This is a genomic window from Sphingomonas sp. UBA978, from assembly GCF_002292295.1.
GTDB lineage: Bacteria > Pseudomonadota > Alphaproteobacteria > Sphingomonadales > Sphingomonadaceae > Sphingomonas.
The window spans coordinates 1-54,478 of the sequence record NZ_DBBS01000013.1; the positions used below are offsets into that span (position 1 = coordinate 1).

The 54,478-nt window shown below is 68.4% G+C and carries 60 protein-coding genes (1 of these 60 cut by a window edge); 25 read left to right on the top strand and 35 right to left on the bottom strand.

The features are described from left to right. Positions 1-245 precede the first annotated feature (245 nt). Positions 246-1,733, top strand: a complete 1,488-nt coding sequence (locus tag B2515_RS05835) for a lipopolysaccharide biosynthesis protein (RefSeq protein ID WP_293874748.1) — start codon at positions 246-248, stop codon at positions 1,731-1,733. On the opposite strand, the gene B2515_RS05840 is transcribed toward B2515_RS05835, so the two are convergent. Next, on the bottom strand, positions 1,730-2,170 hold the full coding sequence (locus B2515_RS05840) for a CBS domain-containing protein (RefSeq protein ID WP_293874750.1): 441 nt from the start codon (positions 2,168-2,170) through the stop codon (positions 1,730-1,732). The genes B2515_RS05835 and B2515_RS05840 overlap by 4 nt on opposite strands. An 87-nt stretch (positions 2,171-2,257) precedes the next feature. Between B2515_RS05840 and B2515_RS05845 the strand changes: the two genes are divergently transcribed. Continuing rightward, positions 2,258-2,539, top strand: a complete 282-nt coding sequence (locus B2515_RS05845; protein ID WP_293874752.1) for a hypothetical protein — start codon at positions 2,258-2,260, stop codon at positions 2,537-2,539. A gap of 87 nt (positions 2,540-2,626) precedes the next feature. On the opposite strand, the gene B2515_RS05850 is transcribed toward B2515_RS05845, so the two are convergent. The 4 genes from B2515_RS05850 to hisS all read right to left on the bottom strand — a co-directional run bounded on the left by B2515_RS05850 (position 2,627) and on the right by hisS (position 7,550). Further along, positions 2,627-3,688: a DUF4167 domain-containing protein gene (locus B2515_RS05850; protein WP_293874754.1), complete on the bottom strand. Its 1,062-nt coding sequence runs from the start codon at positions 3,686-3,688 to the stop codon at positions 2,627-2,629. A gap of 278 nt (positions 3,689-3,966) precedes the next feature. Beyond that, complete coding sequence (gene prmC / locus B2515_RS05855) at positions 3,967-4,791, bottom strand: peptide chain release factor N(5)-glutamine methyltransferase (RefSeq protein ID WP_293874756.1); 825 nt, start codon at positions 4,789-4,791, stop codon at positions 3,967-3,969. A gap of 351 nt (positions 4,792-5,142) precedes the next feature. After that, on the bottom strand, positions 5,143-6,222 hold the full coding sequence (gene prfA, locus B2515_RS05860) for a peptide chain release factor 1 (protein ID WP_293874758.1): 1,080 nt from the start codon (positions 6,220-6,222) through the stop codon (positions 5,143-5,145). Further along, positions 6,219-7,550: a histidine--tRNA ligase gene (gene hisS / locus B2515_RS05865; protein WP_293874760.1), complete on the bottom strand. Its 1,332-nt coding sequence runs from the start codon at positions 7,548-7,550 to the stop codon at positions 6,219-6,221. Before hisS ends, prfA begins: the two co-directional genes overlap by 4 nt. A gap of 49 nt (positions 7,551-7,599) precedes the next feature. On the opposite strand from hisS, the gene B2515_RS05870 reads away from it, so the two are divergent. The 3 genes from B2515_RS05870 (at position 7,600) to ppa (ending at position 10,874) form a co-directional block, all read left to right on the top strand. After that, complete coding sequence (locus tag B2515_RS05870; protein ID WP_293874762.1) at positions 7,600-8,250, top strand: DUF1345 domain-containing protein; 651 nt, start codon at positions 7,600-7,602, stop codon at positions 8,248-8,250. Positions 8,251-8,316: 66 nt separating this feature from the next. Beyond that, positions 8,317-10,245, top strand: a complete 1,929-nt coding sequence (locus B2515_RS05875) for a M61 family metallopeptidase (RefSeq protein ID WP_293874764.1) — start codon at positions 8,317-8,319, stop codon at positions 10,243-10,245. Positions 10,246-10,292: 47 nt separating this feature from the next. Next, the gene (gene ppa / locus B2515_RS05880) at positions 10,293-10,874 is read left to right on the top strand and encodes an inorganic diphosphatase (protein WP_293874765.1); all 582 of its coding nucleotides are present in this window, start codon (positions 10,293-10,295) and stop codon (positions 10,872-10,874) included. 39 nt (positions 10,875-10,913) lie between these two features. Here ppa and B2515_RS05885 read toward each other — a convergent pair whose 3' ends face one another. The 5 genes from B2515_RS05885 to ispG are packed head-to-tail and all read right to left on the bottom strand — an operon-like array spanning position 10,914 to position 14,103. Further along, the gene (locus B2515_RS05885; RefSeq protein ID WP_293874766.1) at positions 10,914-11,408 is read right to left on the bottom strand and encodes a GNAT family N-acetyltransferase; all 495 of its coding nucleotides are present in this window, start codon (positions 11,406-11,408) and stop codon (positions 10,914-10,916) included. Further along, positions 11,405-12,298, bottom strand: a complete 894-nt coding sequence (locus B2515_RS05890; protein WP_293874768.1) for a DMT family transporter — start codon at positions 12,296-12,298, stop codon at positions 11,405-11,407. The genes B2515_RS05885 and B2515_RS05890 overlap by 4 nt, the downstream gene beginning before the upstream one ends. After that, positions 12,295-12,684 (bottom strand): type II toxin-antitoxin system VapC family toxin, encoded by a 390-nt coding sequence (locus B2515_RS05895; RefSeq protein WP_293874770.1) that lies wholly within the window; start codon positions 12,682-12,684, stop codon positions 12,295-12,297. Before B2515_RS05895 ends, B2515_RS05890 begins: the two co-directional genes overlap by 4 nt. Further along, positions 12,684-12,926, bottom strand: a complete 243-nt coding sequence (locus B2515_RS05900) for an AbrB/MazE/SpoVT family DNA-binding domain-containing protein (protein WP_293874771.1) — start codon at positions 12,924-12,926, stop codon at positions 12,684-12,686. The genes B2515_RS05895 and B2515_RS05900 overlap by 1 nt, the downstream gene beginning before the upstream one ends. Before the next feature lie 34 nt (positions 12,927-12,960). Then, the gene (gene ispG / locus B2515_RS05905; protein ID WP_293874772.1) at positions 12,961-14,103 is read right to left on the bottom strand and encodes a flavodoxin-dependent (E)-4-hydroxy-3-methylbut-2-enyl-diphosphate synthase; all 1,143 of its coding nucleotides are present in this window, start codon (positions 14,101-14,103) and stop codon (positions 12,961-12,963) included. 64 nt (positions 14,104-14,167) lie between these two features. On the opposite strand from ispG, the gene B2515_RS05910 reads away from it, so the two are divergent. Genes B2515_RS05910 through B2515_RS05920 form a run of 3 tightly spaced genes read left to right on the top strand, consistent with a single transcriptional unit; the run spans position 14,168 to position 17,171 of the window. Beyond that, complete coding sequence (locus tag B2515_RS05910; protein ID WP_293874773.1) at positions 14,168-15,325, top strand: acyltransferase family protein; 1,158 nt, start codon at positions 14,168-14,170, stop codon at positions 15,323-15,325. Further along, on the top strand, positions 15,322-16,263 hold the full coding sequence (locus B2515_RS05915) for an isoaspartyl peptidase/L-asparaginase family protein (protein ID WP_293874774.1): 942 nt from the start codon (positions 15,322-15,324) through the stop codon (positions 16,261-16,263). Before B2515_RS05910 ends, B2515_RS05915 begins: the two co-directional genes overlap by 4 nt. Positions 16,264-16,310: 47 nt before the next feature. Beyond that, positions 16,311-17,171 (top strand): S1/P1 nuclease, encoded by an 861-nt coding sequence (locus B2515_RS05920; protein ID WP_293874776.1) that lies wholly within the window; start codon positions 16,311-16,313, stop codon positions 17,169-17,171. A 264-nt stretch (positions 17,172-17,435) separates the two neighbouring features. Here the strand turns inward: B2515_RS05920 and B2515_RS05925 are convergent, their stop codons facing one another. The 12 genes from B2515_RS05925 to B2515_RS05985 form a co-directional block, all read right to left on the bottom strand. Next, the gene (locus B2515_RS05925) at positions 17,436-17,642 is read right to left on the bottom strand and encodes a toxin-antitoxin system HicB family antitoxin (protein WP_293874778.1); all 207 of its coding nucleotides are present in this window, start codon (positions 17,640-17,642) and stop codon (positions 17,436-17,438) included. A gap of 10 nt (positions 17,643-17,652) precedes the next feature. After that, on the bottom strand, positions 17,653-18,483 hold the full coding sequence (locus tag B2515_RS05930; RefSeq protein ID WP_293874999.1) for an SPFH domain-containing protein: 831 nt from the start codon (positions 18,481-18,483) through the stop codon (positions 17,653-17,655). Between the two features lie 184 nt (positions 18,484-18,667). Then, positions 18,668-19,189 carry a peptidoglycan-associated lipoprotein Pal gene (gene pal / locus B2515_RS05935; protein ID WP_293874779.1) on the bottom strand — a complete coding sequence of 174 codons (522 nt, stop codon included), beginning with the start codon at positions 19,187-19,189 and terminating at the stop codon, positions 18,668-18,670. A gap of 56 nt (positions 19,190-19,245) precedes the next feature. Continuing rightward, the gene (tolB, locus tag B2515_RS05940; RefSeq protein WP_414711365.1) at positions 19,246-20,619 is read right to left on the bottom strand and encodes a Tol-Pal system beta propeller repeat protein TolB; all 1,374 of its coding nucleotides are present in this window, start codon (positions 20,617-20,619) and stop codon (positions 19,246-19,248) included. Between the two features lie 105 nt (positions 20,620-20,724). After that, positions 20,725-21,705, bottom strand: coding sequence for a cell envelope biogenesis protein TolA (locus B2515_RS05945; protein WP_293874781.1), 981 nt, complete (start codon positions 21,703-21,705; stop codon positions 20,725-20,727). After that, complete coding sequence (gene tolR, locus B2515_RS05950) at positions 21,705-22,148, bottom strand: protein TolR (protein WP_293874782.1); 444 nt, start codon at positions 22,146-22,148, stop codon at positions 21,705-21,707. Before tolR ends, B2515_RS05945 begins: the two co-directional genes overlap by 1 nt. A gap of 45 nt (positions 22,149-22,193) precedes the next feature. After that, complete coding sequence (gene tolQ, locus B2515_RS05955; protein WP_293874784.1) at positions 22,194-22,886, bottom strand: protein TolQ; 693 nt, start codon at positions 22,884-22,886, stop codon at positions 22,194-22,196. After that, entirely contained in the window at positions 22,883-23,347 is a 465-nt protein-coding gene (locus tag B2515_RS05960) for a YbgC/FadM family acyl-CoA thioesterase (protein ID WP_349676233.1), read from the bottom strand. The genes tolQ and B2515_RS05960 overlap by 4 nt, the downstream gene beginning before the upstream one ends. A gap of 43 nt (positions 23,348-23,390) precedes the next feature. Beyond that, positions 23,391-24,155 carry a hypothetical protein gene (locus B2515_RS05970; RefSeq protein ID WP_293874786.1) on the bottom strand — a complete coding sequence of 255 codons (765 nt, stop codon included), beginning with the start codon at positions 24,153-24,155 and terminating at the stop codon, positions 23,391-23,393. A gap of 116 nt (positions 24,156-24,271) precedes the next feature. Then, the gene (locus tag B2515_RS05975; RefSeq protein WP_293874788.1) at positions 24,272-25,258 is read right to left on the bottom strand and encodes an NAD(P)H-dependent flavin oxidoreductase; all 987 of its coding nucleotides are present in this window, start codon (positions 25,256-25,258) and stop codon (positions 24,272-24,274) included. 160 nt (positions 25,259-25,418) lie between these two features. Further along, positions 25,419-26,873, bottom strand: a complete 1,455-nt coding sequence (locus B2515_RS05980) for an ATP-binding protein (protein WP_293874790.1) — start codon at positions 26,871-26,873, stop codon at positions 25,419-25,421. Between the two features lie 11 nt (positions 26,874-26,884). Beyond that, the gene (locus B2515_RS05985; RefSeq protein ID WP_293874792.1) at positions 26,885-28,159 is read right to left on the bottom strand and encodes an aspartate kinase; all 1,275 of its coding nucleotides are present in this window, start codon (positions 28,157-28,159) and stop codon (positions 26,885-26,887) included. Positions 28,160-28,211: 52 nt separating this feature from the next. Between B2515_RS05985 and ubiG the strand changes: the two genes are divergently transcribed. The 3 genes from ubiG to B2515_RS06000 are packed head-to-tail and all read left to right on the top strand — an operon-like array spanning position 28,212 to position 31,155. Beyond that, positions 28,212-28,985, top strand: coding sequence for a bifunctional 2-polyprenyl-6-hydroxyphenol methylase/3-demethylubiquinol 3-O-methyltransferase UbiG (ubiG, locus tag B2515_RS05990; protein ID WP_293874794.1), 774 nt, complete (start codon positions 28,212-28,214; stop codon positions 28,983-28,985). A gap of 14 nt (positions 28,986-28,999) precedes the next feature. Beyond that, the gene (locus tag B2515_RS05995; RefSeq protein WP_293874796.1) at positions 29,000-30,436 is read left to right on the top strand and encodes an ArnT family glycosyltransferase; all 1,437 of its coding nucleotides are present in this window, start codon (positions 29,000-29,002) and stop codon (positions 30,434-30,436) included. Then, positions 30,433-31,155, top strand: coding sequence for a polysaccharide deacetylase family protein (locus tag B2515_RS06000; protein WP_293874797.1), 723 nt, complete (start codon positions 30,433-30,435; stop codon positions 31,153-31,155). The genes B2515_RS05995 and B2515_RS06000 overlap by 4 nt, the downstream gene beginning before the upstream one ends. Here the strand turns inward: B2515_RS06000 and B2515_RS06005 are convergent. From B2515_RS06005 to pyrE, 8 genes are all read right to left on the bottom strand, one after another. Next, positions 31,131-32,318 carry a glycosyltransferase gene (locus B2515_RS06005; protein WP_293874798.1) on the bottom strand — a complete coding sequence of 396 codons (1,188 nt, stop codon included), beginning with the start codon at positions 32,316-32,318 and terminating at the stop codon, positions 31,131-31,133. The genes B2515_RS06000 and B2515_RS06005 overlap by 25 nt on opposite strands. Positions 32,319-32,331: 13 nt before the next feature. Continuing rightward, positions 32,332-32,850, bottom strand: coding sequence for a DUF2141 domain-containing protein (locus B2515_RS06010; protein ID WP_293874800.1), 519 nt, complete (start codon positions 32,848-32,850; stop codon positions 32,332-32,334). Beyond that, a complete protein-coding gene (locus B2515_RS06015; RefSeq protein WP_293874802.1) occupies positions 32,847-33,710 on the bottom strand; it encodes a hypothetical protein in 864 nt (287 codons plus the stop codon). The genes B2515_RS06010 and B2515_RS06015 overlap by 4 nt, the downstream gene beginning before the upstream one ends. A 255-nt stretch (positions 33,711-33,965) precedes the next feature. After that, positions 33,966-35,030, bottom strand: coding sequence for an AI-2E family transporter (locus B2515_RS06020; RefSeq protein ID WP_293874804.1), 1,065 nt, complete (start codon positions 35,028-35,030; stop codon positions 33,966-33,968). 1 nt (position 35,031) lies between these two features. Beyond that, entirely contained in the window at positions 35,032-35,973 is a 942-nt protein-coding gene (lepB, locus tag B2515_RS06025) for a signal peptidase I (protein WP_293874805.1), read from the bottom strand. Further along, a complete protein-coding gene (gene acpS, locus B2515_RS06030; protein ID WP_293874806.1) occupies positions 35,970-36,380 on the bottom strand; it encodes a holo-ACP synthase in 411 nt (136 codons plus the stop codon). Before acpS ends, lepB begins: the two co-directional genes overlap by 4 nt. Before the next feature lie 252 nt (positions 36,381-36,632). Continuing rightward, a complete protein-coding gene (locus B2515_RS06035) occupies positions 36,633-37,364 on the bottom strand; it encodes a pyridoxine 5'-phosphate synthase (RefSeq protein WP_293874807.1) in 732 nt (243 codons plus the stop codon). Beyond that, positions 37,361-37,942, bottom strand: coding sequence for an orotate phosphoribosyltransferase (pyrE, locus tag B2515_RS06040; RefSeq protein ID WP_293874809.1), 582 nt, complete (start codon positions 37,940-37,942; stop codon positions 37,361-37,363). Before pyrE ends, B2515_RS06035 begins: the two co-directional genes overlap by 4 nt. 215 nt (positions 37,943-38,157) lie before the next feature. Here pyrE and coxB point away from each other — a divergent pair, with 215 nt between their 5' ends. From coxB to B2515_RS06060, 4 genes are all read left to right on the top strand, one after another. Continuing rightward, positions 38,158-39,297 (top strand): cytochrome c oxidase subunit II, encoded by a 1,140-nt coding sequence (gene coxB / locus B2515_RS06045; RefSeq protein WP_414711366.1) that lies wholly within the window; start codon positions 38,158-38,160, stop codon positions 39,295-39,297. A 1-nt stretch (position 39,298) separates the two neighbouring features. Beyond that, positions 39,299-40,960, top strand: a complete 1,662-nt coding sequence (ctaD, locus tag B2515_RS06050; RefSeq protein ID WP_293874813.1) for a cytochrome c oxidase subunit I — start codon at positions 39,299-39,301, stop codon at positions 40,958-40,960. A gap of 346 nt (positions 40,961-41,306) precedes the next feature. Further along, on the top strand, positions 41,307-43,034 hold the full coding sequence (locus B2515_RS06055) for a DUF1800 domain-containing protein (RefSeq protein ID WP_293874816.1): 1,728 nt from the start codon (positions 41,307-41,309) through the stop codon (positions 43,032-43,034). Positions 43,035-43,045: 11 nt separating this feature from the next. After that, on the top strand, positions 43,046-44,425 hold the full coding sequence (locus B2515_RS06060) for a DUF1501 domain-containing protein (protein WP_349676234.1): 1,380 nt from the start codon (positions 43,046-43,048) through the stop codon (positions 44,423-44,425). Between the two features lie 18 nt (positions 44,426-44,443). On the opposite strand, the gene B2515_RS06065 is transcribed toward B2515_RS06060, so the two are convergent. After that, the gene (locus B2515_RS06065; protein WP_293874820.1) at positions 44,444-45,337 is read right to left on the bottom strand and encodes an iron-containing redox enzyme family protein; all 894 of its coding nucleotides are present in this window, start codon (positions 45,335-45,337) and stop codon (positions 44,444-44,446) included. 148 nt (positions 45,338-45,485) lie between these two features. On the opposite strand from B2515_RS06065, the gene B2515_RS06070 reads away from it, so the two are divergent. From B2515_RS06070 to B2515_RS06110, 9 genes are all read left to right on the top strand, one after another. Further along, entirely contained in the window at positions 45,486-46,388 is a 903-nt protein-coding gene (locus B2515_RS06070) for a heme o synthase (protein WP_293874823.1), read from the top strand. After that, positions 46,385-46,519, top strand: coding sequence for a hypothetical protein (locus B2515_RS06075; RefSeq protein WP_293874826.1), 135 nt, complete (start codon positions 46,385-46,387; stop codon positions 46,517-46,519). Before B2515_RS06070 ends, B2515_RS06075 begins: the two co-directional genes overlap by 4 nt. Continuing rightward, a complete protein-coding gene (locus B2515_RS06080; protein WP_293874829.1) occupies positions 46,516-47,070 on the top strand; it encodes a cytochrome c oxidase assembly protein in 555 nt (184 codons plus the stop codon). Before B2515_RS06075 ends, B2515_RS06080 begins: the two co-directional genes overlap by 4 nt. A 34-nt stretch (positions 47,071-47,104) precedes the next feature. After that, positions 47,105-48,037, top strand: coding sequence for a cytochrome c oxidase subunit 3 (locus B2515_RS06085; protein ID WP_293874831.1), 933 nt, complete (start codon positions 47,105-47,107; stop codon positions 48,035-48,037). Between the two features lie 26 nt (positions 48,038-48,063). Continuing rightward, entirely contained in the window at positions 48,064-48,495 is a 432-nt protein-coding gene (locus tag B2515_RS06090; protein WP_414711367.1) for a DUF983 domain-containing protein, read from the top strand. Further along, entirely contained in the window at positions 48,492-49,088 is a 597-nt protein-coding gene (locus B2515_RS06095) for an SURF1 family protein (protein ID WP_293874834.1), read from the top strand. The genes B2515_RS06090 and B2515_RS06095 overlap by 4 nt, the downstream gene beginning before the upstream one ends. A 79-nt stretch (positions 49,089-49,167) precedes the next feature. After that, positions 49,168-50,559: a threonine synthase gene (gene thrC, locus B2515_RS06100; protein ID WP_293874837.1), complete on the top strand. Its 1,392-nt coding sequence runs from the start codon at positions 49,168-49,170 to the stop codon at positions 50,557-50,559. 5 nt (positions 50,560-50,564) lie between these two features. Beyond that, on the top strand, positions 50,565-51,434 hold the full coding sequence (locus B2515_RS06105) for a class I SAM-dependent methyltransferase (protein ID WP_293874839.1): 870 nt from the start codon (positions 50,565-50,567) through the stop codon (positions 51,432-51,434). A gap of 123 nt (positions 51,435-51,557) precedes the next feature. Next, on the top strand, positions 51,558-51,758 hold the full coding sequence (locus tag B2515_RS06110; RefSeq protein ID WP_293874841.1) for a hypothetical protein: 201 nt from the start codon (positions 51,558-51,560) through the stop codon (positions 51,756-51,758). Positions 51,759-51,765: 7 nt separating this feature from the next. Here B2515_RS06110 and B2515_RS06115 read toward each other — a convergent pair whose 3' ends face one another. From B2515_RS06115 to B2515_RS06125, 3 genes are read right to left on the bottom strand one after another with little or no spacing between them, the layout of a single operon-like run. Beyond that, the gene (locus B2515_RS06115) at positions 51,766-52,407 is read right to left on the bottom strand and encodes a heme exporter protein CcmB (RefSeq protein WP_293874844.1); all 642 of its coding nucleotides are present in this window, start codon (positions 52,405-52,407) and stop codon (positions 51,766-51,768) included. Continuing rightward, positions 52,407-52,961, bottom strand: coding sequence for a heme ABC exporter ATP-binding protein CcmA (ccmA, locus tag B2515_RS06120; RefSeq protein WP_293874847.1), 555 nt, complete (start codon positions 52,959-52,961; stop codon positions 52,407-52,409). Before ccmA ends, B2515_RS06115 begins: the two co-directional genes overlap by 1 nt. Further along, a complete protein-coding gene (locus B2515_RS06125) occupies positions 52,958-53,368 on the bottom strand; it encodes a metallopeptidase family protein (protein ID WP_414711368.1) in 411 nt (136 codons plus the stop codon). Before B2515_RS06125 ends, ccmA begins: the two co-directional genes overlap by 4 nt. A gap of 50 nt (positions 53,369-53,418) precedes the next feature. On the opposite strand from B2515_RS06125, the gene B2515_RS06130 reads away from it, so the two are divergent. Further along, positions 53,419-53,712: a 4a-hydroxytetrahydrobiopterin dehydratase gene (locus B2515_RS06130; protein ID WP_293874852.1), complete on the top strand. Its 294-nt coding sequence runs from the start codon at positions 53,419-53,421 to the stop codon at positions 53,710-53,712. 15 nt (positions 53,713-53,727) lie between these two features. Here B2515_RS06130 and B2515_RS06135 read toward each other — a convergent pair whose 3' ends face one another. After that, positions 53,728-54,478 carry the 3' portion of an SDR family oxidoreductase gene (locus B2515_RS06135; RefSeq protein ID WP_293874854.1) on the bottom strand. It continues 50 nt past the right edge of the window, so the window shows 751 of its 801 coding nt (coding positions 51-801); its start codon lies beyond the right edge, outside the window; it ends in the stop codon at positions 53,728-53,730.

The window sequence follows — 54,478 nt, forward strand, 5'->3', positions numbered from 1 at the left end:
CAATGTCAAAGAGCCGACAAAAACCGACGCCTGGTCGCACCCTCTTTTCGGAGGGCGACCTATGCGCCTGATTTTCGGTGACCGTAGAAGCGAACCGTGTGGCCCGTCGCTGCGGTGACGTCCCTCTAGGCGGGCGGTTCCGGCCGGTCAAACGCTTTTTGCATTTTTCTTGTCATATTCCTCGAAAAGCCCGGAAATCTGCGGGTTTACGGGATGTGAAGCATGGTGCCGCCATACTCGCGGCCATGACATCCTCCCCGAATCACGCCGGCAGCGCATCGGAATCGCTGGAAACCCAGGTTCGCCGCGCCGTCCTGTGGCGATCCGGCAGCCAGATCCTCGCGCAGATGGTGCAATGGGGGGCGACCTTCCTCGTCATCCGCATCCTCGATCCGCGTGATTACGGCCTCTATGCGATGACCGGGGTGGTGCTCGTCTTCCTCAACATGCTCAACGGATATGGGCTGGCGAGCGGGCTGATCCAGCGCGACGACGTGACGCCGCGCCAGACGCGGCAATTGTTCGGGATGCTGATCGCGCTCAACGGGTTGCTCGCCGTCCTCCAGATTGCGATCGCACCGCTCGCCGCCGCTTATTACCGGCAGCCCGAGATCGTGGAGCTGCTACGGGTGCAGGCGCTGATCTATCTCATCACGCCGTTCGCCGCGCTCCCCTATGCGCTGCTCAGCCGGGCGATGGAGTTCCGGCGCCAGGCGACCGCTAATATCGCGGCCTCCTTCGCGGGTGCGGCTGCCGCACTGGGCGGTGCGCTCGCCGGCTTGGGGGTATGGACGCTCGTCTGGGCCCCGATCGCGCTCTATGCGGTACGCGCCGCGATGCTGACCTGGGGCGCGCGATCGCTGATGTGGCCGAGCTTCGATTTTCGCGGGGCGGGGCATCTGGCGCGCTATGGCGGCGTGATGGCGGCGGGGCAGTTCTTCTGGTTCCTGCAGAGCCAGGCGGACATCTTCATCGGCGGTCGCTGGTTCGATCCGCACCAGCTCGGCATCTATACCACCGCGCTGTTCCTCGCGCAGATCTTCGTCTCGAAGTTCGTGCCGCCGCTCAACGAGGTGGCGTTCAGCGCCTATGCGCGCATCCAGCATGACGAGGGCGCGGTGGCGCGGGCGTTCGTGCGATCGGTACGCGTCATCATGCTGATCGCCCTGCCCTTCTATCTCGGGCTCGCCGCGACGGCCGAGCCGCTGGTGCTGACCGCGCTCGATTCGAAATGGGCGGAGGTGGCGCCGGTGGTACGGCTGATCGCGCTGGCGATGCCGTTCATGACCGTGCAAGTGCTCTATTCGCCGGCGTGCGACGCGCGCGGGCAGCCGGGGATCGGCGCGCGCAACGGCGCCTTCGGGGCGCTGGTGCTCGCCGCGGCCTTCCTCGTCGGCGTGCGCTGGGGGCCGGTCGGGCTCGCGTGGAGCTGGCTCGCGGCCTATCCGGTCTATCTGGCCGTCAGCACGTGGCGGTCGCTGCCGGTCATCGGCGCGCGCGTCCGCGATCTGGCCGATGCGATCGCACCGGCGGCCTGTGCCGCGATCGGCATGGCCGTGGTCGTCACGCTGACCGATCGCAGCCTGCCGCCGCTCGCCCCGCCGGCGCGGCTGGCGGTGCTCGTCGCCATCGGCGCGGCGACCTATGGCGCGTGGCTGGCGCTGTTCGCGCGCGGCACGGTCCGCGAGCTGATCGCGGTGGTGCGCAAGCGCCCCGTCCCCGCAGCCACCTAGGCGGTCTGGATATAGTCGCGCATCGCCGCGGCATCTGCTTCGATCCGGTCGATGCGGTATTTGACGAGGTCGCCGATCGAGACGAAGCCGACCATCCGCCCGTTCTCGACCACCGGCAGGTGGCGGATGCGGCGGCGGGTCATCAGCGACAGCGCGCCGATCGCCGGTTCGGCGGTGCCGACGCTCTGCACCGGCTGGGTCATCACCTCCGCCACCGGGCGGTCGAGCGCGTCGGGGCCGTGCGCCGCGAGGCAATAGACGACGTCGCGTTCGGAAAAGATGCCGACCACGGCCTCTCCCCCGCCGTCACCGTCGACCACCGGCACCGCGCCGATCCGCCGCTCGGCGAGCAACGCCACCGCCTGCCGCACCGTCGCGTCGCGTGGGAGGGATATGACCGCACTGCCCTTGCCATTGAGAATCGTCGCAATCGTCATGCTTCATCTCCTCATCCGCCCGGCCTCGTGCGCAGCGAAGACGGTGCGGGATTGAGCAGACCACGTTTGCGGGCCATTGGCAAAGCCATGCACGAGAAGCGGACAGGATTGGACGATCCGGCACAGGCGGCCCATGCGTGGCGCCGCTTTCGCGGGATCATGGCGTGGATGATCCTGGTCGGCGCGATCTGCAGCGCCGGGGCGATCGTCGCGCTGGCCTGGGCGCAGGGGCCGCTGCGGCTGGTGACGATGGCCGCAGTGATCGGCGGGGTCGGCGGATCGATCGTGATGGCCGGCGCGCTGATGGGACTGGTGTTCCTCAGTTCCGGCACCGGGCATGACGAGGATGTCGAGCGGTTCGACGGCTGAACGATCACCGCGCCGCACGACCCGAACGCACGAAGGGCCGGCTCCCATAAGGAACCGGCCCTTCGCCCGTCCGACGGAGGCCGCCGGTTACTCGGCGGGCGCTTCCACGGCCGGAGTGCGGACGGTGCGACGACGGCGGGGCTTGGGTGCCTCGTCGCCGGCATCGTTGGCGGCCGCGATGTTGAGCGAGGGCGGCAGGCGATCGGCGTCGACGCCGTTGCTCTCCGCCGCATCGTGGCCGGCATGATCGTCGCCCGCGTCGGACGTCGGCGCAGCCACAGGATCGACCTGCGCATCGCGGCGCGGGCGGCCACGGCGCGGCTTGGGCGCGAGCATCGGCGCATCCGCCTCGAGCACCGCCTCGGCACGTTCGTGCAGCGATTCCCCCGCATTCACCGGATCGGCGCGGCGCTGGCCGGCGACCTCGACCGGCTGGTCGGCGGATTCGAAGCGCGGACGGCGGACGCGGTCCTCACGCTGCGGGCGATCCTCGCGCGCGGCACGCTCTTCGCGTTGCGGGCGATCGTCGCGCTGGGGACGGTCGTCGCGCGCGGCACGCTCCTCGCGCTGCTGCGGGCGATCGTCGCGATTGCCGTCACGGTTGCCATTGGCATCGCGGTTGCCGTTGCCGTTGCCCCGGTCTTCCCAGTTGCGGCCCTGACGCTGCTCGCCATCCTGACGGTCACGGCGCTGCGGCCGGTCGTCGCGCTGCTGATAGTCGCGCTGGTTGCCCTCGCGCTGGCCACCGTCGCGCTGCTGCGCGTCGCGGCTGTCGCCGTCCTGCTCGCCGGCGCGGATCGGTTCGCCCTCGTCGCCGTAATCGTCATCGTCGTTCAGGTCGAACGGCTGCTGGCGCTTGGGCTGGCTGTTGTCCTCGAACCGGCCACGCTGATCGGCGAGCACACGGAAATAATGGTCCGCGAACTGGAGGTAATATTCGGTGTTGACCCGGTCGCCCTGACGCTGCGCCTCGCCCGCCAGATTCTTGTACTTCTCGAACAGCTGGTTCGCGTTGCCGCGTGCACGGCTGTCGATCCGATTGCCGTTGTCGGGCCGACCCTGGCCACCCTGGCGCGGACCGTTGCCGCCACCGTTATTGTTGCCGCCACGACCGCGACGACGGCCGTTCTGCTGCCGATTGTTGATCAAGCTACTGTCCCACGATCAGAGTATATCTGGTCCTCAAAACCAATTCGGCCACTACGGCCTTGCTCCCGGTCAACGGTGCAACCCTCCGGGTCGCGGCGTGCCATAAGCGACGCTCGAGCCTGTCACGGCCACCGGACACCAGCGGCTTCATGACGAAGGATGCGGGTCATCGCCCTGCGATCAACTCTATTTCTGTTGATAGTGCGTGCCCCGGCCCGACCAATAGCTGGCGTGGGACCGATCCTACAAGCGAAATATGAGGATCATGACCGGTTCTTTCAAGGTGATGGCGCTAAAGTGACCAGAAGGCACCGGTCGCGCGCGCCGAGGTCGCGATGCACGACGCTGTCCAGTCCCTGTCCGGCGAACAATGCGGACACCGCCGCCGCCTGAGCGTGGCCGATCTCCACCGCCGCGCAGCCGCCCGCCGCGATCAGCCGCGGCAGCTGGCGCGCGAGGAGGCGATAATCGTCGAGCCCGTCCGCCCCGGCGAACAGCGCGGCGGCGGGTTCGTGGCCGCGCACCTCGTCGGGCAAGGGCTCATCGATGCCGATATAGGGAGGATTGGCGAGGATCAGGTCGAAGCGCGCGGCGATCGCCGCCGCCCAGTCGCCCAGCGCGAACACGACGCGATCGCGCATGCCTAGCGCCGCGGCATTGCGCACCGCATAGCCCAGTGCCTCGGACGAACGATCGATGCCCAGCCCGCGCGCCGGCCATTCGTCGAGCGCGGCGAGCAGCAGCGTGCCGGGGCCGGTGCCGAGGTCGAGCACGGTGGCGGGCGCCCGCGCACCGAAATGCGCCGCGGCGGCGATCAGCAGCGTCTCGCTGTCGGGCCGCGGCACGAGCGCCCCCGGTCCCACCGCGAGGTCGATCGTCCAGAAGCCGCGGGTGCCGGTGATATAGGCGACCGGCTCGTGTCCCGCACGCCGCTCGACCAAAGCGGCGAACGTGGAGGGGACGGGCCGGTCCATGTCGAGCAACAGCTGGTTGCGGTCGATCCCGATCGCATGCGCCATCAGCAGCTCCGCATCGAGCCGCGCGGTGGGCGAAAAGCCGAAGCGCGCGGCCGCTTCGGCAAGCGCGGTGCGAAGGGAAGTCATGCCGCTCGAAAACGCCATAGGACCGCGCGAAGACGGGAAGACGCCAAGAAGGGTTGGTGCACGCGGAGACGCGGAGGACGCGGAGAGTGGCACCCGGCGCAGCCGCTGTCCCGCTCACCGCCGATCCGGGTCAGGAAATCCGGATATTCGGGCGGGCCATCGGCGCGGAACGAAACACCTCCGCGCCTCCGCACCTCCGCGTGAAACACCGTCTTCATCACACTTCGCGTCTTCGCGCCTTCGCGTGAACCACCCTTTTCTGCAGGACACACGCCGCCCTCGCGCGTTTTATCGAGCCGCAGAGTAGACCCCCGAACACGTCCGGGGTGACGGAGACGAAAGCGGCAGCCGTCAGCCATCCAGCGAGGCCAGCCGCTCCGCCTCGTCCTCGGCGATCAGCGCGCCGATCAGTTCGTCCATCTCGCCCTGCAGGATCTCGGGCAGGCGATGCAGCGTCAGGTTGATGCGGTGGTCGGTCACCCGACCCTGCGGGAAATTGTAGGTGCGGATGCGTTCGGAGCGGTCGCCCGACCCGACCATCGCCTTGCGCGTGCCCGACCGTTCGCTCGCCAGCCGCTCGCGCTCCGCCTCGTACAACCGGGTGCGCAGGACCTTCAGCGCCTTGGCCTTGTTCTTGTGCTGCGACTTTTCGTCCTGCTGGATCACCACCAGCCCGGTGGGCAGATGGGTGATCCGCACCGCGCTGTCGGTGGTGTTGACCGACTGGCCCCCGGGGCCGGACGAACGATAGACGTCGATCCGCAAGTCCCTCGCCTCGTCGATGCGGACGTCGACCTCCTCCGCCTCGGGCAGCACCGCGACGGTGGCGGCAGAGGTGTGGATGCGCCCGCCCGCTTCGGTCGCGGGGACGCGCTGGACGCGGTGGACGCCGGCCTCGAACTTGAGCTTGGCGAACACACCCGATCCGGTGACGCTGGCGACGACCTCCTTGAAGCCACCCGCGTCGGACGACGAGCCGCTGATGAGCTCGACGCGCCAGCCCTGCCCCTCGGCATAGCGCTGGTACATGCGGAACAGGTCGCCGGCGAACAGCGCCGCCTCGTCGCCGCCGGTGCCGGCGCGAATCTCGAGCATCGCCGCGCGTTCGTCGGCGGCATCGCGCGGCAGCAGCGCGAGCGCGAGCCGGCGATCGGCGGCGTCGAGCGAGCGCGCATTGTCGCGCAGCTCCTCGGCGGCCATCTGGCGCAACTCCTCGTCGCCCGTATCCTCGGCCATCCACGCGAGGCTGTCCGCCTCCTGCCGCAGCCGCCGTACCTCGCCCGCGGCCTGCGCGACGGGTTCGAGCTCGGCATATTCCTTCGACACCGCGACGAAGCGATCGGAGGGCAGATCGCCGGTCGCCATCAGCGCCTGCAACTCGTCCCGCCGCGCCTCGATCTGCGCGATCCGTTCGGGGGAGATGGTGGTCATTCGGTGGCGGGGCCGTTGCCGACGAACGAGATGCGGCCCTTGTCCCAGTCAGCAACATTCTCGGCATCGCGTCCGCCGAGCCGCTCCCAAAGCTCGTCGATCAGGCGATCGAGACGGACTTCGTCCTGCGCACCGGACGCCATATTCTTAATCTTGGCCACATCCCGATCCAGTTCGTCGTCACCGAGAATCACGGCAAATGCCGCACCCAGCTTGCTGGCGATTTCGAGCCGACGCTTCATATTGCCCCGATAGGCGATCTGGCAGCTGGTATTGCCACTCCGCAGATCGGCGGCGATCTTCACGCCTGCCCGTTCCGCGCGTGCTCCGACGGCGACGATCGACACATCCGGCCGCTCGGCGCGCGGCTCGTCCAGCAGCATCGCCAGCCGCTCGACACCGGCCGCCCAGCCGACACCTGCAGTCGGCGCGCCGCCGAGCGACTCGACCAGCCCGTCGTAGCGCCCGCCGGCCAGCACCGTCCCCTGCGCGCCGAGCCGGTCGGTGACGAACTCGAACGCGGTATGCCGATAGTAATCCAGCCCACGCACCAGCCGCGCGTTGCGCGTCCATGCCACGCCGGCGGCGTCCAGCCCCGCGGTCACCGCGTCGAAGAAGGCGCGCGCCGCGTCGGTCAGATAGGCGTCGATATCCGGCGCCGCATCGGCGATCGGCCGGTCGCGCGGGTCCTTCGAATCGAGGATGCGCATCGGGTTCTTCTCGAGCCGGGTCAGGCTGTCCTCCGACAGCTCGCCGCGATGCGCCTCGAAATGCGCGACCAGCCCCGCGCGCCAGGCGTCGCGCGTTTCCGCGTCACCCAAAGTGTTCAGCTGCAACGTCACGCCGTCGGCGATGCCCAGTTCGCGCAGCAGCTGGTCGGCCATCACCAGCAACTCGACGTCCGCCGCCGGCTCGGGCGCGCCGAGGATCTCGGCGTCGATCTGGTGGAACTGGCGATAGCGCCCCTTCTGCGGGCGTTCGTAGCGGAACACCGCGCCGCTGGTCGACAGCTTGAGCGGCGCATATTGCTGCCAGCCCTCGGTCAGGAACGCGCGGGCGATGCCGGCGGTGAATTCGGGGCGCAGGGTCAGCGAATCGCCGCCGCGGTCGGGGAAGGTGTACATCTCCTTCGACACGACGTCGGTCGTCTCGCCGATCGAGCGGGCGAACACCTCGGTCGCCTCGAACACCGGCAGGTCGACGCGCTGGAAGCAATAGAGCCGGCGCACGCGCTCGAACGTGTCGAGCACATGGGAAAAGCGGCGCTGTTCCTCGCCGAAGATGTCCTGGGTTCCGCGCACCCGGCGCGGCGTTTCGATACGGGCCATATGGCGGCGGTATCTAGGCGAGGTCGCGGGCAAGCGCTAGCACCTCGGCATGGCAGGGTCGCAACGCTATTGGGGGATCGGCAGCCGGGTGGCGCCGCCGCGCTTCGCGCTGTTTGCCCTGCTGTTCGTCGTCGGGCTGGCCGCGTTCATTCCGGCGTTCGGCCCCGGCCGCGGCACGATGGTCGCGTTCGACGTCGCCGCCACGGTGTTCCTGCTGACGGTCGCGACGCTGTTCCGCGACGCCGATCCGGTGCGGATGCGCCAGGCGGCGCGCGACAACGACGCCAATCGCGCGCTGCTGCTGGCGATCACGGGGGCGACCATGATCGTCATCCTCGTCGCGGTGGCGGGCGAGCTGAAGGGCAAGAGCGATACGCTGGCGATCGTGCTGGTGATCGCGACGCTGGTGCTGGCCTGGGCATTCACCAACATGGTCTATGCGCTGCATTACGCGCATCTGTTCTACAGCGCGGATGCGGCGGGCAAGGATGCCGGCGGGCTGGAGTTCTCCGCCTGCGACCAACCCGACTACTGGGATTTCCTGTATTTCAGCGCGACGCTGGGGATGACGTTCCAGACGTCGGACGTGTCGATCACCGCGCGGTCGATCCGGCGCGTGGTGCTGGGCCACAGCCTTGCCGCCTTCGTCTTCAACCTCGGCGTGCTGGCGTTCACGATCAACGTGCTCGGTGGCGGCTAAGGGGCTGGACGGCTGACGTTTCGCGCGCTTACACCTTCGGCAACAATCTTTCGTCGAAGGCTTCTCATGATCCGCACCGCCGCCGTCGCCTCCCTGCTCCTGTCCGTTGCCGCGCCCGCCCTCGCGCAGGTCCCCGCCAGCAACAGCGCGCCGCAGCCGGTGCCGTTCGTCGACACCATTCCGGCGGCGCGCGACGTTCCCTATCCCGGCACGCTGAAGCTCGACGTCGATGCGACCGACACCGAACGCGGCATCTTCCGCGTGCGCGAGACGATCCCGGTCGCCAAGTCGGGTCCGATGGCGCTGCTGTTCCCCAAGTGGCTGCCCGGTGCGCACAGCCCGCGCGGCGAGATCGAGAAGCTCGCCGGCCTCGTCATCCGTGGCAACGGCCGCATCCTGCCGTGGACGCGCGATCCGGTCGACGTCTTCGCCTTCCACATCGACGCGCCGGCCGGGGTGAAGACGCTCGACGCCGAATTCCAGTTCATCTCGGCGACCAAGCCGGATCAGGGCCGGATCGCGGTGACCCCCAATCTCATCAGCCTGCAGCCCAATTCGGTCAGCCTCTATCCCGCCGGCTATTTCACCCGCCAGATCCCGGTGCAGATGACGGTCAAGTTTCCGACCGGCTGGACCGCGGCGGGCGCGATCCCCGCGAAGACGGGGTCGGGCGCGGCGGCGTCGACCTACACCTACGACCGGACCAATTACGAGATCCTGGTCGACTCGCCGATCCTCGCCGGCCGCTACGGCAAGGTGTGGGCGCTGTCCCCGCGCGTCGACCTCAACGTCTTCGCCGATTCGCCCGATCAGCTCGCCGCCAAGCCCGAACAGATCGACGCGCACAAACGCCTCGTCGAACAGGCCGCCAGGACCTTCGGCGCGCAGCATTACGACCGCTACGAATTCCTGCTGTCGATCTCCGACCAGCTCGGCGGCATCGGGCTGGAGCATCACCGCAGCTCCGAAAACGGCGTGCGCCCCGGCTATTTCACCGAATGGGATGCCGGCCCGGGCAGCCGCAACCTGCTGCCGCACGAATTCACCCACAGCTGGGACGGCAAGTTCCGCCGTGGCGCCGACCTGTGGACGCCCGATTTTCGCACGCCGATGCGCGATTCGCTGTTGTGGGTGTACGAAGGGCAGACGCAATTCTGGGGCTATGTGCTGCAGGCGCGCTCGGGGCTGGTCAGCAAGCAGGACACGCTCGACGCCTATGCCGGCATCGCCGGCAGCTACGATCTCGCGCCCGCACGCCAGTGGCGCAACCTGCTCGACACCACCAACGATCCGGTCATTTCGTCGCGCCGGCCCAAGGGCTGGACCAGCTGGCAGCGCAGCGAGGATTATTACAACGAGGGCCTAATGGTCTGGATGGAGGTCGACGCGATGCTCCGCCAACAGTCGGGCGGCACCAAGTCGATCGACGATTTCGCCAAGGCCTTCTTCGGCGTGCGCGACGGCGACTGGGGCGAGCTGACCTATACGTTCGACGACGTCGCCGCGACGCTCAACGCGATCCAGCCCTATGACTGGGCCGGGTTCCTGAAGAAGCGGATCACCGAGACGGGCCAGCCCGCCCCGGTCAACGGCTTCGCGATGAACGGCTACAAGCTGGTCTACACCGCCGAACCGACCAAATACTTCACCAATGCCGAAAAGAGCGGCCCGACCAACGTCACCTATTCGATCGGCCTGTCGATCGCCAAGGACGGCGAGATCGGCGCGGTGATCTGGGACAGCCCGGCGTTCAAGGCGGGGCTGGACGTCGGTACCGTCATTCAGGCGGTCAATGGCGTCGGCTATAGCGGCGATGTGATGAAGGCCGCGATCGTCACCGCACAGACATCGAAGGAGCCGATCCGACTGCTGGTCAAGAACGGACCACGCTATCGCGAAGTCCCCATCGACTATCACAATGGTCCCCGCTATCCGCGCCTGCAGAAGATTGGCACCGGTGAGAGCGGCCTCGACAAACTTCTCATGCCGCGCTGAGGGGCAGCGCAGCAACAAGATTACACCGAAAGGTATAGGGGACTTCCATGCGTATCGATCTGATCCCGGTCGGCAAGAGCCCGCCCGACGACCTCAACGTCATCATCGAGGTGCCGACCGGCGGCGAACCGGTGAAGTATGAATTCGACAAGGCCAGCGGCGCGCTGTTCGTCGACCGCATCCTGCACACGCCGATGCGCTATCCGGCGAACTACGGCTTCGTACCCCATACGCTGTCGCCCGACGGCGATCCGCTCGACGCGCTGGTGATCGCGCGCTCGCCGTTCATCCCCGGCTGCGTCGTGCGCGCGCGTCCGATCGCGGTGCTCAACCTCGAGGACGAGGCCGGCGGCGACGAAAAGCTCGTCTGCGTGCCGGTGAACGAGGTCTTCCCTTATTATTCCAACGTCGACGGCCGCGCCGACGTGCCGGAGATCGTGTTCGAACAAATCGAGCACTTCTTCACGCACTATAAAGACCTGGAAAAGAAGAAGTGGGTCCGCGTCGGCACCTGGGGCGACCGCGACGAGGCGCGCCGCATCACCATGGAGGCCGTGCAGCGCTACGACGAGGCCAAGGCCAAGGGCGAAGAACCGCACGACCACGACGTCCCGGGTCGCGAGCTCTGACACGCCTCCTTCCTCCCCCGCGTGCCGGGGGAGGAAGGCCTAGCGGCGTGCCATCCGCGCCAGTGCATCGCCGCTGACGGGCTGGACGGTCCATTCGTCCAGACCGACCGCCCCCATCTGGCGATAGAAGGCGATCGCATCGGCATTCCAGTCGAGCACCGACCATTCGAACCGCCCACAGTCTCGCTCGACGGCCAGCGCAGCGAGGTGGCGCAGCAACGCCGCGCCGACGCCTGTGCCGCGCGCCTCGGGCGTGACGTATAGATCTTCGAGATACAGGCCGCGGCGGCCGGTCCAGGTCGAGAAATTGTGGAAGAACAGCGCGAAGCCGAGCGGCCCGCTGTCATCCTCCACGATCACCGCCTCCGCCGCCGGTGCGGCCCCGAACAGCGCCTCGGCGAGCATCGCTTCGGTCGCTTCGACTGCGTCGGGCTCGCGTTCGAAGGCGGCGAGATCGCGGACGAAGCGCAGGATCGTCGCGACGTCGGCCGATGCGGCCGGGCGGATCACGGGTTCGTTCACAGGTTCGTTCACAGGGCGGCTTCCGTTTGCGGGCCAGGCGCGGGGCCGCGGGTCGCGACCAGGCACCCGGCGATGATGAGCAACGCACCGGCCACCGTGTACGGCGACACGCGCTCGGCGAAGACCAGCCAGCCGAGCAATGCCGACCAGACGAAGGCGGTATATTCGACCGGCGCCAGCACCTGCGCCTCCGCACGCGCATAGGCCCAGGCGAGCGCCACCGCCGAGATCGACCCGAGCAGCGCCGCCGCCGCGATCGCCGGCACCTGATCCCCGGCCGGCCAACCGCCGAACCACGGCGAACCGATCAGCAGCAGCCCGCCGAGGACGATGCTGGTGAACAGCGCCACCTCCAGCGGATCGGCGGCCTGCGCCTGCCGTCGCAGCAGGATCAGGCTGCCTGCATAGAGCACCGACGCCGCGAGGATCGCGAGACTGCCGAGCACCATCGCCTCCGACGCGCGCGCCTGCACCTGCCCCGCGGCGATCGCCAGCACGCCCAGACTGGCAACCAGCGAGCCGCCGATCGCCGCCCGGCGGATCCGCTCGCCCAGCGTCAAGGCGGCGAGGAACAGCGCGATCAGCGGCGCGAGGAAGGTCAGCGCGACGCCCTGCGCCATCGGCACGCGCACCAGTCCCCAGAAGAACAGCAGCACCGACGCGCCGCCGGTCGCACCCCGGGCGAGATGCAGCCGGAGCGCCGCCGCGGTCGGCCACGGCCTGCGCCGCGCCAGATAGACCGGCGCCAGCAACGCGACGCCGGCGAGCGACCGCCACAGCACGGCGGCATAGGCCCCGCTCGCGATCGACAGCCCTTTCATGATCGCATCCATCGCCGAATAGACGGCGATCCCGCCCGCGGCGACGCCGAAGGCGACGAGCGGCGATGCGGACCGGCTCATCGAATGAGTCGGACGTCAATTCCGAATGCCGGATCTAGGTCGAGCTTCAACCAGTCCCGGTCGGCCGTCAGTATCGGTCTACCACTAAACATGCCCTGCACGAGACAAGCCCGGTCGCCGAAGCCCAGCCCGAAGGCCTTAGTCATCGGACGTAACAGCGCGGATTGCCGGGCATGCGCGTCGCGGAAAGCACGCGTACGAAACCCGTACGTGGTCAACGTCTGTTGCACGATATCGACATCGGCGCCCTGTTCGACGGCCTTTGTCAACACTTCGCAGACATTGACGATCGATACCTCCGCATCGCGCAGGTGCGGCCCGACGACATCGGCCCCTTGCTCATTCAACAGGACGGCCATGATGGCGGACGCATCGAGGACATACATCAGTCGTGTGCCGCATCGGCCCGACGATCCGCGATGAAATCGTCCACGTCGAACGGACGGCGGATGGTCGCTCGAAAGGCACGCTGCCCGGCGGCGATCACGTCGGCGTCCGTCTCCAGCACGATCCGAAGACCATCCTGATCGATACGGAACCGGTCGCCCGGCTTGAGCCCCATGGCGCGCGCCACGTCCGCCGGCAGCACCATCTCGCCATTGTCGGCAACCCGTGCATGATAGGTCATCGATCAGCCTCCTGACGGGATTTTATCATCGAGACTATTCCGCCGCCACCGCCTGCGGTCCCGCCGCATGCGCGGCCTCGTCCGCTGCTTCGATCTCGGCGGCCTTGGCCTCGACCAGCCGGACGATGTGGTCGACCATGTCGGCATCCTGCACGTGATGGTCGGTGACGCCCGACAGATAGACCATGTGCTTGCCGTTGCCGCCGCCGGTGATGCCGATGTCGGTCTCGCGCGCCTCGCCGGGGCCGTTGACGACGCAGCCGAGCACCGACAGGCTCATCGGCGTGCGGATATGCTGGAGCCTTTCCTCCAGCGCCTGCACGGTGCGGATCACGTCGAAGCCCTGCCGCGCGCACGACGGGCAGGACACCACCCGGACGCCCCGGTTGCGGATGCCGAGCGCCTTCAGGATCTCGAACCCGACGCGCACCTCGTCCTCCGGCTCGGCGGACAGCGAGACGCGGATCGTGTCGCCGATGCCGAACCACAACAGGCTGCCGATGCCGATCGCCGACTTCACCGTGCCGCCGACGAAGCCGCCCGCCTCGGTGATGCCGAGGTGCAGCGGGCAATCCACCGCCTCGGCAAGCTGTTGATAGGCCGCGACCGCGAGGAACAGGTCCGACGCTTTCACCGCGACCTTATATTCGTGGAAGTCGTGGTCCTGCAGCAACTTGATATGGTCGAGCGCTGATTCGACCAGCGCGTCCGGACACGGCTCGCCGTACTTTTCCAGCAGATCCTTCTCGAGGCTGCCGCCGTTCACCCCGATGCGGATCGAACAGCCATTCGCCTTGGCGGCGCGCACCACCTCGGCGACGCGCTGCGAGGAGCCGATATTGCCCGGGTTGATCCGCAGGCAGGCCGCGCCCGCATCCGCCGCTTCCAGCGCGCGCTTGTAGTGGAAATGGATGTCGGCGACGATCGGCACCCGGCTGCCGCGGACGATCTGCTTCAGCGCCGCGGTCGAATCGGTGTCGGGGCAGGAGACGCGGATGATGTCCACGCCCGCCTCTTCGCAGCGCCGGATCTGGTCCAGCGTCGCGCGGATGTCGGGCGTCGGCGTGTTGGTCATCGTCTGCACGGTGACCGGGGCGTCGCCACCCACGGGAACGTTGCCGACCATGATCTGGCGGCTCGGACGGCGGACGATATCGCGCCACGGACGTAAGGACATGGACCTCGTATACAGCAGCCGGGTTGCGGTTCAAAGTCGGTGGTGTAGGGCATAAGCCATTCCGATGTCGCGCGTCCCGATCCCCCGCCATTACGGCCTCGACTGGCTGCGCGTCGCCGCCTTCGCGATCCTGATCGTCTATCACGTCGGCATGGTCTTCGTGCCCTGGGGGTTCCACGCGAAGAGCCCGCATGGTGCCGATTGGGCGGTGCTGCCGATGCTGGCGGTCAACGCCTGGCGCCTCAGCCTGTTGTTCGTCGTATCGGGCTATGCCAGCCGCGCGCTGCTGACCCGTGCGCCGGGCGTGGGGCATTTCGTGCGGCAGCGGACGCTGCGGCTGCTGGTGCCGCTGGCGTTCGGCGTCGCGGTGATCGTGCCGCCGCAGAGCTGGGTCGAGTTGGTGACGCAGCACGGCTATGCGGGCGGCTTCGCCGGCTTCTGGGCGCGCGACTATTTCCGCTTCGGCGCGCTCGGCGGCATCGTCCTGCCCGCGCTCAACCATCTCTGGTTCGTGCTCTATCTGTGGATGTACACGCTGGTGCTGGGCGTGGCGGTGGTGGCGATCCGCTGGCGCGGGCTGCAGGCCATGTTCGACCGCGTCTTTGCCGGCGTCGCCTTGCTCGTCCTGCCGGCGGCGTGGCTGGTGTGCATCCATGGCTGGTGGTTCCCGATGGGCTATGAGACGCACGACCCGATTCATGATGCGATGGCGCACCTCAGCTATCTGCCGGCGTTCCTGTTCGGCTTCGCGCTGGCGGGATCGGCGCCGGTGCTCGCCGCCTGCGTCCGCTGGCGCTGGACGGGCGCGGCGATGGGGATCGCGGGCTATGGCTTCATCCTCGCGGTGGAACTGGGCCTCGACGGCGGCACGCCGCGCTGGGTCTATCCGCTGTACGGCGCTGCGCATGCAATCCAGCAATGGGGGACGATCGTCGCGCTGATCGGCTTCGCCGAGCGCCATTGGAACCGCGACGCGCGTCTCCGGCCGATGCTGACCGAGGCGGTGTTCCCCTTCTACCTCGTCCACCAGACGATCATCGTGCTCGTCGCCTATTGGCTGATCCCGGCAAACCTGCCGGGCGGCGCCGAATTCGCGATCCTGATCGCGGCGACCGTCGCCGGCTGCTGGCTCTTCTATCTCGCCGGTCGCCGCATCGCGCTGCTGCGCCCGCTGATCGGCCTGCGTCCCCTGCCCCATCCCGCACATAAGGCTGCCCGATGACCGAAACCCCCGACTGGTCGCCCGATTGGTCTCTGGTGATTCACGGCGGCGCCGGATCGATCGAGCGCCACCGGCTGACCGCGGCGCAGGATAGCGGCGCCCGCGCCGGGCTGGCGCACGCGCTCGACACCGGCAGCGCGATCCTGTCCGACGGCGGCAGCGCGGTCGACGCGGTCGAGGCGGCGGTGCGCGTGCTGGAGGAAGACCCGCATTTCAACGCCGGCCGCGGCGCCGCCTTCGCCCGCGACGGCAGCATCGAACTCGATGCCGCGATCATGGACGGCCACACCCGCGCCGCCGGCTCGGTCGCCGGAATCACCGCGACACGCTCGCCCGTCGGCCTCGCCCGCCGGGTGATGGAGGCAAGCCCGCACGTGCTGCTGAGCGGCGCCGGCGCGGAAATCTTCGCCCGCGAACAGGGGCTCGCCGCGGCCGAGCCGGGCTGGTTCGCAACCGACGAACGCCGCCGCCAGCTCGACGAACTGCTCGCGCGCAATGCCGACGCCTTCGACGTCGACATGAAATACGGCACGGTCGGCGCAGTGGCACGCGACCGGGCGGGGCATCTCGCCGCCGCCACCTCGACCGGCGGCGTCACCGGCAAGCGCTGGGGCCGGATCGGCGATTCGCCGCTGATCGGCGCGGGGACGCACGCCGACGACCGGTCGAGCGCCGTGTCCTGCACCGGATCGGGCGAATTCTTCATCCGCATCGGCGTGGGGCATGAGATCGCCGCGCGCATCCGCCTCGCCGGCGACACGCCGCAGGTCGCCGCCGATACGGTGATGGCGGAGGTGCAGGCGCTCGGCGGCACCGGCGGGGTGATCGTCACCGGCCCGGCCGGAGAGGCGCTGTGGAGCTTCACCACCCCCGGCATGTACCGCGCCCGCGCCACCGCGGCGGGCCTGCGCGAGGTGGCGATCTACGGCGACGAATGACCGGCTTTTCATTGGAGCGGCGCGCCCGAACCGCTAAAGCCAGTCATATGAAATCGCTTCGCTTTGTCGCCGCCGCGCTACCGGCCCTCCTGTTCGCCGCGCCGGCGTCGGCCTATTGGGAATTCGGGCACGAGACGGTGGCGAAGATCGCCTATGCCAATGTCGCGCCGCGCACCCGCGCCGCGATCCGCCGGCTGCTCGCCGAGACGCCGCGACTCGACACGCCGACCTGCCCCGCGACGACGATCGAGGGGGCGAGCGTCTGGGCCGATTGCATCAAGCCGCTCAAGGGGCCCGACGGCAAGTCGCGCTTCGGCTATGCCTATACCTGGCACTTCCAGGACGTGAACATCTGCCAGCCCTTCACGCTGGAGGAGGCGTGCAAGGACGGCAATTGCGTCTCCGCGCAGATCACCCGCGACGTCGCGATCCTCAAGGACAGGCGCGCGACGCCCAAGGCGCGGGCCGAGGCGCTGGTGTTCCTGATCCACTTCGTCGGCGACCTGCACCAGCCGCTGCATGCCGGCGAGAAGAACGACAAGGGCGGCAACGACCTCGCCGCCGCTTATGGCAGCTACAGCCCCAAACGCTTCAACCTGCATTCGATCTGGGACGGCACGCTCGCTGAGCGCGCGATCACCAGCGGGCCGTCGCTGGTCCGCCGCTATCCCGCGGCCGAGCGGCGGCGGATCGCGGCGGGAACGGTCGAGGACTGGAGCCGCGAATCGTACAGGATCGCGCATGACGTCGTCTATGCGAGCGCGTTGAACGGCGATCCCTGCGCGCCCTCGCCGGCCAAAGTGACGCTCGACGAGGCGACGATCGAACGGATCGTCCCGGTCGCGCGACTGGAAGTGGAGCGCGGCGGGTTGCGGCTGGCGAAGCTGCTCGACGCGGCGCTGGGCTGACGACCGTTTCCCCGCGCTACCAGCGCCATCGCCACCCGCCGCGGGTATGGCGGCGGGCAATCAGCGCGAATACGATGGTCGCCAGCGCGATGATCCCCAGCGACCAGGATTGCGCGAACATCGTCGCGCCGGCAAGGATCGCGATATAGGCAGCGGCGAGTGCTCAGCCCTGCCACGCGATCGACATGCCGGCGCCATAACCGAAACGCTTGGCCGCGAACCATGCGCCGCGATCGTCCTTCCCCCGGGCATCCGTACCGTCGGTCATACGTCCTCCTCCTTCTTCGGCCGCCCGCGCTTCGCCGCGACCGGCGCGTCCAGCTTCACCCCCCGCCGGGCCAGTGCTTCACGGAGGAGGCATTCAACCTGTGCATTGATACTGCGCAGGTCGCCCGCCGCCGCGCGCTCGATCGCCGCATAGAGGGCGGGATCGAGGCGGAGGGGAAACGCCTTCTTGGGGGGAACCGTCATCCGCCGTCGCTTACTGGTAGAGCGAGCCGGCGTTGACGACGGGCTGGGTGTCGCGCTCGCCGCACAGCACCACCATCAGGTTCGACACCATCGCCGCGCGGCGTTCGTCGTCCAGCTCGACGACGTTCTTCGCCGACAGCTGCGCGAGCGCCAGCTCGACCATGCCGACCGCGCCCTCGACCAGAGTCGTGCGCGCCGCGACCACCGCCTGCGCCTGTTGCCGGCGCAGCATCGCGCCCGCGATCTCCTGCGCATAGGCGAGATGGGTGAAGCCGCATTCGTCGACGGTCATCCCCGCCACCACCAGCCGCGCGATCAGTTCGGTGCGCAATGCGCCGCCGACCGTGTCGTGGTTGCCGCGCAGCGTCACCTCCTGATGCTCGTAATCGTCATAGGGGTAGCGCGAACCGATCGTCCGCACCGCCGCCTCGATCTGCACGTTCACGAACGCCTTGTAATCGTCGACGTCGAACAGCGCCTGCGCGGTATCGGTGACGCGCCACACCACCTGCGCCGCCATCTCGATCGGGTTGCCGCGCAGATCGTTGACCTTGATCCGTTCGGAGATGACGTTGTTGGCGCGCACCGACACCTTGCGCCGCATCAGCCACGGCAGCACCCAGCGCAGGCCGCTGGTCCGGTCGGTGCCGGCATAGCTGCCGAACAGGGTGATCGCCGCCGCCTGATTGGGTTGCAGCATGTAGAAGCCGCCCGCGATGAACACCGTGCCGAGCGCGCAGGCGATCGGCACGATCGCCATGATCGGCGGCGACAGTTCGTTCGCCAGCCGGACGATGGCGATCACGCCGATCGCGACCAGCACCGCCGCAATCCCCAGCATCGGATAGCCGCTCGTCGTGTGCGCCCGCCGTTCCTGCGATCGCGTAAGACTCCCCTGTTCCACCACCCTGTCCTCCGTTTAATGTGATATCACATTTATATCGGATTTCAGGGGACGCAAGGGGATTCGACGACGCCCTTCCTCACCCGTCATCCCGACCTGCGTCGGGACGACGAATATGGGCTCAGTTCAGCACGATCGTCACGGCACGGCGGTTCTGCGCCCAGCTCGATTCGTCCGAACCCAGCGCGACCGGGCGTTCCTTGCCGTAGCTGATCGTGGTCAGCCGCGACGGGTCGATGCCGCGCGCGACCAGATAATTCTTGGCGGCATTGGCGCGGCGATCGCCCAGGCCGAGATTGTATTCGCGCGTGCCGCGTTCGTCGGCATGGCCCTCGATCGTCGCCCGCACCTGCGGAAAGCGCTGCAGCCACGATGCCTGGCTGTCGAGGATCGCGCGCGCCTCGGGGTCGATGTCGGTCTGGTCGAGGCCGAACAGGATGGTGTTCGAGCTGACCGAGCGGCGGAAGTCGGCGTCCGACCCGGGAACGACGGCGCCATCGACATTGCCGGTCGCCGGCGGCGGCGTGTTGAGGCCGGCGGTATTGTCGACCGGCGGCGGCGGCAGCTGCTTGGGCTTGCTGGCGCAGGCCGCCAGCGACGCGAGTGCGGCCGCGGTCAGCAGCGTGTTGGTGAGCTTTGCCATGATCGTATCTCCCGTGGTGATCGTTTCGCCCCCGAAATCCACCCTGTCGTAACGCGCTACGGCCGCAAGGGTCCCCAGGCCGGGTCGGACCCGTCGAGCGGCGTCGGTATCCGGCGCTCGACCTGGCCGGTCAGGTCGACCATCCACAGGTCCGCCTTGCCGCCGCTGCCCGCGCCGGAGCGGTAGAAGGTGATGACGCGGCCGTTGGGCGACCAGCTCGGCCCCTCGTCCTGGCCATTGGTCAGGATCTTCTCGCCGCCGCCCGACGGCGACATCGTGCCGATGCGGAAGCTGCCGCCCAATTTGGTGAAGGCGATCAGGTCGCCGCGCGGGCTCCACACCGGCGTCGCATAGCGGCCGCCGCCGAAGCTGATCCGCTGCTGGTTCGAACCGTCGGCGTTCATCACATAGATCTGCTGGCCGCCCGACCGGTCGCTCTCGAACGCGATGCGCGATCCGTCCGGCGAATAGCTGCCGCCGGTGTCGATCCCCGGCGACGTCGTCAGCCGTTGCGGCGTACCGCCGGCGCTCGACACGCGATAGATGTCGGTGTTGCCGTTCTGCGCCATCGAAAACAGGATGTAGCGGCCGTCCGGCGAGAAGCGCGGCGCGAAGGTGAGGCTGACGTTCTGCACCACCCGGCGCGGCCGCCCCGAGCCGAGATCGTAGACGTAGATCGACGGCCGGTCGTTCTCGTAGCTCATATAGACGATCGACTGCTGGTTGGGCGCGAAGCGCGGCGTCAGCACGATCGACTGGCCGTTGGTCAGGAAGCGGTGGTTGGCGCCGTCCTGATCCATGATCGCGAGCCGCTTGATCCGCTTGCCCTTGGGGCCGGTTTCGGAAACGTAGACGACGCGGCTGTCGAAATAGGGGCCTTCGCCGGTCAGCCGCGCATAGACCATGTCGGCGCATTTATGCCCGGCGCGACGCCAGTCGCCGGGCGACACGACGAAGCCCGACCGGGTCAGCTCGACCTTCGAAAAGACATCGTACAGATAGCAGCCGATCGTCAGATTGCCGTCGCCATTGGCGCGGACGAAGCCCTGCACCAGCGCCTGCGCGCCCGTACCGCCCCAATAATCGAACTGCGGCGCGTTGACTTCCGGAAAGGCGACGGGGCGCAGCTGGTTGCTGCCGAGCGGGGTGAACAGGCCGGAATTGCGCAGATCGTTGGCGATGATGTCCGCCATCTGCCGGCCGAGCACGTCGGTCGATCCCGCCGGGGTCGAGACGATCTGCGCGGTCGGCATCGCCGGAATGGCGATCGGCATCGGCGCGGAAACGCCGCCGGTGACGGAGACTTCCAGCGGTGCCGGCCCCTGCTGGCCGGCGGCGGCCTGATCCTGCGGCGCGGGCGCGGGGGCGTCCTGCGCGAACGCCGGCACGGCGGTGGTGACGCTGAGCGCGACTAGCAGAGACCGGATCATACGCATCCTCAAAAACCCTTTCGCACGCGCGATACGCTACGGCTTAGCACAGCTTCCCCGTCCCCCCGAACCGTTCCGGGGTGACGGGAAATGCGGACGCCGCCGTCATTGCAGCTTCCACTGGAAGTTGATGTTGTTCCACCCGCCCGACGGCGTCGAATAATATTCGGCGGGCAGCTTCAGCGGGGCGCAGCCCTTGAACGCGGCGACGCCGAGATCGACGACGCGCTGGCGATAGCGGTCGTTCTCGTCGGTGACGCCGGACTGGCGGACCATGCGCGGCGTGGCGGCGAGCGTGCCGTCCTCATTGAGGCGCAGGTTGAGCGTCGTCACGATCTCGTTCGCGCCCGGACCCGGATTGACCTGCCGGTCGGCGCACGGCTGGATCTGGCGGGCGATCGCCTGCACGATCGACGCCATCGCCCGCGCATCGACCTTGGCGGCGCGCGGCGCGGTCGACGTGCTGGTCGACGGTTCGCTGGTCAGCCCGTCGAGGAAGTTGCTCCCCAGCCGCGATCCGCGTGGTTTCGCCGCGGTCGATGTCGGCTTGCTGCCGGTGCCTTTCGCCGCCGCCGGCTTCGACGGTGCGGCGGGCGCCTTCGATGCCGTTTTGGCCGGAGCCGCGGGCGCGGGCTTGGCCACCGGACGCGCCGGAGCGGGTTTGGCGGCAGGCTTGGCCGGCGCCTCGGCGGGACGCGGCTTGGGCTGTGGCTTCACCGGCGCGGGCTTTGGCTGCGGGGCCGGGGCGGGCGCCGGCTTGGGCGGGGCGGGCTTCGGCGGCGCGGGCCTGGGCTGCGGCACCGGCGGGGCGGGTTCGGGCTCCGGCTCGGGTTCGGCCACCGTCTCGGCCGGCGGCGCGGCATCCTCGGGCGCACCCTCGTCGGGGGCGACCGACTGCGCCGGCGGGGTCACCGCCTGCGGCGCCGTCGCCTCCAGCCCGACGTCCTCGACCAGGCTGACCTCCATGGGGGTCTGCTGCAGCTTTTCGGGATTGGGCGTCGAGAGAAAGCCGACCGACAGCAGGCCGAAGAGCACGACATGCCCGACGACCGCGACGCCCAGCCCGACCTTTTCCGCCCGATCCATCACTGCGCCGCCGATCCGCCCTCTACGGTCAGCAGCGACACGCGGTTGAGGCCGGCGCGGTTGAGTTCGCCCATCACCCGCATCACCCGGCCATAGTCGAGCGCGCGGTCGGCGCGCAGGAACACCTGCGGCGGTTCGCCGCCCGCCTGTACTGCGGCGATCTGCTCCAGCCGCTGCGGCAGGCTCGTCTCGGCGATTTCCTCGTCGTCGATGAAGAGCTTGCCCGCGGCGTCGAGCGACAGCTGTACCGGCTTCTGGTCCTGATCGAGCGCCTTGGCGCGGCTGTCCGGCAGGTTGACCGGTACGCCCGCGGTCAGCAGCGGCGCGGTGACCATGAAGATGATGAGCAGCACCAGCATCACGTCGACCAGCGGCGTCACGTTGATGTCGGCGACCGGCGCACGACGGCCACGCCCCCGGCTGGACGGCAGGTTCATCGCCATGTCATGCCCCTCCCGCGGGCAGGAAAGGGCCGTGTCCGGGACCCATCACCGGCCACCGTCCAGCTGGCGCGACAGCGTCGTGTGGAAGCCGTCGGCGAAGCGGTTCAGCGCCGCCTCGATCCGGTTCACGCCGTGGCTGAAGCGGTTGTAGGCGATCACCGCGGGGATCGCCGCGAACAGGCCGATCGCGGTCGCGAACAAAGCCTCGGCGATGCCCGGCGCGACCACCGCCAGCGACGAATTCTGCGCCTGCGCGATGCCGGTGAAGCTGCGCATGATGCCCCATACCGTCCCGAACAGGCCGACGAACGGCGCGACCGAGCCGATCGTCGCGAGGATGTTGAGCCGGTCGCTGATCCGGTCGATCTCCATCGCCGCCGCCGCGCCCATCGCGGTGGCGAGCCGTTCGCGCGTCCCGTGCTTGTCGATCGACCCGCCCGCGGTCGACCGGCGCCATTCCTTCACGCCGGCGGCGAAGACGCGGGCCGAGGGCAGGTCCTTGTCCGCCTCCGCCTTGTAGAAGGCGTCGATGTCCTCCGCCTTCCAGAAGTCGCGCTCGAAGCCGGTCATGCCCTTGCGGATGCGCCCCAGCCGTCGCCAGAAGGCAATGATGAGCGCCCAGGTCCACACGCTGGCGAGCAGCAGCCCGCCCATCACGCCCTTCACCACCCAGTCCGCCTGAAGGAACAGTGCGACGGGCGATAGCGTCGCCGCATCCATGTTGAACACCGGATTCATGAATTGGTCCCCTGCCAGATCAGGCGTTGGTAGATGTCCGTCCAGCCGGCCGGTTGACGTTTCGGCCGTCCCGATGGCGCAACCAGCGCCGCCGTGACCTCGGCCTCGGTCAAGACAAGCGAACCGCGCCTGACTGTTTGATGAATGACGACGCTGGCGGCGCGCACCGCGTGAATGCGGCTGACGACGAGCAGCGCATCGTCGAGCCTCGCGGGCGCGCGATAGCGGATCGCGAGGTCGGCGACGGCATAGGCGCCCTCGCCCGCCTCATGCACGGCGCGCTGGTCGATGCCGGCGACGCGGAGCATGTCGGAGCGCGCCCGCTCCATGTATCTCAAATAGTTGGCATGATAGACGACGCCCGACAGATCGGTATCCTCGAAGAACACGCGCAGCGGATACCGGTGCTCGCGACCCTCGAAGCGGCCTGCCTGCGGCTGGTCTGGACCATCATCGCTCATCCTGCCGCGCGTTAACCGAACCCACGCGCAGGGGGAACCCCGATCAGTCGGTGACGGTCGCGCTCGCCTCGGCGAAGATGCTGGGATCGAGTTCCAGCCGCGGCCGCGCGGCGGGCGTCGCGACGGGGATCGCCTGCACCGTCCGCGGGGCGGCTTGCGCAATGTTCGTCATCGCCATCCGGCTGGCGGCGGCGCGCTCGGCCCGCCATGCGTCATAGGCGGCGTAGAAATCGGTGAACGGCTTTTCGAGCACGGCGAGGCGGCCGCTGGCGAAGGCGGGCAGATCGGCGGGCGCGACCGTCGCGCCGTCGGCGAGCGTCGCGACGGCGGCGTTGCAGAAGGCGTCGCGGGCCTGTGCCTGCGAGAAGAAATTGTAGAGCCGCGTCATCTGGTCGTCGTAGCGGTCCTGCCAGTCGCCGCCCTTCGCCCCGAACCGCGTCTTGTATTCCGCCGTCAACCGGGTCTGCGCGGCGTTGAGCGTCGCCTTCTGGCTGGCGAGCAGCGCATTGTAGCCGGCGACGATCGTCGCCTCGTCCGGTCCGCGACAGGCGAGCGCGGCGACGTTGAGCGCGGCGCGCAGATGCCAGACCGCACCGTCGCCGGACAGGTTGCGATTGGGCGTGGCATAACGGCCGTCGCTCATCAGCGCCGGGATCTGCATGCCGACATAGGCCCCCTTGGGCATCGCCAGCGGTGCGGGCGCGGGCGCAGGCGGCGGCGGTGGTGCGACCGCGACCAGCTTCGGCCGGACCGCGCAACCGGCGAGCAGCGCGAGGCCGACGGCAGTGAGAGCAACATAACGGCGCATCGCCAACTCGTCCTTCCTGCCCCCCGGCAGGGAAGGGTTTGGCCGAACAATGGTTAACGCAGGGTAAGGATGGAATGCGGCCCGTCGCATTCCATCCGCCGCATCGCCGAAAGCGTCTAGCCCGCGCGCTTTTCCAGTGCCGAGGCCGCTTCGGCCATCAGCGCGCCGATGATCTCGGCGATCGGCTCTTCCTTCGTCACCATGCCGACCGACTGGCCGGCCATCACCGAACCATGTTCGATATCGCCGTCGATCACCGCGCGGCGCAGCGCGCCCGCCCAATAATGTTCGATCTGCAGCTGCGCCTCGAGCATCTCGACCTTGCCGCCGTCGAGCAGCAGCGCCACCTCGCGCTGCTTGGCGCCGAACAATTCGCCCGCCGCATTCTTCAGCGCGCGGACCGGGATCACCGGCAGGCGCGGGTCGATCTGCACGCTGGCGATCGCATCGCGCGCGGAGGCGCGGATGAACGCCTTCTTGAAATTGGCATGCGCGATCGATTCGGTCGCGCAGACGAAGCGCGTGCCGAGCTGGACGCCCGCGGCACCCATGTCGAGATAGCCCGCGATCGCCTCGCCGCGGCCGATGCCGCCGGCGACGAACACCGGCACCAGCTCGGCGATCTCGGGCAGCATCTCCTGCGCGAGCACGCTGGTCGACACCGGGCCGATGTGGCCGCCGGCCTCCATCCCCTCGATCACCAGCGCATCGACGCCCGAGCGGATCAGCTTCTTCGCCAGCGCCAGCGTCGGTGCGAAGCAGATCACCTTCGCGCCGCTCGCCTTGATCGCCTCCAGCGCGCCCTTGGGCGGCAAGCCGCCCGCCAGCACGACATGGCCGACCGCATGCTTCGCGCAGACCGCGATCAGGTCGAACAGCGCCGGATGCATGGTGATGAGGTTCACGCCGAACGGCCGGTCGGTCATCGCCCGGGTCGCGGCGATCTCCGCATCGAGCAGGTCGGGCGTCATCGCCCCGCAGGCGATCACGCCGAAGCCGCCCGCATTCGACATCGCCGACACGAGATGGCGTTCGCTCACCCACGACATCGCGCCCGCCATGATCGCGACCTCGCTGCCGAGGAACGCCGCGCCGCGCGCCATCCGGCGGGCCAATCGCGACGAAACGCCGGTTCCGGGGATGTCATACCCTGTCATGTCACTATCCAATCAAGAAACTTGCATCGCAAAAAGTACGGAAAACCGGGAAAATCAAGCGAGCCTGACAGGCCGAGCCCCCGCTGCATCAAAACCCGATCAAGAACTATCCCCAATAGGGATAATAGCCGGCACGCGGGTGATCGGGGTCCGCAGCCTTGATCCTGCCTTCGTCCAGCGCCTGCCGGATTACGCCCGACACCTGCGCCGCATTGCGACGATCGATCCCCAATCGATCGCACAGCGAGGCATTGCGCATGCGGTCACCATCAAGCCACTTCAGAACGGCATGCTGATAGCACGCCCGCACCCGCTCGACAGGCGTCATGTCGGCGAAGGAACGCGGCCCATACAGAATGACCTGCATCGATCCCTGCTCGGCCTGCAATTTGGGTGGTGCCAGATGGGCGCCCTCCACGCTTATCAAGACCTTGTCGAGGCCGCTGCCCTGTTCTTCGCACAAACCCATACGCCGCATCAGCGTGCCGATCATCGCATTACGCGAGCGCGCCGGCAGATCGATCATCCGTTCGGTGCTGACGAGCGGTTCGCCCGGATTCGTGATCTCGAGCCGATCGGCGAACAGGGCGATCTGCGGGCCGGCACCGGTCACCGTCATGTCCTGATGGATCAGAGCGTTCGCGATCAGCTCGCGCAATGCGATTTGAGGATAGAGATCGGTACTCTGCCGCAGCGCGGGTCCAATTTGCTCGACCTGTGGTATGATACCGGAAAGATAGGCGACCAGCCCTTCGAAGCCGCAGGCATACCCCTTGCGGCCGTCCTGACGATGGCTGACCGTCGCAGCGCGATTGCGCCCTTGATAGGCAACGAATCGAACCGCCTTGCGCGCCAGCACTTCGCCAAATTGGTCGAGGTCGGTGGCGAACAGGATGGCGCCGAGATTGCTGATGTTCCAGCGGCCGCCCACATCCCGCACGATCAGCCGATCCGCTTCCAACCTCTCCAGAATACCGGCCTTGCCAGCCGGCAATTGCTGACGGGTCAGCCGGAAATAGGCTGGATAATCGAGCAGCGCGAGAACGGTGTCGTCCTCGACGAAGGTCATGGCGCTCGCGCTTTCCCACACATAGGGACGTAGATTGGCGATCAGGCGCTGAAAGCGTTCGGGAAAATCGGCGAGCTTCGGCGTCGCGTTGCCGACCCGCACATAGGCGGTTCCGGAATATTCGACGGGCGCAACCGTGGCGGCAGGGATTTCCAACAGCACGATTCGACCATCGGGATGGTCCACCGTTCTGAACTGGAACGCGGGGCTGGGACGAAGATGCTGGGCGAGCCGGAATTCGAATGCCTGCCCACCGACCTTCTTGGCATTGGGGTCGAAGTCGGTGCCGACGACGGCTCCGGTGCCATCCTCCACGCCCCACAGGACGCAGGCAATCTCGCGCCCCTCTATGCGGGCCGCATTGGACAGCGCCGACACCAGCTTGCCGATCATATCGGGATCATCGTTGTCCCGCTTGAACTCGACGCACGCATCCTCGAGTCCCGATCGGCGCAACTCATCGATCCACGCGATGTCCCGTTGCGCCGACATGCCACGCCTTCCTAGGCGGCATCCACGGCGTCGAGGCCGTAGGCGGTGTGGAGGACGCGGACGGCGAGTTCGGTTTCGTCCTCGTGGATCAGCACGCTGACCTTGATCTCGCTGGTCGAGATCGCCTGGATGTTGATCCCGCGCGCGCCCAATGTCGTGAACATCGTGCTGGCGACGCCCGCGTGGCTGCGCATGCCGACGCCGACGACCGAGATCTTGGCGACGCGCGTGTCGTGGACCATCTCGGCGAAGCCGATCGCCTCGCGCCCCTGGTTGAGCGATTCGAGGCTGCGCGCCAGATCGGCGGACGGCACCGTGAAGGTGACGTCGGTCGAGCCGTGGTTGTGCGCGATATTCTGGATAATCATGTCGACGTTGATGTTCGCCGCCGCCAGCGGTTCGAAGATCGTCGCGACCGCGCCGGGCTTGTCCGGCACGCTGATGAGCGTGATCTTCGCTTCGTTCTTGTCGTGCGCGATACCGGTGATGAGCTGGCGTTCCACGTCGTCTATCTCCTCTTCGCCGACGATCATCGTGCCGGGCAATGTGTCCGCCATCGGTGCGTCCTCGCCGGTGAAGGACGAGAGCACCTGGACGCGGACCTGTTCCTTCATCGCGAGGCCGACCGAGCGGGTCTGCAACACCTTCGCGCCGACGCTGGCGAGTTCCAGCATCTCTTCATAGGTCACCTTGGCGAGCTTGCGCGCGCGCGGCACGATCCGGGGATCGGTGGTGTAGACGCCGTCGACGTCGGTGTAGATGTCGCAGCGGTCCGCCTTCATCGCCGCCGCCACCGCGACCGCCGACGTGTCCGACCCGCCGCGGCCGAGCGTGGTGATCCGGCCCCTGCCACCATTGGCGTCGTCCGCCACGCCCTGGAAGCCCGGGATCACCGCCACCTCGCCCGCCGACAGGCTGGCGTCCAGCGCCGCGGTGTCGATCGTGCCGATCCGCGCCTTGGCAAAGGCATCGTCGGTGTGGATCGGCAGCTGCCAGCCCATCCACGAGCGCGCCTTGACGCCCGCCGCCTGCAACGCGATCGCGAGCAGCCCGCTGGTGATCTGTTCGCCCGCCGAGACGACGACGTCATATTCGCGCGGATCGTAGAGCGACGACGCCTCGCGGCAGAAACCGACCAGCCGGTCGGTCTCGCCCGCCATCGCCGAGACGACGACCGCGACCTGGTTGCCCGCCTCGACCTCGCGTTTGACGCGCGCGGCGACGCTCCGGATGCGCTCGATCCCGGCCATCGACGTGCCACCGAACTTCATCACGATCCGCGCCATCTGCGTCGCCAAACTCCTTGGGGTAAAGGGGCCGTCCTGATAGGTAGCGGCCATGATAAGCGCAAGCAGCACGATCGATCCCCCGGGCACGAGCACGATCGATCCCCCGGGCGGCAGCACGATCGACCCGCGCGAGGCACGGCATTTCGGCGCCATGGCCAAGGACTGGTGGGACCCGAAGGGTTCGTCGGCGATGCTGCACAAGCTCAACCCGGCGCGGCTCGGCTATATCCGCGCCGCCGTCGACCTGCACTGGGACGGCGACGACACCAGCTTCACGCCGCTCGCCGGCAAGACCGCGCTTGACGTCGGCTGCGGCGCCGGGCTGCTGTGCGAACCGCTCGCGCGGCTCGGCGCAGCGGTGACCGGGATCGACGCGGCGGCGGAGAATATCGCTGTGGCGCAGGCACACGCGGCCCAAAGCGGGCTCACGATCGACTATCGCGCGATCGGCGTCGAGGCGATGACGGAGCGGTTCGACCTCGTCACCAGCCTCGAGGTGATCGAGCATGTCAGCGACCCCGCGGGCTTCGTGCGCGGGCTGGCAGAATCGCTCGCCGACGGCGGCCTGCTGGTGATGTCCACTCCCAACCGCACGCCGCTGTCGCGCCTCGCGCTCATCACGCTGGCGGAGGGGACGGGGCGCATCCCGCGCGGGACGCACGACTGGGACAAGTTCCTCACCCCCGACGAGCTCACCGACCTGATCGTCCGCGCCGGGCTGACCGTCACCGACGTGCGCGGGCTCGGCTTCTCGCCCGCGACCGGGTTCACGCTGAGCGATTCGACGCAGCTCGACTATTTCGTCACGGCGAAGCGCGCCTAGGGTCGTTCCCCGCGATGGATAGGCTGGCCAATCCGCGGCTGCGGCCGCCGATCCTGCTGCTCGTCGGCATCGCCGCGCGCTGGCTGACCTTCGGCAACCCGCTGGTCCATGTCGACGAGGAATTCTACGTCGTCACCGGCATGCGGATGTGGCAGGGCGCGCTGCCCTTCGTCGACATCTGGGATCGCAAGCCGGTCGGGCTGTTCCTGCTCTATGCCGTCCCCGGCGCGTTCGGCTTCCCGGCGGGCATCTGGGCCTATCAGCTGCTCGCGCTCGCCAGCGCCGTCGCCACCGCCGGGCTGATCGGCCGGCTCGCCGGGCGGATCGGCCACGCCGCCGGCGCTACCGCGGCGGGCCTCGCCTATATCCTGTGGCTCGACCTGCTCGGCGGACAGGGCGGGCAGACGCCGGTCTTCTACAATCTACTGACGATCGCGGCGGCGCTGGTGCTGCTGTCCTCGGCATCGTCGCCGCACCGCCGGGCGCTCGGCCTGCTGGTCATGGCGCTGATCGGCGCGGGCCTGCAGATCAAGACGTCGCTGGTGTTCGAGGGCCTGTTCTTCGGCCTGTGGCTGCTCGCCGACGAATGGCGGCTGGTGCGCCGGCCGGCCTGGTTCCTCGGCTATGGCGTGGTGCTGGTCGCGGTCGCGCTGCTGCCCGTCGTCGCGGCGGCGGGCTATTACCTTGCCGCCGGGCAATGGGATGCGTTCGTCTATGCGAACGTCGTGTCGATCTTCCAGCGGGTGCCCGACCCCGCGCCGCTGCTGGCGGGCAATATCGGCAAGCTGGCGCTCATCGTGTCACCAATGGTCGCGCTGGCGGTCGTCGCGCTGGTCCGCGACCGGGCCTGCTCCGATCACCGGCGGGAACGGCGGTTCGTCGCATGGTGGCTGGCGGTGGCGATCGCCAGCGTCGCGGTCTTCCGGCCGTGGTTCGACCATTATGCGCTGCCGATCCTGCTGCCCGGCTGTGCCGCTGCGGCCGGGCTGCTCGGCAGCGCGGCATGGCGCCGTCGCTACACCCCCGCGCTGCTGCTGACCGCCGCGCTCGCCGGGCAGGTCGTGCTGGTCCTGCAGAAGCGCGGCCGCGGCGATGCGCACGAGCTGGCGGCGATGACACAGGCGGTGGGGCGCGGGCCCGGCTGCCTCTACGTCTATTCGGGGACGACGATGCTCTACGCCGCGACTGGCCGCTGTGCGCTGTCGCGCTATCTGATCCCCGCGCACCTGATCCGCGCGCGGGAGGCGGGCGCGACCGGCGTCGACCAGGATAGCGAGATCCGCCGCATCCTCGCGCAGCGCCCCGCGGTCGTGGTGATCCGCCCGCCCTACAAGGGCGAACGCCCGGCGGCGCACCGTCTCGTCATGGGGGCAATGGCGCGCGACTATCGCCTCGCCGCGACGCTGCCGATGGGCAACGAGGCGATCGGCATCTATCACCGCCGCCGATGAAACGCCTGTTCGCCTCGATCCACGACGTCTCGCCCCGCTTCGAGGGCGAGGTCGACCGGTTGCTCGACCATCTCGCGCCCCATGTCGGGCGGCGGCTGGCGATGCTGGTCGTGCCCGATCACTGGTCCAGCGCGCCGATCACCCCCGCCTTCGCGCGCCGCCTGCGCGGCTGGGCGGACGAGGGGATCGAGATGTTCGTCCACGGCTGGACGCATCGCGACGACAGCCGCCACGCCGGTGCCGCCGCGGGGTTCAAGGCGAAGCACATGACCGCCGGCGAGGGCGAGTTCCTCGGGCTCAGCCATGCCGAGGCGTTGCAGCGGATGCGGCGCGGCAAGGCGCTGGTCGAGGATATCACCGGCCGCGCGGCGACGGGCTTCATCGCCCCCGCCTGGCTCTATTCGGACGGCGCGCGCGCGGCGCTGGCGGATGCCGGCTTCGCGCTGGCGGAGGATCATGCGCGGGTCTGGCGCCCGGGCGGCGCGGTGGTCGCGCGCGGCCCGGTCATCACCTGGGCCAGCCGGTCGCGGATGCGGCAGTGGAGTTCGCTCGCCGCCGCCGGCGCGCTGCGCCACGCGCTGCAACCGACCCGCCACGTGCGGATCGCCGTGCATCCGGGCGATACAACCGTACCGGCGCTGCTCGCCAGCATCACCGCGACCTTCGCCGCCTTCGGGCGGCACCGGCCGTCGGCCTATGCGGACCTCTTGCGCGGCTGATCCCGCGCCGCGATCACCGCGGCATAATGCGCGACCAGATCGGCGGCATGCGCCTCGTCGCTGCGCACCCGCGTCGCCGCCACCGCCGCGGCGCGGCGGACGAGGCCGCGGTCGCGCGCCAGCATGCGTAGGATCGCATCGGCGCAGGAATGCGCGTCGCGCTGTTCGTAGACCTCGGCGAACAGCGGATCGGCGATCTCCGCGGTGCCGCCGCCGTCGGGCACGATCAGCGGCGTGCCGCTCGCCAGCGCCTCGGCGGGGACCAGCCCGAACGTCTCGGTGCCGCAGCCGTGTATATAGGCGTCGGCGCTCGCCATGATCGTCGCCAGCCGGTGGCGGTCGTAGACGGGGCGGAACAGGCGGATGTGCGGATTGTCGCCGATATGCTTTTCCAGCGTCTTCGTATCCATCCCCTGCCCGAGGATGACGAGCCCGACCGGCGCCTGCGTCCCGACCCGGCGCACCGCGTCGATCACCGTCGGCCAGCGCTTTTCGGGATGGTGCCGGCCGACGCCGAGCAGCAGTTGCGCCTCCGGCGGCAGGCCGCATTGCTGGAGCAGCGCGGCGCGCAGGCCCTCGTCGCGCAACGCGGGCGAAAAGTGGCGGCGTTCGATCCCCAGCGGCATCGTCGCATCGACGCGCACGCCGCGTGCCCCCAGCTTGCGCGTCAGCGACGGGCCGTTGGTCACCACCGTGTCATAGCCGGCAAGGCAGCGGCCCAGATAGCGGTCGTACCAGGCGAACGCCCGCTCGATCCGCCCGCTGGAGGCCACCGGCTTGAACCAGCGCTTGGCATAGGCCTCGAGATTGTCGTTGTGCATGAAGAACGAGCGGATCGCCCGCCCTTCCCAGCCCGCGACGACCCAGGCGCTGCGCCACGGCGAGCAATTCTCGACCACGTCGGGATCGAGCGCGTCGAGCCGCCGGCGCAGCGGTTCGGCATCCCAGAACAGGCCGTAATTGGCGTCGAACGGCATGCCCATCGCCTTGATGTAATGGACCGCGCCGCCGCCGGGCCGCGCCTCGACCCGGTCCTCGCGGCCGGGGGCGAGCACGATCAGCTCATGCCCCATCGCCGCCAGCACCTCGATCTTGCGGTCGATATAAGTGCGCACGCCGCCGCCGGTCGGCGAATAGATTTCGTTGACGTCGACGATTCTCATGCGCGGGCCTAAATCACTCGCTTTTGACCGGGGCGAAGCCGCCCAACCCGCGCAGATATTGCATCCTCACGACGCGCTCGGCGGTAGCAGAGCCGACCTCGACGATCGCGCGCTCGACCTTGGGCCGCGACATGCCGAGCTTGCCCTCGCCGGGAAAACCGGCGCCGTCGGAGAAGAAATTGAACTTGTTCCTGCCGTCGCGGTCGTGGGTGACGAGCAGCGCATAGCGCCCGGGATGCGGCACGCGGATGCAGATCGCCACCGCGCCGCTCGCCGGCACCCCCGTCCACACCCGGCGGAACGTCTTGCCCGCGGCGATCAATTTGTCGTCGTCCTCGAGGAAATCCGCCTCGTTCGCCGGATAGAGCTCCAGCTTCAGCCGGCCCTTGCGGTCCTTCAGCCCGGTCACCTCCGCGAGGATCGCCGGGCCGCCGCCGGGACTGCACGCCGCCGCATCGCTGCCGAGGATCTGCGCTGCCGCCGGCGCGGGGATCGTCAGCATCGCCGGCAATGCGATCAGCAACAGCTTCATTCCCGCCTCCGCGTCGCAAGATGGTGGAGGCCGAACAGGACGATCAGCAGCGCATGGACCAGCAGCACCGCCGCCGCGGTGAAGGCGATCAGTTCGGACAGCGCCTGGTCCTGCCCGATCATCAGGATCGCGAAATTGGCGAACAGCAGGTCCTTGTTGGGCAGCAGCGGCAGGCGCGAGAACAGCAGCCGCCCCGCCGACAGGAACAGCCAGGTGCCGATCGCCGCGCTCGGCATCGCCAGCGCCCAGGCGACCGCGAGCAGCAGCGTGCTGAGGATCAGCCGCGCGCAATGCATGCCGAACACCATCCACAGGTCGCGGCGCGGCAGCGAGAAGACCTTGCGGGAAAAGATCAGGAACGGCAGCGACGTGCCGAAGATCACCGCCAGCGATCCGTAGACCAGCCGCATCATGTCGGGCGAGATCAGGTCGCGCCCGACGGGCAGCGCCACCGCGATCATCGCCAGCGTCACCGCATTGCCGGCGATCGCCGACAGGATCGACACGTCCTTGACCGCGCCGAACGGCGCCGCGACCAGTTGCGTCCGCGCCCGTGCCCAGGCGTAGAAATAGGCCTCGCCGGAATAGCCCATCACCACGTCGTTCGCGATCCGCTTCTTGATGAGCGCGACGAGGCCGGACAGCGGGATGCGCCACAGCCGGCGGAAGATGAGGTAGTCGGCCAGCGGCGGCACGAAATAGAGCGCGGCGAAGGCGATGTAGAACAGCGGGTTGCGCGGCGTGGCGCGATTGAGCCCGGCGAGGCCCGAGCTGAGCAGCTCATGCCCCAGCCCCGCCAGCATGGCGAGGGTCACCAGCGCGCCGATGATCGCGGGCCAGCGGCTCTTGATGGTCTTCAAGGGTTGTAGTCCCGCAATGTCGGGGGACGCCGGCACGAAGTCGGTGCGGGGGCGGCCTGGACTATGGTCGATCTGCACCCGTAAATCCGAACGATGAAGGTGGCGCCGCTTAACGTCAAAAGGGCCGCGACGCACATGAAATCGGCTTCATCGGGGTGTCACAGGGGTCGTTGCCGGGGCGGTCGGCGGGGCGGTTTCGCACGCTTTACGGGTAAGCCATTGCACGCACGGCACTTCCCCCGGGCGCGCGTGCGATCACGCCGGTTCCGGTTCGTCCGCTTCGGACTCGCGTTCCGAACTGCGCTCCAGCGCGGTCTTGACCATCGCGGTCATCGGATCGGCGAGCGCGAGGCCGAGGATGCCGAACAGCGCGCTCGCCATGATCTGCGCGCCCAGCGTCAGTGCCGGCGGCAGGTCGACCGTCTTCTTGGCGACGATCGGCAGCAGGACGTAGCCGTCGAAGCCCTGCACGACGATATAGGTGCCGATCGCCCAGAAGCCGACGTCGGTCCCCGCCGAAAAGCCGACCGCGACCATCAGCGCGCCGCTGATGAACGCGCCGATATTGGGGATGAAGGCGAGCAGCCCGGTGAGGATGCCGAGGATCATCGCCATCGGCACGCCGCCGATCGACAGCGCGATCCAGGTCAGGATGCCCTCCGCCAGCATGCCGAGCAGGCGGCCGGCGAGCAGACGGCGGAGCGTCTTGCCCATCCGCTCCATCACCACCGCGAATTCGGCGCGATTGGACCGCGGCACCATCCATTCGACGCCGCGGCGGTACGTGCCCGGGTCCATCGCGACGAACAATCCGATGACGATAATCATGAACATCGTGGTCAGCGCGCCGAAGGCGGTGCCGACCCAGGAGGTGATCCGCCCGACCGAGCTCAACGCCTGGCGCGCGATGCCGCTGACGTCGGAGGCGCCGGGCATCAGCCCCTGCGCGCTCAGCCAGCCGGCGACGCGATTGGCCTGCGATTCCAGCGTGGTGCGCAACTGCGCGAACTGCGCCGACACCTGCACGCCAGTAAGGTAGAAGGTGCCGACCAGAAAGGCGATGGTCAGCACCATGACGATCAGCAGCCGCCAGCCGCGCCCGATCGGCAGCACCTTGCCGAGCAGCCGCACGCCGCCGTCGAGCAGGGCGGCGAACACCAGCCCGGCGAAGATGATGAGCAGCGGCTGGACCAGGATCACCGCCAGCGCGATCCCGCCGGCCAGCCCCAGCCAGACCGTCGCGCGCTTCAGCTCCTGACGGATGAAGGGATCGCGCAGCTCGTTGGGGCTGGGCTCCTGCACGGGCTGCGACGCGCCCATCCTACTTCCCTTCGGCCGGGTGGAGCGACACGCCGGCGCGGCCGGAGCGGAACGAGCCCCACCAGGTGAGCGGGTTCCACCCCGCATCGCCGTCGAGGCTGAAGGTCAGGAATTCGGCGCGGCCACCCAGATTCTCGTACGGCACCGGCCCGCCGAGCCCGAGCTGCGACAGCGAGAAGCGGCTGTCCGCCGACCGGTCGCGATTGTCGCCCATCAGGAAGACGTGGCCGGCGGGGATCTTCACCGTCGCGAAATTGTCGCCGGGGCTGTCCGGCTCCATGTCGACGGTGTCGTAATAGCGGCCGTTGGGCAGCGTCTCGGTGACGATCGGCAGGTGGCAGACATAGCCGCCGCCGGGCGCGGGCCGGCGCGCACCATAATATTCGCTGTCGCTGCACGGGCTGTTGGTGTCGACCGGCAGGTCGACATAATGCATCGGCCCGCGCGCGATCGGCTTGCCGTTGAGGATCACCGTCCCGCCCTGCACCGCCAGCGTGTCGCCGGGCAGGCCGATGACGCGCTTGATATAGTCGTTGCGGGTGCCGGGCGGCGTGACGATGACGACGTCGCCGCGCTCCGGCAGGCTGCCCAGCAGGCGGCCGTGGACGAAGGGGAGGCCGACGCTCCAGCTGTCCTCCTGCTGGCGCAGCACGACGCTGCGGAAGATCGCGACCGGATTGGGGATCGTCGGCGAGACGAAGGACCAGCCATAGGCGAATTTCGACACCACCAGCCGGTCGCCGATCCGCAGCCCCGGCAGCATCGATTCGGACGGGATGTAGAAGGGCTTGGCGACGAAGCTGTGGAAGCCGAGCACGATCAGGATCAGCCAGAAGATGCCCTTGATCTCGCCCCACCAGTCGGTCGTCTTCTTGACGGTGGCCGTCGGCGGAACGGTCCCCGCTTCGCTGGGCTGATTGCCGTCCAACACCGCGTCCTTCATGCCTTGGGATCCGGAATTGCCTCGATAATCACAAAGGCTTGCGCCCAGGGATGATCGTCGGTCAGGGTCAAATGTACGGCCGCGACGTGGCCTTCGGGGATCAACGCGTCAAGCCGTTGCTTGGCCCCGCCGGTCAGCGACAGGGTCGGCGCGCCCGAGGGGGCGTTGACGACGCCGATGTCCTTCATGAACACGCCCGCGCGGAAACCGGTGCCGACCGCCTTGGAAAAGGCCTCCTTGGCGGCGAAGCGCTTGGCGAGCGTCCCCGCCTTGGTAAACGGCCGCCGCGCCGCCTTGGCGCGCTCGTGCGGCGTGAACACCCGCGCCTCGAACCGTTCGCCGAACCGGTCGAGCGACTGCTGGATACGCTCGATGTTGCAGAGGTCGGAGCCGAGGCCGACGATCATACCCCGGGTCCGGCAATGAGACGATGGGTTCGCGCGGAGACGCGGAGACGCGGAGGAGGGGAGAATGAATGGGCCGCGATCGGGGCTCGTGTCGGGTATCGCACCGGAGGCGCTGCCAAAGCAGGCCGGATCGACGGACCGCGACAGCGGCCGCTCCGAACCGGACGGCCGGCCGCACTTTCTTCCCCGCGCCTCCGCGCCGCCGCGCGCAGCACCCTACTCCCTCCCTGCATCGGCGTCTTGGCGAGGCCATCACCCACGCGCCGCATCCATCTCCTCGCGCATCCGCCGCACGGCGTCGCCGAGGCCGACGAACAGCGCCTCGCCGACCAGGAAATGGCCGATGTTGAGTTCGCGCACCTGCGGGATCGCCGCGATCGGACCGACATTGTCGAAGGTCAGGCCATGCCCCGCATGCACCTCGATCCCGTTCTTCGCCGCCAGCGCCGCCGCGTCCGACAGCCGGCGCAGCTCCGCGGTGCGCGCCTCGCCTCCGATCTCCGCGTAACGGCCGGTGTGCAGTTCGACGACCGGTGCACCCAGCCGGATCGCCGCATCGATCTGCGCCGCATCGGGTTCGATGAACAGCGACACGCGGATGCCCGCATCGCGCAATTGCGCGACCAGCGGCGCCAGCCGGGCGAACTGCCCCGCCGCGTCCAGCCCGCCCTCGGTGGTCAGTTCTTCGCGCTTTTCCGGCACGATGCACGCCGCATGCGGGCGATGACGCAATGCGATCGCCAGCATCTCGTCGGTCGCCGCCATTTCGAGGTTGAGCGGGATCGTCAGTCCGGCCGCCAGCCGCGCGATATCGTCGTCGGTGATGTGGCGCCGGTCCTCGCGCAGATGCGCGGTGATGCCGTCCGCCCCCGCCTCGGCGGCGAGCACGCCGGCGCGCACCGGATCGGGATAGCCCGCCCCGCGCGCGTTGCGCACGGTGGCGACATGGTCGATGTTGACGCCGAGGCGCAGCGACCGGCTCACGCCGCGCGGCTGCCCGGCTTGATCGCGGGCACCGCCGCGAGTTCGGGCGGCAGCGCGTCCGCCGCATAGGTCGGCACGTCGAGGCGGATCAGCGAATAGAAGGGCACGCCCAGATCGACGGTGCCGCCCGACCGGTCGACCAGCGAAGCGCCGGCCATCACCGTGCCGCCCGCCGCCTCGATCGCCACGATCGCCTCGCGGCTCGACAGGCCGGTGGTGACGACGTCCTCCATCATCAGCACCGCCTGCCCCGGTTCGAGCCGGAAACCGCGGCGCAGTTCGAAGGTGCCGGTGGGCCGTTCGACGAACATCGCCTCCACCCCCAGCGCGCGCGCCATCTCATGGCCGGCGATCACGCCGCCCATCGCGGGGGACACGACCGCGCTGATCCGCGCCTTGATCTCCGCCGGGATGCGCGCCACCAGCGCCTCCGACAGGCGGGCGCCGCGGCGCGGGTCCATCAGCACGCGGGCGCATTGCAGGTAGCGCGAACTGTGCAGCCCCGACGACAGGATGAAATGCCCCTCCAGCAGGGCATCGGCGGCGCGGAATTCGGCCAGCACGTCGTCGTCGGTCATCGGCGGTCTCGCAAGCAATACGTCGGTCACCGCGGCTCATAGGTTCTCATGACCCGCTCGCCAAGCGGCCCATGCGTCATAAACATATGCGGGCGCTTGAGGCGGACGGCACCCCCGCGTATAGGCCATGGCAAAAGGGGTGCAGTCTTGCGCCCATAACGGCCCGTTCGCCGGGCGGGCGAGGGAATCTGGACGGGGTGACGACACGCATGCGCATGAGGTTCAAGGGGATCGCACTGGCCACCGGGCTGGCGCTGGCAGGACTGGGGGCCGCGTCGCACGCCGCACCCGCTCCGCAAGGCGCCGCCGCACCCGCCGGCGTGTCCAACATCGCCCCCACCACCGCCGGCGCAACCGCGCCCGCCGCCCCCGCCTCGCCGCTGCTCGCGCAGGACGGGGCCCCCGCGATCGCGATCGAACCGGGCGTCGGCCACCCGGTCGACGGTCGCATCGGCATCCAGCCGCAGGTGACGACCAACGGCGAATTCGCCCACTGGTTTCACGATTCGATCCTGTTCCCGCTGATTACCGTCATCAGCGTGTTCGTGCTGCTGCTGCTGATCTATGTCGTGATCCGCTTCCGCAAGGCGGCGAACCCGATCCCGTCGAAGACCAGCCACAATACGGCGATCGAGATCATCTGGACGCTGGCCCCGGTCATCATCCTGGTGCTGATCGCGGTGCCGTCGATCGGGCTGCTTCAGGCGCAGTTCAAGCCCGCCCCGGCCGGCGCGGTGACGCTGAAGGCGATCGGCAACCAATGGTATTGGTCGTATCAATATCCCGATAACGGCGGGTTCGAGATCACCGCCAACATGCTGAAGGAAAAGGACCAGGTCGCCAAGGGCGAGCGGTTCCGCACCGACGCCGACGGTCCCCGCCTGCTCGCCGCCGACAACCGCATCGTGCTGCCGGTCGGCGTGCCGATCCGCCTCATCACCACCTCGCAGGACGTGATCCACAGCTGGGCGGTCCCCGCCTTCTGGATCAAGCTCGACGCGGTGCCGGGCCGGTTGAACGAAACCAGCTTCACCATCGCCAAGCCCGGCCTGTACTTCGGCCAGTGCTCCGAACTGTGCGGCGCGCGCCATGCGTTCATGCCGATCGCGGTGCAGGCGGTGCCCCCGGCGGAATTCGCCGCCTGGGTCCGCGCCAAGGGCGGCACGATGCCGACGCCTGGCACGCCGTCCGACAAGGTCATTCCGCAGCCCGGCGCCGAAGGCTCCGCGGCGAAGGAGGCGCAGGGCAATGCGGCCGACGCCGCCACCGGCCCGGTCGAGAACGTGACCAATGCAGCCCCCACTTCCACGCAGGGTGCGACCGGCAATCCGGCCACCGGCAACGCGGGACAGTAAGATGACCGATACCGCCCTCCATCCCTCCGCATTCGTCGCCCACGACGACCATGCGCATCACGATGCGGACCATAAGCCGGGCTTCTTCGCCCGCTGGTTCATGTCGACCAACCACAAGGACATCGGGACGCTCTACCTGATCTTCGCGATCGTCGCGGGGATCATCGGTGGCGCGATCTCGGGCCTGATGCGCGCCGAGCTGGCGCATCCCGGCATCCAGTATCTGGTCGGCTGGGCCAATTTCCTGCCCGGCGGCGACGGCGGGCTCGACCATGCGCTCCACCTGTGGAACGTGCTCATCACCGCGCACGGCCTCATCATGGTGTTCTTCATGGTGATGCCGGCGATGATCGGCGGCTTCGGCAACTGGTTCGTGCCGATCATGATCGGCGCGCCCGACATGGCGTTCCCGCGCATGAACAACGTGTCGTTCTGGCTGCTGATCCCCGCCTTTTCGCTGCTGCTCGCCTCGCCCTTCTTCGGCGGCGCCGGCACCGGCTGGACGGTCTATGCCCCGCTCTCGACCTATGGCGAGCCGGGGCCGTCGGTGGACATGGCGATCCTGTCGCTCCACCTCGCGGGCGCCTCGTCGATCCTCGGCGCGATCAACTTCATCACGACGATCTTCAACATGCGCGCGCCGGGCATGACGCTGCACAAGATGCCGCTGTTCGTCTGGTCGGTGCTGGTCACCGCCTTCCTGCTGCTGCTCGCGCTGCCGGTGCTCGCCGCGGCGATCACGATGCTGCTCACCGACCGCAACTTCGGCACGACCTTCTTCGATCCGGCCGGCGGCGGCGATCCGATCCTGTACCAGCATCTGTTCTGGTTCTTCGGCCATCCCGAAGTCTACATCATGATCCTGCCGGGCTTCGGCATCGTCAGCCAGATCATCGCGACGTTCAGCCGCAAGCCCGTCTTCGGTTATCTCGGCATGGCCTATGCCATGGTCGCGATCGGCGTCGTCGGCTTCGTCGTCTGGGCGCACCACATGTTCGTCACCGGCCTCAGCGTGAACGTGAAGATGTACTTCACCGCCGCGACGATGGTGATCGCGGTGCCGACCGGCATCAAGATCTTCAGCTGGATCGCGACGATGTGGGGCGGTTCGCTGTCGTTCAAGACGCCGATGGTCTGGGCGATCGGCTTCATCTTCATGTTCACGGTCGGCGGCGTCACCGGCGTCGTGCTCGCCAATGGCGGCATCGACGATTACATGCAGGACACCTATTACGTGGTGGCGCACTTCCACTACGTGCTCAGCCTCGGTGCGGTGTTCGGCCTGTTCGCCGGCTTCTATTACTGGTTCCCGAAGATGTTCGGGAAGATGTACAACGAGCTGCTCGGCCAGCTGCACTTCTGGGTATTCTTCGTCGGCGTGAACGTGCTGTTCTTCCCGATGCACTTCCTCGGCCTGCAGGGCATGCCGCGCCGCTATCCGGACTATCCGGACGCCTATGCGACGTGGAATGCGATGGCGAGCCACGGCTATGAGATCATGGCCGCGGGCATGGCGATCTTCTTCGTCAACGTGATCTGGTCGCTGATCGCGGGTCCGAAGGCGCCGGACAATCCCTGGGGCGAAGGCGCGACGACGCTGGAATGGACGCTGTCCTCGCCGCCGCCGTATCACCAGTTCGAAACGCTGCCGCGGATCGATTGAGGCGGGGCCGAGGCGGACAGCGCCGCTGTCCGCCGGTGCGGGCCTGCCGGCTCGCACGGCCCCGGCCCGGCCGACGTGGCAATGCCGCGAGTCGACGTCATGGGATTCACTCCCATGACGGGCCCGCGACAGACAGACCTCCAGAAGCCCCGGGCCACCCCCGGGGCTTTTTCTTTGCCCGTTCCCACCCATCGGCAATCGTTACGCTTCCGACCATTCCGGTCCCAGTTGCGCCGAACCGTTCGTCGTTAAGCCTGTTCGGTAAGACCCCGATCACCACGGCATGGTAAACATGGGGCACGCGTCACGGGATATCCGCGCGTACGGGGTCGGGGGATCTGCATCAGTGCTGGAAGGTGAACGGACGGACGCCGACGCGTCGGTCGCCCATATCGAGGACAGCGACGGGTCCTGTATCGTGCCGACAGCCGGCGCGGCCCATCCGCTCACGCTCGGCGCAACGATCGCGCCCGCGCTGCTGCTCGCGGCCTGCGGCGGTGGCGAGGGTGGCACCGCGGCCACGCCGTCGGCGAGCGCGCCCGTGGTCGTCGCCCCCGCCGCGATCACCCCGACGCAGGCGAGCCGCTTCCTCGCGCAGGCGACGATGGGCGCCACCCGCCCGATGATCGAGGCCGTCGTCAGCCGCCGCTACGAAGGCTGGATCGACGACCAGTTCGCCCTCCCCCGCGCGACGTCGCACTGGGACTGGCTGGTCGCCAACGGTTATACCGCCGCGACCAACATCAATATCGAGGCCGGCTTCGACGCGACGATGTGGCGCCAGCTGATCGTCGAGCCCGACCAGTTGCGCCAGCGCGTCGGCATGGCGCTGCTCGACCTGCTCGTCGTCGGCATCGGCGGGGTCAATCTCAACTGGAAGCAGTTCGCGACCGCCGCCTATGTCGACGTGCTGCTCGACAATGCGTTCGGCAATTACCGCACGATCCTCGACGCGATCACCACCAATGCGGCGATGGGATCGTTCCTCACCTTCCTCGGCAACCGCAAGGCGAACGCGACCACCGGCGCGCAGCCCGACGAGAATTACGCGCGCGAGCTGATGCAATTGTTCACGCTCGGCCTCTACCAGCTCAATCCGGACGGCAGCGTCAGGACCAGCGGCGGGATGCCGATCGAAACCTACACCCCCGCGGACGTCGCCGGCCTTGCCCGCGTGTTCACCGGATTGAGCCTCGCGACCAACGTCAGCACCACGCCCGATCGCTATCGCCAGCCGCTGGTGATGAACGCCGGGATCAACGAGACGGGCAGCGCCAGCTTCCTCGGCACCTCGACCAGCGGCGGCGGCATGACCGCGGTGAAACAGGCGCTCGACACGATCTTCGCACATCCCAATTTGCCGCCGTTCGTATCGCGGCAGCTGATCCAGCGACTCGTCACCAGCAACCCCAGCGCGGCCTATGTCGGACGCGTGTCGGCGGTGTTCGCCAGCAACGGCGTGGGCGTGCGCGGCGACATGAAGGCCGTCATCAAGGCGATCCTCCTCGACACCGAGGCGCGTAGCGACGATGCGCTCGCCAGCGCCACCGCGGGCAAACTGCGCGAGCCGGTGATGCGGCTGACCGGCTGGGCGCGGATGTTCAAGGTCGGTTCGCCCTCCAATGCCTGGGGCTTCGGCGACACGTCGAGCCAGTCGACCCGGCTCGGCCAGTCGATGGGGCGCAGTGCCACCGTCTTCAACTTCTTCCGCCCCGCCTATGCGCCGCCCGCCAGCGGGATCAGCAACGCCGGCCTCGTCGCGCCCGAATTCCAGATCACCAACGAACAGAGCGTCGTCGCCTACGTCAATTACATGCAGGGCCTTGTCGCCAACGGCACCGGCGATACCAAGGCGGATTATACCGATATCCTCACCAAGGCGGGCGACAGCGCCGCGCTGGTCGACGAGATCAACCTGGTGCTCGCCGCCGGACAGCTGAGCGCGGCGACGGTGACCGCGATCCGCGCCGCCGTCGACAGCGTCGCCACGACCGCGACCAACGGGCCGATCAACCGGGTCGGCATCGCGATCCTGCTGACGCTCGCCTCCCCCGACTTCCTGACGCAGCGGTGATCCCCATGGACATGACCCGAGACGCCTCCCGCCGCGCCTTTCTGAAGCGCTCCGCCGCCCTCGGCGTCGCCGGCGTGGCGACCCCGTTCGTCACCAGCCTCGCCGCGATCGGCGAGGCCGCGGCGGCGACCGCGACCGATTACAAGGCGATGGTCTGCATCTTCCTGTACGGCGGCAACGATTACGCCAACACGCTGCCGCCCTATGATGCCGCCAGCTACGCCCAGTATCAGGCGGCGCGCGCCAATATCGCGCTGACCCGCGAATCGCTGGCGGGGACAATGCTGACCCCGACGATCGGCCTGCCCGGCGGGCAGCAATATGCGCTGGCGCCGACGATGAAGTCGCTGATGCCGCTGTTCGATGCGGGCAAGCTGGCGGTGGCGCTCAACGTCGGCACGCTCGTCCAGCCGACCACCAAGACGCAATATCTGCAGAATGCGGTCAAGCTGCCGCCCAAGCTGTTCAGCCACAACGACCAGCAGAGCTATTTCCAGGCGTCCAATCCCGAAGGCGCGACCAGCGGCTGGGGCGGCCGGATCGGCGACCTGTTCCAGTCGGGCAACGGCGCATCGACGCTGACCTGCATCAACGCCAGCGGCAATGCGATCTATCTGACCGGCAAATCGGCGGTGCAATATGCGATCGGCACCGGCGGGCCGATCCCGCTCATCAACAACGCCACCTCGCTCTACGGCTCGACCACCGCGGCGGCGACGCTGCGCAGCCTGATGACCGGCGGCAACGCCAACCTGTTCGCGAGCGAACACGCCCGCGTCAGCAAGCGCGCGCTCGACACCTACACGCAGGTCAGCGGCGCGCTGGCGAGCGCACCCGCATCGGGGTTCACGCTCTTCCCGACCGGCAACAGCCTCGCCGACCAGCTCAAGATGGTCGCGCGACTGATCTCCGTCTCGTCGGAACTCGGCGCGAAGCGGCAGGTGTTCTTCGTCTCGATCGGCGGGTTCGACCTGCACGACAATCTCGTCGCGCAGCATCCCGGGCTGATCGGCAAGGTCGCCGACGCGATGCGGGCCTTTTACGACACGACCGTCGCGCTCGGCGTCGCGGACAAGGTGACGAGCTTCACCGCCTCCGATTTCGGCCGGACGCTGCAGTCCAACGACGACGGATCGGACCATGGCTGGGGCAGCCACCATTTCGTCATGGGCGGCGCGGTGAAGGGGCGCCGCTTCTACGGCACGCCCCCGGCGATCGGCAACGGCACTCCGGACGACGTCGGCCAGGGTCGGCTGCTGCCGACGACCAGCGTCGACCAATACGCCGCGACGCTGGCAAGCTGGTTCGGCGTCGGGACCGGCGACATGACCACGGTCCTGCCCAACATGGGCAATTACAATCCGTCGAGCTGGAACCTCGGCTTCGTCTAGATCCGGAAACCGGCGGGATTACGCCATCAGCACGGCGCGATAGGCTTCGAAACAGCGCTGGCCGCAACGCAGCCGGATCAGCGCGCCCTCGGCCATCGCGGTCGCGCGGCGGGGGTCCTCGCTCACCGCGGGGCGGATCGCCTCGCGATTCCAATCCTCGCTGTGCTTGATGTCGAGCACCGCGTGCAGGTCGAAATAGCGGCGCTCCTTGTCGGAGAAGCCCAACCGGCGCAGTCCCCGGGCGGTCGCGGCCGAACGATCGGGCGCGGTCAATTCGATCACGCCGAGCGCGCCGACCGAATGCCATGCATAGCGGCGGCTGGTCGCCATCGCCGTCATCGCATTGGCAAGGCACAGGCTCTGCCACAGGGTGTTCTCGATCACCGGGTCGACGGCGAGCGTCTCGACCAGCGCGTCGAGCATCGGCCCGTGCATGCCCTTCGCGTTGCCGCGGCCCATCTCGTCCCAGTAATTGCGCGCCAGTTCGAGCTTGGGCAGCGTCGGCAGCTTGACCTGCGTCATCGCGACGAGATCGTCGAACCCCGCCTCGCCCGCCGCTTCCTGTTCGAAGAACCAGCGCAGCTGGTCGAGGTTCGCGACGTCCGCCAGCCACGGGAACAGCGCGTCATGCTGGCCGGGGCCGCTCGCCTTCAGGTCCTCGAACCAAGCGATAAAGCCCTCGACGTCGGTCGGAGCCGCGGCCGCTTCGGCGCGCACCTCCTCGCGCAGCTCTTCCAGAAAGCCGCCCTCGAGGCGCTGCATGCGCACGTCGCGGTCGAGCACGCGCTGCCAGTCGGCGGTCGGGAACGTCGGTTCGAGCCGCTCGCGATTCCAGTGCGCCAGACCGCGCTGGAAACTGTCGGTCAGAAACTGCGACGCCTGCACATCGGCGCCGGCGATACGGGTGGCCATCGTCTTCTCCCTCGTGGGGCAAGCTAACCGCTTGATCCGCCGTTCGTTCCCGCCCCGGCCGAGTCGGTTGACGTCGATCAGCACGATAGGACACCCGCGGTGCGGCGCCCTTCCCCCCGCCCCCCGCCACGCGTATAGCGCCATGGATATGACGGTCGCGACGCCCCTTCTCCCCCCCGCCGACTGGCGCGACTTCCTGGCGTTGACCAAGCCGCGGGTGATGACGCTCGTCGTGTTCACCGGCCTGTGCGGCATGCTGGCGGCGCCGGTCGGCATCCACCCGGTGATCGGCTTCACCGCGATCCTGTGCATCGCGCTCGGCGCGGGCGCGGCGGGGGCGCTCAACCAATGGTATGAGGCGGACCTCGACGCCAAGATGCGGCGGACGCAGAAGCGGCCGCTGCCCGACGGGCGGATGGACCGGCAGGCGGCGCTGCATTTCGGCGTCGGCCTCGCCGCCTTTTCGGTCATCCTGATGTTCGTCGCGGTGAACGTCGCCGCGGCGGCGATCCTGACCGTCTCGATCCTGTTCTACGTCCTGATCTACACCGTCTGGCTGAAGCGCCGGACGCCGCAGAACATCGTAATCGGCGGTGCCGCCGGCGCGTTTCCGCCGCTGATCGGCTGGGCGGCGGCGACGGGCGACGTCGCGCTGCTGCCGCTGCTGCTGTTCGGGCTCGTCTTCCTGTGGACGCCGCCGCATTTCTGGGCGCTCGCGCTGTTCGTGAAGACCGATTATGCCAATGCCGGCGTGCCGATGCTGCCCGTCGTCGCGGGCGAGCGGGTGACGCGCCACCATGTCGGGCTCTACACCATTCCGATGGCGATCGCCGCGATCGCGCCCTGGCCGCTCGGCCTCACCGGTCCGATCTACGGCGGGGTCGCCACCGTCACCACCGCGGTGTTCGCCGCGCTCGCGTTGCGCGTCGCGACGCGCACCACCCAAGTCGACGACACGATGAAGCCGGAGAAGCGCTTGTTCAGCTATTCGATCCTCTACCTCTTCGTGGTGTTCGGCGCGCTGGTCGTCGACCGCTGGGTGTTCGCATGACGCCGGACGAACAGGACCTGATCCGCCGCCGCCAGAAATCGCGGGCGATCGTCATGGCGCTGCTGCTCGGCGCGTTCGTGATCCTGATCTTCGCGGTCGCGATCGTGAAGATCCGCGAAGGGATGATGTGACGCCCGCCGCCCCCTCGACGCGCCGCCAGCTGCGCACCGCGCTGTTTGCGGTGATCGGCATCTGCTTCATGACCGGCGTCGCCTGGGCGAGCATCCCGCTCTACCGGCTCTTCTGTCAGGTCACCGGCCTCAACGGCACGACGCAGCGCGGGCTGGAGGCGCCGGGCGCGGTCAACAGGCTGATCCGCATCGATTTCGACAGCAACGTCGCCCCCGGCATGAAATGGCGCTTCCGCCCGGAGGCAGGGTCGGAAACGGTGAAGATCGGCGCGCGCGACATGGCGTTCTTCACCGCCACCAACACCGACACCAGACCGGTCACCGGCACCGCGACGTTCAACGTCACGCCCAGCCAGGCGGGCAAATATTTCACCAAGATCCAGTGTTTCTGCTTCACCCAGCAGACGCTGCAGCCCGGCGAGACGCAGCGCATGCCGGTCATCTTCTTCGTCGATCCGAAGATCATGGACGACCCCGACGCGCGCGATGTCGAGACGATCACGCTCTCCTATACGTTTTACCCGGTGGATTCCGCGAAAACGGCGGGCTAGAGCTGGATCAAGAGGATAAGAACAGGGAAACGACATGGCCGGCGCCAAGAACCACGATTACCACATCCTGCCCCCCAGCATCTGGCCGCTGTTCGGATCGCTGTCGGCGCTGGTGATGGCGTCCGGCGCGATCATGTGGATGCATGGCGGCCATCTGTCCGCCGACAAGGCGAACGGCGGCGGCTGGATCTTCTTCGCCGGCCTCGCGGGCGTGCTGTTCACGATGTACAGCTGGTGGGCCGAGGTGGTGCGCGAGGCGCATCACGGCGACCACACCCCGGTCGTCCAGCTCCACTTCCGCTACGGCATGATCCTGTTCATCGCCTCCGAAGTCATGTTCTTCGTCGGCTGGTTCTGGGCGTTCTTCGACTTTTCGCTGTTCCCGACCGCGATGAGCTTCGTCGACGGCCAGGTCGAGCGCGCCGCCGAGGGCGCGACCGCGATCGCCGCGCAATGGCCGCCCAAGGGGCTGGAGGTCATCAACGCCTTCGAACTGCCGCTGCTCAACACGCTGATCCTGCTGACCAGCGGCACTACCGTGACCTGGGCGCACCATGCGCTGATCCACAACCAGCGCGGCGGCGAGAAGACCGGCCTGTGGGGGCTGCTGGGCGTCGGCAATCGCGACGGCGTGCTCAAGGGGCTGTGGCTGACGGTGGCGCTCGGCCTGCTGTTCAGCAGCATCCAGGCATATGAATACATGCACGCGCCCTTCCCCTTCAAGGGGCTGAACTATGGCGCTGCCTTCTTCATGGCGACCGGCTTCCACGGCTTCCATGTGCTGATCGGCACGATCTTCCTGATTGTCTGCCTGATCCGCGCCTATAAGGGCGAATTCACCCCGCGGCAGCATTTCGGTTTCGAGGCCGCCGCCTGGTACTGGCATTTCGTCGACGTGGTGTGGCTGTTCCTGTTCGTCACCGTCTATGTCTGGGGTGGCTGGGGCGCACCGGTCCACGGCGGCTGATCGTTACGATATGACGGGCGTCGCGCATGACTGATCCGACGCCCGTCACCCCGGCGGCAGCGACGCCGTCGCCCGGGGCAGCGATGCCCTCCATCGTCCAGGCAGGGCTGCGCGGCCTGTGTCCGCGCTGCGGCCGCCCCACCTTGTTTGCCAAGGCAATCAAGTTCGCCGATCGTTGCCCGTCCTGCGGGCTAGACTTCACGCAGTTCAACGTCGGCGACGGGCCGGCGGCGTTCCTGACCTTGATCCTCGGTACGCTCGTCGTCGCGGGCGCGATCACGCTCGAACTGACGCTGCACCCGCCGCTGTGGCTGCACATGCTGATCTGGATTCCGGTGACGCTCGCCGGCGTGGTCTGGTCGCTCCGCATCGCCAAGGGCGCGCTGATGTCCGCCGAATATCGCAACGCCGCGCGCGAGGGGCGGATCGACCCGCAGGGGCCGGACGCCACGCCATGAAGCGTATCCCGATCGTCCCGACGATCGTCGTCACCCTCGCGGTGGCGGCGATGATCGCCCTCGGCCTGTGGCAGCTGCTCGATCGCGCGCCGAAAAAGGCCGCCTATATCGCGCAGCTCGCGGCGAACCCGGAACGGCCGCCGATCGCCTTCCCGACCATCCCCGACGAACGCCTGCTGTTCCGCCGCGCATCGGGCCTGTGCCTGACCCCGGTCGAGCAGCGGCTCGCCGGCGCCGGCGCGGCCGGGTTCCGCCTGATCGTCACCTGCCGCACCGGCGCCGGGGGGGCAGGAATGATCGTCCAGCTCGGCACCACGCCCGATCCCAAATTCAAGGGCCGGTGGCAAGGCGGCCCGGCCAGCGGCTTCATCAGCCACGCCCCCGATTCGCGTTCGCTGATCGGGTCGCTGTTCGACCGCAGCCCTCAGCGGCTGATGCTCGTCGCGGATACGCCTGCGATCGGATTGGGCGCGAACGGCAGGCCCGATCTGTCGTCGGTGCCCAACAACCATCTGTCCTATGCGGTGCAATGGTTCCTGTTCGCCGCCATCGCCGCGGTGATCTATGTGCTGGCGGTGCGGCGACGGGGCTGAGCGTGCGACAGCCGGACCTTGGCCGCGCCCAAGGAAACCCGCCGTTGCCCCTTGCGCCTATGGCCGCTACCCAGCCGCGATGCGCTATGTCAGCACCCGCGGGGCCGCGCCCGCCCTCGACTTCCGTGACGTCACCCTCGCCGGGCTGGCGTCGGACGGCGGCCTTTATCTGCCCGAGGCATGGCCCGGCCTCAGCCGCGACCAGATCGCCGGCCTCGCCAACCTGTCCTATGTCGACACCGCGGTCGCGGTGATGACGCCCTTCGTCGGCGATGCGCTCACGGCCGACGAGCTCAAGGACCTGTGCACCCGCGCCTATGGCCGCTTCAGCCATGCCGCGGTGACGCCGCTGGTCCAGCTCGATCACGACCAGTGGCTGCTCGAACTGTTCCACGGCCCGACGCTGGCGTTCAAGGACGTCGCGCTGCAGCTGCTCGGCCTGCTGTTCGAGAAATTCCTGACCGGCACCGACACGCATCTGACCATCGTCGGCGCGACCAGCGGCGACACCGGCTCCGCCGCGATCGACGCGATCGCGGGGCGGCAGGGCGTCGACATCTTCATGCTCCACCCCGCGGGCCGGGTGTCGGACGTGCAGCGCCGGCAGATGACGACGGTGCTCGCCCCCAACGTCCACAATATCGCGATCGACGGTGATTTCGACACCGCGCAGGCGCTGGTGAAGCGGATGTTCAACGATCCCGGCTTCTCCGGCACCTTCGCGCTGTCGGCGGTCAATTCGATCAACTGGGCGCGGCTGATGGCGCAGGTGGTCTATTATTTCTATGCCGCGGTCCGCCTCGGTGCGCCCGACCGCGCCGTCGCCTTCTCCGTCCCGACGGGGAATTTCGGCGACGTCTTCGCCGGTTACGTCGCGGCGAAGATGGGCCTGCCGGTCGCGAAGCTGATCGTCGCGACCAACGTCAACGACATCCTCCACCGCGCGCTCTCGGCGGGCGACTATAGCAAGGGCGTCGTCCAGCAGACGCCGACGCCGTCGATGGACATCCAGGTCAGCTCCAATTTCGAGCGGCTGCTGTTCGACCTCGGCGCGCGCGACGGCGCCGCGCTGGCGGCGCAGATGCAGGGCTTCGAATCGTCGGGCGCGATGCGGCTGACCAATGCGCAGCACACCGGCGCGGATCTGTTCGCCAGCGACCGCGTCGATCTCGACGACATGACGCTGGCGATGCGCTGGGCGCATGAGCGCGCCGGCGAGGTGATCGACCCGCATACCGCGATCGCGCTCGCCGCGGCGCGGCGCCACGAGAGCGACGTGCCGGTGGTGACGCTCGCCACCGCGCATCCCGCCAAGTTCCGCGACGCGGTCGAGCGTGCCACGGGGCAGCGGCCGGCGCTGCCCGGCCGGATCGGCGATCTGTTCGACCGCGAGGAACGCTTCGCCAGCCTGCCCGGCACGTTCGAGGCGGTCACCGCCTATATCGCCGCGCGCGCGGTGCCGCGGGGCTGATCGCGATGAAGCTCGACATGCTGATCGGCGAACCCTGGGCGGACTACGGCCTGGTCGATTCGGGGCATGGCAAGAAGCTGGAACGCTACGGCCGCTTCCGCTTCGTCCGGCCCGAACCGCAGGCGATGTGGGCGCCCGCGCAGCCGGACTGGAAGGCGCAGGGCGAATTCGTGCCGGCCAGCGACGAGGATGGCGGCGGCCGCTGGGTCTTCGCCGAACCGGTGCCGCGCGAAGGCTGGCCGCTCCGCTGGAACGAGGTCCGCTTCACCGCGCAGACGACGCCGTTCCGCCATCTGGGCTTCTTCCCCGACATGGCGCCGGTGTGGAGCTGGATGCGCGACCGCGTCGCCGACAAGCCCGGCGCGGAATGCATGAACTTGTTCGGCTACACCGGCGTCGGCACCCTCGCCATGGCCAGCGCCGGCGCGAAGATGGTGCATGTCGATGCCTCCAAAAAGTCGGTTGAGGCGGCAAAGGCCAATGCCGCGCTGTCGGGCATGCAGGATGCGCCAGTGCGCTGGATCGTCGACGATGCCGCGAAGTTCATCGCGCGCGAGGTGCGCCGCAACCGCCGCTACGACGGCATCCTGCTCGATCCGCCCAAATACGGGCGCGGGCCGGAGGGCGAGATATGGCGGCTGGAGGAGGATCTGCCCCGACTGATCGCCGATTGCCGCAAGCTGATCGACGCCGACAGCCGCTTCCTGTTCCTCACCGTCTATGCGGTGCGGATGTCGGCGCTGGCGATCGGCGAATTGCTCAGCCAGCTGTTCGCCGACCTGCCCGGCACGGTCGAGGCGGGCGAGCTGGGCGTGCGCGAGGAAGCGCGCGGGCTGGCGCTGCCGACGGCGATCTGGGCGCGCTGGAGCCGATAAATCCCGCGTTTTATCGCGGTTCGCGCACCTGCTGCATCGCAGCAAGAATTCGTTACGGAACGCTCGTCGACCAGAACAATTATGATGCGCATATGCTGTTGCCCATCCCCAAGGAGGCACGCGATGCAGACCAACGACGACCGTTCCAATACCGGTGCCGACGACCAGCCGCTTAACCCGCTGTGGGGTAGACTAGCCCTGCTGATGTTCGGCCTGACCGTACTCGCTTTTCTTACCGCGATCGATCGTCCGGAATGGTTTCGCCTAAAACCGGCGACCGGCACGGCCGCAGCCATGGTCTATGCTTCGGATCACCAGAACTAAATTACGCCTAGTCCATCCCCGCCCGGATCGCCGCCGCCGCGATCCATGGCGCGCCGGCGGTCAGCAACAGGCTGACCGCGCCGAGCAGTTTCAACGCACCGATGCCCCCGTCCAGCGATCCCGCGCCGAAGATGAGCAGCGGGATCGCCAGCGGTAGCATCAGGAGCCCCGCCACTGCACCGCCGCCGCGCAGCCCCGCGACCAGCGCCGATGTCGCCACCGCCAGCGCGGCGAGGCCCGGCGTGCCGATCGCCAGCCCCAGTTCGACCCGCAGCAGCGTCGCTGCCGACAGGTCGAACAGGCCTGCGGCGACCACCGCCGCCAGCATCAGCGGCGGCGCGAACCCCAGCCAGTGCGCGATCGTCTTGGCGAAGCCGATGAGCACCAGCGGCACGCCGCGTACCGCCAGCTGATCGATCACGCCCGCCTCGACATCCGGCCCGACCAGCCGCTCGATCGGCAGCAGCGCGGCAAGCAGCGCCGCCGCCCAGATTACGCCACCGCCGATTCGCGTCAGCAGCGCGGCGTCGGGCCCGACCGCGAAGGGAAACAGGCAGGCGACGAGCAGGAAGAAGGCGACTGGCCACGCCATGCCGCCGCCCTGCCAGGCGCGGCGCAGGTCGCGCGCGATCAGCGTCCCGAGCCGCATCAGCCGAGCCGCACCGGGATCGCACCGGGCAAGGCGACCGGTTGATGCGTCGCGACGACCGTGACGCCGCCGCCCGCACGATGCGCCGCGATCGCCGCCTCCAGCAGCGCGATCCCCGCCGAATCGAGGCCGTTGGCCGGCTCGTCGAGCAGCCAGATGCTCGCCGCCGCCCCGATCACCCGCGCCAGTCCGGCCCGCCGCCGCTGCCCGGTCGACAACAGGCGCACCGGTACATCGGCGAGGTGATCCAGCCCCACTGCGGCCAGCGCCGGTTCAGTCCGTGCGCCGATCCAGAAGGCGAGCGCCCGCGCGAGCGGCCGTTCGGGATCGAGCGCATGCGCCTCCCCCAACAGCGCCACCGCCCCGTCGCGCGTGACCGAGCCGGTCGCAGGCGCCAGCAGTCCGGCGGCGATGCGAAGCAGGCTCGACTTGCCTATGCCGTTCGGCCCCGTCACCAGCGCGGCGTGACCGGCCCGGAGCGTCAGGTCCAGTCCATCGAACAGCATCCGGCCGCCGCGGACGCAGGCGACGTCGGCAAGGACGAGTGCGCTCAATCCGCCACCGCATCTTCCAGCGCGTGCATGTCGTCATCGGACAGGCCGAAATGATGGCCGATCTCATGCACGGTGACGTGGCGGACCAGATCGTCGAGCCGCACGCCGGTTTCGACCCATTCGACGAGGATCGCCTGTCGATACAGATGGATGCGATCGGGCATCGTGCCGGAATCCATCGAGGATTTTTCGCCGAGCGGACGCCCGTGGTAGAGGCCGGTCAGGTCGAGCGGATGTTCCAGCCCGAGCGCGGCCAGCGTTTCGGCATCCGCCTCCTCCTCGACCAGCAGCAGCACATCGCCGAGGTGCGCGGCGAACGCCTGCGGCAGTCGCGCGATCGTATCGCGGGCGATTCCCTCGATCGCATCGGCATCAGGTGCCGCTCCAAACACATCTTGCCCGCTCATCGCCGTCGCCATACCCCTTCCCCGACCCGTCCAGCAAGGAACAGCCGCGAATGATCGAGCCCCTCAGCGAAGCCGAACGCGCCGATGCGCTCGATGGCCTGCCCGAATGGGATTATGACGAGGCGCGCGATGCGATCACGCGCAGCCTGGTGTTCGCCGATTTCGTCGAGGCATTCGGCTTCATGACCCAGGTCGCGCTGATGGCGGAAAAGGCGAACCATCATCCCGAATGGAGCAACATTTACAATCGCGTCGAGATCCTGCTGACCACGCACGATGCCGGCGGCCTGTCGCACCGCGACGTCGAGATGGCCGAGGCGATCGACGCGATCGTAGACGAATAGGCGTCGACGAGCGACCTATCGCAGCGACCGCCGCATCCGCTTGCGCAGCACGCCCGGCATCCAGCGCGCGGCGAAGCGCAGGCGTTCGGCGGTCTTGCCGACATAGGTATGGACCGCATCGCCGTGCACCGCCTTCCACGCCGCCTCCGCCACCGCATCGACCGGGGTGAGTTCGAGGCCCGCGCCGGTGACCGCTTCGCGGATCGAGCGGTTGGTGCCGCCTGCGACGCCGTCGAGCAGCGGCGTTTCGATGAAGCTCGGCAGCAGGCAGCGCACCTTGATCCCGGCCGGAAACCATTCGCCGTCCAGCGCTTCGCTGAGCCCGCGCACCGCGAACTTGGTCGCAGAGTAAGTCGCGAGGCCCGACGATCCGTAGATGCCCGACGCGGACGAGGTGTTGAGCAGCACCGATCCCGGCGTCCGCGCCAGATAGGCATAGCCGATGCGTGCGCCGTTGAGCACACCGGCGAAATTGATCGCCACCGTCCGGTCGATCGCGTCGAAATCCGCCTCCGCCAGCGGCCCGCCGGTGCCGATGCCGGCATTGTTGAACAGCACGTCGAGCCGTCCGCCGCTCGATCGGGTGAAGGCGTCGAGGTTCGTGGTCCAGGCGTCGCGATCGCGCACGTCCATCGCATAGCTCTCGACCATGCCGGCCGGCAGCAGCGCGGCGGTCTCGGCGAGGCCGGCCTTGTTGACGTCGGCGATCCCGACCCGCCAGCCGCGTTCCGCGAACAGCCGGGCGACGGCGCGGCCGATGCCCGAT

Bases quoted from the DNA above. Each gene is read 5' to 3' on its own strand.
- B2515_RS06075 (WP_293874826.1), top strand. From the start codon at position 46,385: ATGACGCCGGACGAACAGGACCTGATCCGCCGCCGCCAGAAATCGCGG.
- B2515_RS05870 (WP_293874762.1), top strand. From the start codon at position 7,600: ATGGCAGGGTCGCAACGCTATTGGGGGATCGGCAGCCGGGTGGCGCCG.
- B2515_RS05925 (WP_293874778.1), bottom strand. From the start codon at position 17,642: ATGACGGTTCCCCCCAAGAAGGCGTTTCCCCTCCGCCTCGATCCCGCC.
- B2515_RS05975 (WP_293874788.1), bottom strand. From the start codon at position 25,258: ATGGCGCGCGGCGCGGCGTTCCTCGGCAGCGAGGTCGCGATCATGGCG.
- lepB (WP_293874805.1), bottom strand. From the start codon at position 35,973: ATGAAGGACGCGGTGTTGGACGGCAATCAGCCCAGCGAAGCGGGGACC.
- B2515_RS05985 (WP_293874792.1), bottom strand. From the start codon at position 28,159: ATGGCGCGGATCGTGATGAAGTTCGGTGGCACGTCGATGGCCGGGATC.
- B2515_RS05890 (WP_293874768.1), bottom strand. From the start codon at position 12,298: ATGAGCCGGTCCGCATCGCCGCTCGTCGCCTTCGGCGTCGCCGCGGGC.
- tolB (WP_414711365.1), bottom strand. From the start codon at position 20,619: ATGATCCGGTCTCTGCTAGTCGCGCTCAGCGTCACCACCGCCGTGCCG.
- B2515_RS06125 (WP_414711368.1), bottom strand. From the start codon at position 53,368: ATGAGCGGGCAAGATGTGTTTGGAGCGGCACCTGATGCCGATGCGATC.
- ispG (WP_293874772.1), bottom strand. From the start codon at position 14,103: ATGTCCTTACGTCCGTGGCGCGATATCGTCCGCCGTCCGAGCCGCCAG.
- B2515_RS05995 (WP_293874796.1), top strand. From the start codon at position 29,000: ATGGATAGGCTGGCCAATCCGCGGCTGCGGCCGCCGATCCTGCTGCTC.
- ctaD (WP_293874813.1), top strand. From the start codon at position 39,299: ATGACCGATACCGCCCTCCATCCCTCCGCATTCGTCGCCCACGACGAC.
- B2515_RS05910 (WP_293874773.1), top strand. From the start codon at position 14,168: ATGTCGCGCGTCCCGATCCCCCGCCATTACGGCCTCGACTGGCTGCGC.
- B2515_RS06005 (WP_293874798.1), bottom strand. From the start codon at position 32,318: ATGAGAATCGTCGACGTCAACGAAATCTATTCGCCGACCGGCGGCGGC.
- B2515_RS06010 (WP_293874800.1), bottom strand. From the start codon at position 32,850: ATGAAGCTGTTGCTGATCGCATTGCCGGCGATGCTGACGATCCCCGCG.
- B2515_RS06070 (WP_293874823.1), top strand. From the start codon at position 45,486: ATGACGGTCGCGACGCCCCTTCTCCCCCCCGCCGACTGGCGCGACTTC.
- B2515_RS05835 (WP_293874748.1), top strand. From the start codon at position 246: ATGACATCCTCCCCGAATCACGCCGGCAGCGCATCGGAATCGCTGGAA.
- B2515_RS06105 (WP_293874839.1), top strand. From the start codon at position 50,565: ATGAAGCTCGACATGCTGATCGGCGAACCCTGGGCGGACTACGGCCTG.
- ubiG (WP_293874794.1), top strand. From the start codon at position 28,212: ATGATAAGCGCAAGCAGCACGATCGATCCCCCGGGCACGAGCACGATC.
- ppa (WP_293874765.1), top strand. From the start codon at position 10,293: ATGCGTATCGATCTGATCCCGGTCGGCAAGAGCCCGCCCGACGACCTC.
- B2515_RS05970 (WP_293874786.1), bottom strand. From the start codon at position 24,155: ATGCGCCGTTATGTTGCTCTCACTGCCGTCGGCCTCGCGCTGCTCGCC.
- B2515_RS05945 (WP_293874781.1), bottom strand. From the start codon at position 21,705: ATGGATCGGGCGGAAAAGGTCGGGCTGGGCGTCGCGGTCGTCGGGCAT.
- B2515_RS06115 (WP_293874844.1), bottom strand. From the start codon at position 52,407: ATGCGGCTCGGGACGCTGATCGCGCGCGACCTGCGCCGCGCCTGGCAG.
- B2515_RS05895 (WP_293874770.1), bottom strand. From the start codon at position 12,684: ATGTATGTCCTCGATGCGTCCGCCATCATGGCCGTCCTGTTGAATGAG.
- B2515_RS05875 (WP_293874764.1), top strand. From the start codon at position 8,317: ATGATCCGCACCGCCGCCGTCGCCTCCCTGCTCCTGTCCGTTGCCGCG.
- B2515_RS06065 (WP_293874820.1), bottom strand. From the start codon at position 45,337: ATGGCCACCCGTATCGCCGGCGCCGATGTGCAGGCGTCGCAGTTTCTG.
- tolR (WP_293874782.1), bottom strand. From the start codon at position 22,148: ATGGCGATGAACCTGCCGTCCAGCCGGGGGCGTGGCCGTCGTGCGCCG.
- B2515_RS06130 (WP_293874852.1), top strand. From the start codon at position 53,419: ATGATCGAGCCCCTCAGCGAAGCCGAACGCGCCGATGCGCTCGATGGC.
- prfA (WP_293874758.1), bottom strand. From the start codon at position 6,222: ATGACCACCATCTCCCCCGAACGGATCGCGCAGATCGAGGCGCGGCGG.
- B2515_RS06020 (WP_293874804.1), bottom strand. From the start codon at position 35,030: ATGGGCGCGTCGCAGCCCGTGCAGGAGCCCAGCCCCAACGAGCTGCGC.
- coxB (WP_414711366.1), top strand. From the start codon at position 38,158: ATGAGGTTCAAGGGGATCGCACTGGCCACCGGGCTGGCGCTGGCAGGA.
- B2515_RS05980 (WP_293874790.1), bottom strand. From the start codon at position 26,873: ATGTCGGCGCAACGGGACATCGCGTGGATCGATGAGTTGCGCCGATCG.
- hisS (WP_293874760.1), bottom strand. From the start codon at position 7,550: ATGGCCCGTATCGAAACGCCGCGCCGGGTGCGCGGAACCCAGGACATC.
- pyrE (WP_293874809.1), bottom strand. From the start codon at position 37,942: ATGACCGACGACGACGTGCTGGCCGAATTCCGCGCCGCCGATGCCCTG.
- B2515_RS06110 (WP_293874841.1), top strand. From the start codon at position 51,558: ATGCAGACCAACGACGACCGTTCCAATACCGGTGCCGACGACCAGCCG.
- B2515_RS05960 (WP_349676233.1), bottom strand. From the start codon at position 23,347: ATGAGCGATGATGGTCCAGACCAGCCGCAGGCAGGCCGCTTCGAGGGT.
- acpS (WP_293874806.1), bottom strand. From the start codon at position 36,380: ATGATCGTCGGCCTCGGCTCCGACCTCTGCAACATCGAGCGTATCCAG.
- prmC (WP_293874756.1), bottom strand. From the start codon at position 4,791: ATGACTTCCCTTCGCACCGCGCTTGCCGAAGCGGCCGCGCGCTTCGGC.
- B2515_RS05930 (WP_293874999.1), bottom strand. From the start codon at position 18,483: ATGCTGGGGATTGCGGCGGTGCTGGTCGCGATCGGCGTGATCGCCATC.
- B2515_RS05845 (WP_293874752.1), top strand. From the start codon at position 2,258: ATGCACGAGAAGCGGACAGGATTGGACGATCCGGCACAGGCGGCCCAT.
- B2515_RS05920 (WP_293874776.1), top strand. From the start codon at position 16,311: ATGAAATCGCTTCGCTTTGTCGCCGCCGCGCTACCGGCCCTCCTGTTC.
- B2515_RS06095 (WP_293874834.1), top strand. From the start codon at position 48,492: ATGAAGCGTATCCCGATCGTCCCGACGATCGTCGTCACCCTCGCGGTG.
- thrC (WP_293874837.1), top strand. From the start codon at position 49,168: ATGCGCTATGTCAGCACCCGCGGGGCCGCGCCCGCCCTCGACTTCCGT.
- pal (WP_293874779.1), bottom strand. From the start codon at position 19,189: ATGGCAAAGCTCACCAACACGCTGCTGACCGCGGCCGCACTCGCGTCG.
- B2515_RS05915 (WP_293874774.1), top strand. From the start codon at position 15,322: ATGACCGAAACCCCCGACTGGTCGCCCGATTGGTCTCTGGTGATTCAC.
- B2515_RS06090 (WP_414711367.1), top strand. From the start codon at position 48,064: ATGACTGATCCGACGCCCGTCACCCCGGCGGCAGCGACGCCGTCGCCC.
- B2515_RS06000 (WP_293874797.1), top strand. From the start codon at position 30,433: ATGAAACGCCTGTTCGCCTCGATCCACGACGTCTCGCCCCGCTTCGAG.
- B2515_RS05840 (WP_293874750.1), bottom strand. From the start codon at position 2,170: ATGACGATTGCGACGATTCTCAATGGCAAGGGCAGTGCGGTCATATCC.
- B2515_RS06085 (WP_293874831.1), top strand. From the start codon at position 47,105: ATGGCCGGCGCCAAGAACCACGATTACCACATCCTGCCCCCCAGCATC.
- B2515_RS05900 (WP_293874771.1), bottom strand. From the start codon at position 12,926: ATGACCTATCATGCACGGGTTGCCGACAATGGCGAGATGGTGCTGCCG.
- B2515_RS06060 (WP_349676234.1), top strand. From the start codon at position 43,046: ATGACCCGAGACGCCTCCCGCCGCGCCTTTCTGAAGCGCTCCGCCGCC.
- tolQ (WP_293874784.1), bottom strand. From the start codon at position 22,886: ATGAATCCGGTGTTCAACATGGATGCGGCGACGCTATCGCCCGTCGCA.